The organism is Pseudomonas cedrina subsp. cedrina (assembly GCF_001983175.1).
GTDB classification, from domain to species: Bacteria; Pseudomonadota; Gammaproteobacteria; order Pseudomonadales; family Pseudomonadaceae; genus Aquipseudomonas; species Aquipseudomonas cedrina.
Window position 1 is genome coordinate 56104 of the sequence record NZ_MNPW01000015.1, and the last position, 57671, is coordinate 113774.

The window sequence follows — 57671 nt, forward strand, 5'->3', positions numbered from 1 at the left end:
GGTGGATCAGGTATTGATGAGCAAGCAGACACTCCGCCATCGCAGGCAAGCCAGCTCCCACATTTGGACCGAGTACAGTCAGTAGTGTCGTCTTCTGCCCGCCGCTGGCGTAAACTTGCGCCCTTTCGCGGCCCACCCGCCGCACATTCATTTTTTCAAAGGTGCCCGCCATGCCTTGGCTGCAAGTCCGTCTCGCCATCAGCCCAGAACAAGCCGAAACCTATGAAGACGCTTTCCTCGAGGTGGGCGCTGTCTCGGTCACCTTCATGGACGCCGAAGACCAACCGATCTTCGAACCGGAACTCAACACCACGCCACTATGGTCCCACACCCATTTGCTGGCCCTGTTCGAAGACGGCACCGATGATGCCGCCGTGCTTGCCCACATGGAATTACTGACCGGCGGCCCGCTGCCGGAGCATCACAGCGAAGTGATCGAAGACCAGGACTGGGAACGCAGCTGGATGGATAATTTCCAGCCCATGCGTTTTGGCCAGCGCCTGTGGATCGTACCGAGCTGGCACGCGGCGCCGGAACCTGACGCCGTCAACCTGCTGCTGGACCCCGGCCTGGCGTTCGGCACCGGCACGCACCCCACCACCGCGCTGTGCCTGGAATGGCTGGACGGCCAGGACCTGACCGACAGCCACGTGCTGGACTTCGGCTGCGGCTCGGGAATCCTGGCGATTGCCGCCCTGCTGCTGGGCGCCAAGGAAGCCGTCGGCACCGATATCGACGTGCAGGCGCTGGAAGCTTCCCGCGATAACGCCGGGCGCAACCACATTCCTGAAGGCAAATTCCCACTTTACCTGCCGCAGGATTTGCCGCAGGTACAGGCCGATGTGCTGGTGGCCAATATCCTCGCCGGCCCGCTCGTGTCCCTGGCGCCGCAGCTGTCGAGCCTGGTCAAGCCGGGCGGCCGCCTGGCGCTGTCGGGCATCCTTGCCGAGCAGGGCGAAGACGTCGCCGCGGCCTATGCCAAGGATTTTGCGCTGGATCCGATCGCCAACCGTGATGGCTGGGTACGCATCAGCGGTCGTCGGCGCTAGAATGAGCGCTTGCCTGAATCGGATGGCCGCATGACCGACAGTTTCGTCACCCAGTGCCCGCATTGCCAAGCACGCTTTCGCGTCAACCACGCTCAATTGAGCGTGGCTCGCGGCGTGGTTCGCTGCGGCTCGTGCCTGCAAGTGTTCAATGCGGCGCGCCAGTTGCTGCAGCAACGCGGCCAAGCGCCTGCGCCGGAACCGGGCGTGCCGGTCGAGACGGCGCCTGAACCGGTGCGGGCAATCAGCCAGAAACAGTGGACCGCCCAGGAGCTGGATCTGGACGCCCTGGACCTGGACGAAGAACTCGCCAAGCTGGAACGCCGCGAGATCCAGCACACGTTGCCCGCCGGCACAGAACGTCGCCAGCCCGGCACCGACCGGCGACACAGGGACGAATCCTTCAGCGCCAGCCGCGACACGGTTAAGGCCGAAGAAGAAAAATGGGCCGCCAGCCTGTTCAGCGAACCGCCCGAGGAGCGCTTCCAGGCCCCTGAAAGCGAACCCGAACCGCCGCACATCGCCGCGACCCGGCAGCGCACCGAGCCATCCATGTCGCTGCACGCCGACGACATCGACGATGAGCCGCCCTTGCATTCGATGCCAGATGACGACCACATTGATCCGCCGTTCACGCCATTGACCCAATCGGCCGATGACGTTGAACCCGAAGCACGCCCAAAACCCAGTCGCAAGCGTCCGCGCGCCGAAGCGAGTGTGCACGACGACCAGTTGCTGGACCTCGAAGACGACCCACTGCATCTCTACGCGCAAAAGCGTCCGGCCAGCCTGGGCCGTCGCCTGGTCTGGCTGTTGCTGGTACTGATCGCCGCCGCCGGCCTGGCCGGCCAATATATTGCCTACCAATTCGACGACCTGGCCCGCCAGGACGCCTATCGCCCGTGGTTCCAGCAACTGTGCCCCACACTGGGCTGTACCGTGCCGTCGCGGGTCGATATCGCCCATATCAAGAGCAGCAATCTGGTGGTGCGCAGCCACCCGGATTTCGCCGGGGCGCTGGTGGTGGACGCGATCCTCTATAACCGCGCGACCTTTTCCCAGCCCTTCCCGCTGCTGGAGCTGCGCTTTGCCGACCTGAACGGCGGCCTGATCGCCAGCCGCCGCTTCAAACCCGCCGAATACCTCAGCGGCGAGTTGGCCGGCGTCAGCGAAATGCCATCGCAGGTACCGATCCATATTTCCCTGGATATCCTCGACCCAGGCAACAAAGCCGTGAATTACAGCCTGAGCTTCCATTCGCCTGAGTGAAGCGGTTGATGCGCGGGGGTTTGACGGCAGGTTATTGACTTCCCCGCGCGCAACCAAACCGCTGGCGATAAAAAATAACTGTTCAGATTTTATCCAATTCAGCCTTTATCCAGTCATCGAGAGCGGGTATCATGCCAACCCTTTTTCGAACTCTAATGATCCGGCCCCACAACAGGGAAGTCCTATGTCGGCGGTACGCATCGGCCCATACACATTGCACAATGGCTTGATTCTCGCCCCGATGGCGGGGGTTACCGACCAGCCCTTTCGTCAGCTGTGCAAACGTTTGGGCGCGGGTCTAGTAGTCTCGGAAATGGTCACCAGCGACATGAGCCTGTGGAACACCCGCAAATCGCGGATGCGCATGATCCACGAAGGTGATCCCGAGCCACGCTCGGTACAGATCGCCGGTGGAGATGCACAAATGCTGGCGGATGCGGCCCGGGCCAACGTGGAGTTGGGGGCACAGATCATCGACATCAACATGGGCTGCCCGGCCAAGAAGGTCTGCAACAAGGCCGCCGGTTCCGCGCTGTTGAAAGATGAGCAGTTGGTTGCCGAGATCCTGCAGGCCGTTGTCGCCGCAGTGGATGTGCCGGTCACCCTGAAGATTCGTACCGGATGGGACCGGGACAACAAGAACGGCCTGACGGTGGCGAAGATCGCCGAACAGGCAGGCATTACAGCGCTTGCGGTGCACGGCCGCACCCGCGCCGACCTTTACACAGGCGAGGCCGAGTACGACACCATTGCCGCCATCAAGCAGGCGGTGTCGATGCCGGTCTTTGCCAATGGCGACATCGATTCAGCCCAGAAAGCCCGGCGCGTGCTGGACGCAACCGGTGCCGATGGCTTGTTGATTGGCCGGGCCGCTCAAGGGCGTCCGTGGATTTTTCGTGAGATCGAGCACTTTCTGCGTACTGGCCAAATATTGCCGTCGCCGGAGCTGGTCGAGGTGGAACGTATTCTGCTAGAGCATCTGGCTGCCCTTCACACCTTCTACGGAGAGGTGATGGGCGTGCGCATCGCGCGCAAGCATGTGGGTTGGTATCTGGCAACGCTGCCGGGCGCCAGGGAGTTTCGCGCCGGGTTCAATCGTTTGGATGAAACGCAAGCACAGGTCACCGCCGTTCGTGAGTTCTTTGCCGAACGAGACAAGAGCCTGGGACCAGGGGACGGAAAAGGGGTGGCCGCATGACGATGATGACCGAGACTTTAGTGAGTGGAACAACGCCCGTGAGCGACAACGTCAATTTGAAACAGCACCTCAACACGCCGAGCGAAGAAGGCCAGACCCTTCGCGGGAGTGTCGAGAAGGCGCTGCACAATTATTTCGCCCACCTCGAGGGCGCTTCCGTCACGGACGTGTACAACCTGGTGCTCTCCGAAGTCGAGGCTCCCTTGCTCGAAAGCGTGATGAACTACGTCAAGGGCAACCAGACCAAAGCCAGTGAGCTGCTGGGCCTTAACCGTGGCACCTTGCGCAAAAAGCTCAAGCAATACGATTTGCTGTAAGCATTCAATCAAACCAGAAAGGCGCCCGCGTAAAAACGGTCGCCTTTTTTGCTGACTCCTTAGCTTTTGATGGAAATTGAAATGACCGACCAGACTACCCGCCTGCCGATCCGCCGCGCCTTGATCAGTGTTTCCGACAAGACCGGGATCCTCGAATTCGCCCGGGAGCTGGAAGCCCTGGGCGTGGAAATCCTTTCCACGGGCGGGACCTTCAAACTGCTGCAGGACAACGGCGTGGCCGCAGTGGAAGTGGCGGACTACACCGGTTTCGCAGAAATGATGGACGGTCGGGTCAAGACCCTGCACCCGAAAATCCACGGCGGCATCCTCGGCCGTCGCGGCATCGACGACGCGATCATGAGCGAGCACGGCATCAAGCCGATCGACCTGGTGGCCGTCAACCTCTACCCGTTCGAAGCCACCATCAACAAACCAGGCTGCGACTTGCCGACCGCGATCGAAAATATCGATATCGGCGGCCCGACCATGGTTCGCTCGGCGGCCAAGAACCACAAGGACGTGGCCATCGTGGTCAACGCCAGCGACTACGCCCAGGTGCTCGAAAGCCTGAAAGCCGGTGGCTTGACCTACGCCCAGCGTTTCGACCTGATGCTCAAGGCGTTCGAACACACCGCCGCCTACGACGGCATGATCGCCAACTACATGGGCACCGTGAACCAGGCCGCTGAAACACTCTCGACAGAAGGCCGCAGCCAGTTCCCGCGCACCTTCAACAGCCAGTTCATCAAGGCCCAGGAAATGCGCTACGGCGAGAACCCGCACCAGAGCGCGGCGTTCTACGTTGAAGCAAAACCGGCCGAAGTCGGCATCGCCACCGCGACCCAACTGCAAGGCAAGGAGCTGTCCTACAACAACGTCGCCGACACCGACGCCGCGCTGGAATGTGTGAAGAGCTTCGTCAAGCCGGCCTGCGTCATCGTCAAGCACGCCAACCCGTGCGGCGTCGCCGTGAGCCCGGACGCAGAAGGCGGTATCCGCCAGGCGTACGAATTGGCCTACGCCACTGACACTGAATCGGCCTTTGGCGGCATCATCGCCTTCAACCGTGAACTGGATGCCGAGACCGCCAAGGCGATCGTCGAGCGTCAGTTCGTCGAAGTGATCATCGCGCCAAGCGTCAGCGAAGAGGCCCGCGCCATCGTCGCCGCCAAGGCCAATGTGCGCCTGCTGGCCTGCGGCGAGTGGTCGGCCGACCGCGCGACTGCCTGGGACTACAAGCGCGTCAACGGCGGCCTGCTGGTACAGAGCCGCGACATCGGCATGATCGGCAGCGACGACCTTACAGTTGTGACCAAGCGCGCGCCGACCGAGCAAGAGATCAACGACCTGATCTTCGCCTGGAAAGTGGCCAAGTACGTCAAATCCAACGCCATCGTCTACGCCAAGAACCGCCAGACCATCGGTGTCGGCGCCGGCCAGATGAGCCGCGTGAACTCGGCGCGTATCGCTGCGATCAAGGCTGAGCACGCCGGCTTGCAGGTGGCGGGTTCGGTGATGGCGTCCGATGCGTTCTTCCCGTTCCGCGATGGCCTGGACAACGCCGCGAAAGCAGGCGTGACCGCCGTGATCCAGCCGGGTGGTTCGATGCGTGACGCCGAAGTGATTGCCGCCGCTGATGAAGCCGGCATCGCCATGGTCTTCACCGGCATGCGCCACTTCCGTCACTGATCCAACATGGCCTGATGGGCGCTGGCTTTATGTGGGAGCTGGCTTGCCTGCGATAGCATCACCTCGGTGCACCAGATACACCGAGGCGCCAGCATCGCAGGCAAGCCAGCTCCCACAAAAAAGCAGCCCGCAGTGTTTCCAAGAATTGCGTCATCCGAGGTTTTTGAAATGAATGTTTTGATCATTGGCAGCGGTGGCCGTGAACACGCCCTGGCCTGGAAAGTTGCCCAGGACCCGCGCGTCCAGAAAGTCTTCGTCGCTCCCGGCAACGCCGGTACCGCCATTGAAGCCAAATGCGAGAACGTTGCCATCGACGTACTGGCTCTCGAGCAGTTGGCCGATTTCGCCGAGAAGAATGTCTCCCTGACCATCGTCGGTCCCGAAGTCCCGCTGGTTGCCGGCGTGGTGGACCTGTTCCGCAGCCGTGGCCTGGACTGCTTCGGCCCCACCGCCGGCGCTGCCCAGCTCGAAGGTTCCAAGGCATTCACCAAGGATTTCCTGGCCCGCCACAAGATCCCGACCGCCGACTACCAGAACTTCACCGAAATCGAGCCGGCCCTGGCTTACCTGCGTGAAAAAGGTGCGCCGATCGTGATCAAGGCCGATGGCCTGGCCGCCGGCAAAGGCGTGATCGTGGCGATGACCCTGCAGGAAGCCGAAGACGCCGTGCGCGACATGCTCGCCGGCAACGCCTTTGGTGACGCCGGTTCGCGCGTGGTGATCGAGGAGTTCCTCGACGGCGAAGAAGCCAGCTTTATCGTAATGGTCGACGGCAAGAACGTCTTGCCGATGGCCACCAGCCAGGACCATAAACGCGTCGGCGACGGCGACACCGGCCCCAACACCGGCGGCATGGGTGCCTACTCCCCTGCCCCGGTCGTCACCGCCCAGGTGCACCAGCGCGTAATGGACCTGGTGATCTGGCCGACCGTGCGTGGCATGGCCGACGAAGGCAATGTGTACACCGGTTTCCTGTACGCCGGCCTGATGATCGACAAAGCCGGCAACCCGAAAGTCATCGAGTTCAACTGCCGCTTCGGCGATCCGGAAACCCAACCGGTGATGCTGCGTCTGCAATCGAGCCTGGTGCTGCTGGTGGAAGCCGCGCTGGCCCAGGCCCTGGACAAGGTTGAAGCGCAGTGGGATCCACGCCCAAGCGTCGGCATTGTGCTGGCGGCCGGTGGCTACCCGGCGGACTACGCCAAGGGTGACGTCATTGACGGCCTCGACGCCGCCGCCAAGCTGGAAGGCAAGGTGTTCCATGCGGGCACCGCGCTCAAGGATGGCCAGGTCGTGACCGCCGGTGGTCGTGTGCTGTGCGCCACCGCCATGGGCGCCAGTGTCGACGCCGCGCAGCAACAGGCGTACAAACTGGCCGCGAAGATCGATTGGCAAGGCTGTTTCTACCGCAAGGACATCGGCTACCGCGCCATTGCCCGTGAACGTGGCGAAAACAGCTGATCCGTCGGCGTCAGTACTATCCGTTCGGCTAGGCAGGGGCCCGTGGCCCTTGCCGTATGCAGGCCTCCCCGCGCATAGTTAACGCGTGCATCAACCTACGAAGGGATTTCGCCGTGCGCTGGCTCAGGATCGCCATAGGTTTTACTGTCAGCCTGCTGACACTGCTCTGTTTGTTCCCGGCCCAGGCCGCGGCGCAAGGCAGTGGCTGGGCAGTATTGCTTGATGAACAGGCTGACCTGCAACTGAGCGATATCCGTTCCTCGCGCTACACCAATCAATTCAGCCCCATCGAACTGGACCGCATTACCGCCGCGCCGCCGGACGGTGCGTTGTGGGTGCGTTTCAAGCTGCAACCCGGCAAGCACGAACAAGTGCTGCGGGTATTCGCCCCGGACCTGTCGCACCTGAGCCTCTATGTACTGGACGGCGATGCTCTGGTGGAACAACAGAGCACCGGCACGCGCCAACCGCAGGCTGAGCGACCACTGCCCAGCAGTGACTTCATGCTGCCGATGCCCCAGAGCCAGAAGCCGCTCGACGTCTACCTGCGCCTGGTGTCGGAACACGAACTGCGCCCCTACATCACCCTGGAGCCGGCCGTGCTCGCCGCGGCCGACCAGACCCAGACGCTGATCTACGGGCTGCTGTTCGGTTGCCTGCTGATGCTGATCCTGCACAACCTCACACGCTTCGCCTATCACCGCTCGCGCAGCAGCCTATGGTTGGCGGCCTGCGAAGTGTTGTTGATGCTCAGCCTGGCACTGCTGCTGAACCTGGTGGGCCCATGGTTGCCGAACTGGCACGCGGTCCAGGCCCCCGGCGCCTACCTGGCGTTGCTGCTGACCGCGCCGTGCGGGCTGATGTTTGCCTACCGCTTCTTCATGCCCCTGGGCCCGCATCCCCTGAACAAGCTGCTGATGGCCGACATATTGTTCATCGTGTTGTGCGGCCTGCTCCTGTTATTCGTCAACACCCTGCCCCTGAACATCATTACCTACGTCCTGGTGGCCCTGGCCGGCTTGAGCATGCTGTTTGTCTCGGCCTATCACTGGCAGCAGGGCTATCGCCCGGCCCGCCTGTTCGTGGCGGCGATGGTGGTGTTCAACATCGGTACGCTGATCATCCTGCCGGCGCTGCTGGGCCTGACGATGGTGTCGCCCCAGGGCCTGATCGTCACGCTGCTGGCATTTATCTGCCTCAGCGGCCTGTTGATGAGCCTGGCGTTGGGCGAGCGCCAACGTGCGCTGGTCGAGGCGCGATTCAGCCTCAGCCGCGACCTGGCGGCGAGCAACGCCGAAATCGCCGCCAAGGCGGAGTTCCTGGCCAAGATCAGCCACGAAATCCGTACCCCCATGAATGGCGTGCTGGGCATGACCGAGCTGCTGCTGGGTACCCCGCTGTCGGTGAAACAGCGCGACTACGTGCAGACCATCCACAGTGCGGGCAATGAGCTGCTTACCCTGATCAACGAAATTCTCGATATCTCCAAGCTGGAATCCGGCCAGATCGAGTTGGATGACGTGCAGTTCGACCTTAATGCGCTGATCGAGGACTGCCTGAGCATCTTCCGCGCCAAGGCCGAACAGCAAAACGTCGAACTGATCAGCTTTATCCAGCCCCAGGTACCGCGCGTGATCAGCGGCGACCCGACGCGCCTGCGCCAGGCCATGTTGAGCCTGCTGGAGAACGCCCTGCAAAAAACCGATGAAGGCGAAGTGCTGATCGTGGTTGCCCTGGACGACCGCAGCACCCAGCCGCGCCTGCGCATTGCCGTACAAGACAGCGGCCTGCCGATGGAAGCGGCCGAGCGCGACGCCCTGCTGCACAGCGAATTGCACAGCAAGAACTTCTTCTCGGCCACCCGCTTGAACGGTCACCTGGGCCTGGTCATCGCCCGCCAGTTGATCCTGTTGATGAACGGCGAGTTCGGGATCAAGAGCGGCAGCCATCAGGGCAGCACCCTGTGGCTGACCCTGCCGCTGGACCCGGAACGCCTGGAGCATCCGACCTCCGATCTCGACGGCCCGCTCAAAGGCGCCCGGGTGCTGGTGGTGGACGACAACGACACCTGCCGCAAAGTCCTGGTGCAGCAGTGCTCGGCCTGGGGCCTCAACGTCAGCGCCGTGCCCTCCGGCAAGGAAGCCCTGGCGCTGCTGCGCACCAAGGCGCACTTGCGTGATTACTTCGACGTGGTCCTGCTGGACCAGAACATGCCCGGCATGACCGGCATGCAACTGGCCGCGAAGATCAAGGAAGACCCGAGCCTGAACCACGACATCCTGCTGATCATGCTCACCGGCATCAGCAATGCGCCGAGCAAGATCATCGCGCGCAACTGCGGGATCAAACGCATCCTCGCCAAACCCGTGGCCGGTTATACGCTCAAGACCACTTTGGCCGACGAACTGACCCAGCGCAGCAAGGGCAACACAGCGCCTCGCGCGTTGCCCGGCGCACCGGCGGCCGTCACCGTACCCAGCGATTTCCGTATTCTGGTGGCCGAAGACAACAGCATTTCCACCAAAGTAATCCGCGGCATGCTCGGCAAACTCAACCTCGACCCGGACACCGCCAGCAATGGCGAAGAAGCGCTGGAGGCGATGAAGGCCCAGCGCTATGACCTGGTATTGATGGACTGCGAAATGCCGATCCTCGATGGCTTCTCGGCGACGCAGCAATTGCGCGCCTGGGAAGTCAGCCACCAGCGCATTCGCACGCCGGTGGTGGCGCTGACGGCGCACATCCTGTCGGAACACAAGGAACGGGCACGCCAAGCCGGGATGGACGGGCACATGGCCAAGCCGGTGGAGTTGTCGCAGTTGCGTGAACTGGTGGAGTTCTGGGTGGCGCAGCGTCAGCAGAAGCAAGAGCACAGCACTGTTTCCTGACTTGGAATGCTCTCCCCTGTGGGAGCTGGCTTGCCTGCGATAGCCATAGGTATCTACACAATTTTCAGAGGGCTGACAAATCTCCCTGTAGTGAGCGGGCTTGTCCCGCGCTGGGCTGCGAAGCGGCCCCAAACCAGGCGGATTGGGTTTGTCTGAACTGCGCGGTGTCTCTATTGGGGCGGCTTCGCCACCCAGCGCGGGACAAGCCCGCTCACTACAAAAATGTGTAGATACCTATGGCTATCGCAGGCAAGCCAGCTCCCACATTTGACCGGTTTCGCCTGATAGACTCGACCCATCTCCCCTGCCGCGAGCCACCTCCATGCTCCACGTGTTATTCAGCGTCTACCTGAAAATGCTCGTGCTCTACAGCCCGTTCTTCGTGCTGTCCTGCTTTATCAGCCTCACCCGTGGCTACTCCAGCAAAGAGCGGCGGCGCCTGGCCTGGAAAGTGGCGCTGGCGACCCTGGTGTCGAGCGTGTTGCTCTACCTGTTCGGCCGGGTGATTTTCAGTGTGTTCGGCATCACCGTGGACGCGTTCCGCATCGGCGCCGGCAGCGTGCTGTTTATCTCCGCGCTGGGCATGGCGCAGGGCAAGTCGGCCGTGCAGACCGACAACGTACAGCAGGACGTGACCATCGTGCCACTGACCATCCCCCTCACCGTCGGCCCCGGCACCATCGGGGCGCTGTTGGTGATGGGCGTAAGCCAGCCACACTGGGACGACAAGCTCACCGCCATCCTCAGTATCGCCCTGGCCAGCCTCACGGTCGGCGTGGTGCTGTACCTGTCCAACCGTATCGAGCGCATCCTCGGCGACCAGGGCTTGCAGATTGTCAGTCGGTTGATGGGGTTGTTCGTGTGCGCCCTGGCCGCGCAAATCATCTTTACCGGCGTACGCGGCTACCTAGTGCCCTAGATCCGGTACTTGGCGATGGCCAGCCGCACCTTGTCACCTGCGCTCTCGCGCATCAGTTGCAGGGTCTTTTCGTTGATCAGCGAAGTGTTCAGCACCAGGCACGTCTGCCCACTGAAAGCTTCGAACGAGGAGCTGTCCCATTCCAGAAATGGCAACCCGACCTGCTTGCTCACGCTGTGGGTGCTGTAAGTCACCAGCACCATTTTCAATTCGCCCTCCATCTCGGCACAGGACGCCAGGCCGAAATCCGCGCCCTGGTGCACCGTGCTGTTGCGCTTGAACAACTCGAACGTCGCCGGTGTCTGCTTCAACGCCTCCAATGCATCGGCCGCCAACCTGGGCAGAGCCGCCAGCAGTGGCGCAGACAAGGACGTCGACCCCAGCAGGGCCGCAATGATACCCAGCACCTGGGACTGCACGGTCAGCCCCTTGCCTGAACGCGACACCCGCTCGAAGCGGCTGCGCACCGGCAGCCAGCCCAAGCCGGTCATCACCTTGATGAACTCCTCGTACCAACCCTCGGTACCGCGCTGGATGTGCAACACATCGCTGACATAGCTGCTGGCCAGCAGATAGCTCTTGCGGATGTATTCCCGGTTCAGCCCCGACAAGCCATCGGCAAACGAGATCACGCCGTTGTTGACCACCGCCGCGTTGAAGTCGTCTTCGCTGTCCGGCGCGCAAGGCTCACCCGTTCCCGGCGCTCCGGGCAACTTGTAGGCGGCAATCAATTTGCGCCTTTTTGTACTGTTGATCCTTCTGTGATGTCGCTCCATTTTGACTCTCCACAAGCACCCCAACTCGGGGCTTATGTTCACCCTAGTCCACCCGCCGACGGACTTGCCAGACGACAAACATCCCTTGAGGCAGCACGGCAAACCGCAGCGCCCAGGGATCACGCGGGGTCGCCGGCACGTGTGCAGAAGTCTTCGCGAAAAAAAGAAAAAGCCCCGGACAACGCCAGGAAATTCCCTGGGTCATTCGGAGCTTTCCGGCGCCTGAAGGGCCGCTTTCAGCCGGCGGGTTTCTCGCCGTACCAGCGCGGCGTGTACACCCACTCACCACCACCGGCACGGGGGAAGGTGCAGGTGGTGGACGAGCCGATCAGCACCATGGTGCGCATGTCCACCTGCTCCGGCGTCAGTTGCCCCAGCGTGGTGACGCGCAGGGTCTGCCCCGGCCGGCCGATATCACGGCCCAGCACCACAGGCGTCTCAGGCGTGCGATGCAGCGCGACGATTTCCAGCGCACGCCCCAACTGCCACGGCCGCGAACGCGAGATCGGGTTGTAGAACGCCAGCGCCAGGTCGGCCTGGGATGCCAGGTCCAGGCGCTTTTCGATAATCGACCAGGGCTTGAGGTTGTCCGACAGCGACATCACGCAGAAGTCATGCCCCAGCGGAGCACCGGCCTGGGCCGCTGTAGCCAGTGAGGCCGAGACGCCGGGCAGAATCTGCAGGTCGACCTGATGCCAGGCCGGGTCGCTGGACTCATGCAAGGCCTCGAGCACCGCCGCGGCCATGGCGAACACGCCAGGGTCGCCGGACGACACCACCACCACCGAACGGCCCTGGGCCGCCAGTTCGAAGGCATGGCGCGCACGCTGCATCTCTTCACGGTTGTCGGTGCAGTGCTGCACCTGATCGTCGCGAAACGGCCCGGCCATACGCACGTAGGTTTCGTAGCCGAGCACGTCGGTGCAACGCGTCAGTTCGGCTTTCACCGCCGGCACCCTCAATTCGGCGGCGCCCGGGCCCAGGCCGATCACAGCGAGGCGGCCACGGGCGCGACCGACTTGCGACAGGTCCAAGGGCTGCTCGGCGACGCTGACGACGATATCGGCGTCCTGCGCGAGATTACTGAAACGCAGCGGCACGCCCAGTTCCAACGCGGCTTCATGCAACGACGCTTCGGCCATCTGCGTGTCACTGGCCAGCAGGCAGGCCAGGGATTGCACGGCGATACCCGCGTCATGCAACGCGGCCCGCACACGTTCCGCCAATTGCGCGCCCGGCTTGCACGCCACGCACACCGTCTTCGGATAGATCAACAATTCGTCGGCCGCAGGTACCCGCTTGGCACTGCCCACATGAATGGCCAGGCGCGCCTGTTGATCCTGCGGCAGGTTGGCCTGCTCCAGCCACGGCGCCACGCCTTCGATGCGCACGCTCTCGCCGGCCAGCAAGTCCGAGACAAAGCGCTTGCCCAGTTCCAGATCAGCCAACGCATAACCCGCGGGCGGGTTGAGCAGGCAGGTGCCGAAACGCAACTCGCCACTGGTGGTAATGGCAGCCGCCACGCCCAGCGCAGCGGCGATCTCACGCGCCATCACATTCACACCGCCCAGGCCGCCGAGCAGCGGCACCACGGCGCTGCCGTCTTCGGCCACGGCGAGCACAGCGGGCTCTTCGCCCTTTTCCAGCAGCAGCGGCGCCAGCGTGCGGATCACAATGCCGGCGGCACACAGGGCAATCAGCGGCGTGCCTTGCTGGTAGAGCTGACGCAGCGTGGCGCCGAACTCGATGTAAGCGTGGTCAGCACCCTCGACCCGCCCGACCAAACCGTGGATCGCAGCACCGGGGTACAGCTGCTGGATCTTGCGCGCAGTGGCCAGGCTGCCCTGGCCGAGGATGACAATCGCCGGACGCATCAACCTTGCCACCGTTCGCCAGGCACGATGATCAGCGAGAAGTACGGCGACGACATCGGCTCCACCTGGTCCAGCGGCACGATCTTCTGGTTAGCCATGGTCGCGCGTTCCACGTACAGCGCACGCTCGGCCAGGCCGAGTTCTTCGAGCACCTGGCGCACTTTCGGGAAATTGCGCCCCAGCTTCATGATCACGGCTGCGTCGGCGTCCGCCAAACGGCGCTTGAGGTCTTCGTGGGGCAATACGCCGGAGAGCACCGACAGGCTCTGGTTGCGATACACCAGCGGCGCGCCCAGCACCGAGGCGCCGCCGAGCATTGAGCACACGCCGGGGATAACCTGCGCGTCGTAGCGCTCGGCCAAACGGTCATGCAGGTACATGTAGGAGCCGTAGAAGAACGGGTCGCCTTCACAGATCACCGCCACATCGCGGCCGGCGTCCAGATGCGCGGCCACGCCAACGCTGGCGGTGTCGTAGAAATCGCTGATCACCTGCTCGTAGGACAGCGGCGCCGGCAACGCCTCGGTGGTCACCGGGTACACCAGCGGCATCAGGGTTTGTTGCGGCACCAGATGATCCTCAATGATGCCGAAGGCGTTGCCCTTCTTGCCCTTGGCCACGAAGTACGCCACCACTGGCGATTCGCGCAGCAGGCGCAGGGCCTTGAGGGTGATCAGTTCGGGGTCGCCGGGGCCCACGCCCAGGCCGATCAAACGTCCGCGTGGGTGCATCACTCGACCTCCGTGGCCAGGGCATTCACCGCGGCGGCGGCCATCGCGCTGCCGCCCAGGCGGCCCTGCATGATCACGAACGGCACGCCACGGCTGTCGGCGGCGAGCATCGCCTTGGATTCGGCGGCCCCCACGAAACCCACCGGGAAGCCAAGGATCAACGCCGGTTTCGGCGCGCCGGCATCGAGCATTTCGAGCAGGTAAAACAAGGCGGTCGGTGCGTTGCCGATCACCACTACGCTGCCTTCCAGGTGCGGGCGCCACAGCTCCAGCGCGGCGGCGGAACGGGTGTTACCCAGTTGCCGCGCCAGCTCGGGCACGCTGTCGTCGCGCAAGGTGCAGATCACCGGGTTATTGGCCGGCAGCCGCGCACGGGTCACGCCTTCGGAGACCATCCGCGCATCGCACAGAATCGGCGCGCCCGCCGCGAGTGCATCGCGCCCGGCCTTGCCCGCACCTGCGGAAAATTGCAGGCCGTCGATGGCGTCGACCATGCCGCAGGCATGGATCACCCGCACCGCGAGCTTCTCCAAATCAGCCGGGATACGCTCCAACTTGGCTTCCGCGCGAATAATGGCGAAGGAGTTGCGATAGATCTCCTGACCGTCGCGGATGTAATCAATCATCGGTGTTGCTCCGTGGGCGAGCGCGCAGCAGGGCGCCCGCCGCTTCAATAGAAAGGTTGCGCGCGTGCAGCCGGCCGAAACCCGGCTGGGCTGCCTCGCGAAAATAGAGGTCGTAGTGGCCAGGGCTTACGGCCAGCAACGTGACCGGTGCGATGTGCGCGGCGGCGCAGGAGCGTGGGCAGCCGGACAGGTGCACGTCGTGGTCGGTGTGCAGCGCGGCCAGTTGCGCCGCATCGGCCTTGGTGTCGGCCAAGGCCTTGGCGCAGCCGCTGGAACCGGTGCAGGCGGTCATGCGCGCCAGGGGCTGGTCGGCGGAGCAGAGTAAGCCCAGTTGCGCCAGGCGTTCGGTCACGACACCAGGTTTTTCCACATAGGGCAGCAGCACGCCTTGCCAAGGCGTGAAGCGCAAGGTGCCGTCGCCATAATCGTCGGCGAGCTGGGCGGCGCCCTTGAGCATCGTCGAATCCAGGCGGCCCAGGGGCGCAACGGCCGCGACATAGAACTGATTCTTTTGCGGCTGTGGATAAGTGCCCATGTGCAGCGAAGCGCCACTGGCGGGGCGTTTGAACCCATTCGCGCACAGCAGCGGCAGGCTCAGGCGGCTCAGCACCTTATCCACCACCAGGTGGCGCATGCGTGTTTGTTCCGGCGTGGCCACATCAAGAAAAGCTTCCAGCACCGCAGTTACCAGCGCGTGGCCCTGCTCCAATCGAACGGCGCCCAACGGCGCATCCAGGCCCGGGCAACCCGCCAGACCGAACGCGAGCAGCGTTTCGCCATTGCGCACGAACGCCGAGAGCCACAGGTCATGGTGATGCTCGAGCATTGCCAGGGCTTCACCGCCATCCAATTGCACGGCGAACTTGGCCGACAGCTCATGGAAACGCGGGACGTTTTGCAGCGAGGCCAGGATCTGGTCCGCCAGCGGGCGCGTGTCGAACAGCATCTGCTCGTCGATACCGGCGCTGGGGCTGAGCATCAGGTTGCGCACGTCGTCACCGGCGGCGTTGCTCGGGCCGAGGCCAGCGGCCAGCAGCAGGGCGATCAACGCGTGCTCTTCGGCGCCGATCCCGCGAATCTGCAGATTGGCGCGGTTGGTCGCCTCGATCACCCCGCCGGCATAGGCCTGGGCCGCATCCGCGACCGCGCGGGCCTGGGCGGCGCTAATCGAGCCACCGGCCAATTTGATCCGGCAAATCCCGCCGTCCAACGCCTGGACAATACGCAGCAACCCCGGACAAGCCGAGGGGCGCAAGGTATTCACAGCGGGCGTCTGGTTCACGGGGCTACCGGTTGACGGGTAAAGGCGCGGTATTATGCCTGCTTTGTCCGGCGGCATGAAAAGCCTGCCCGTCGGATGTCGTTCAAGGAATGTTTATGTCGCCCTGGCTGACGGTTGTAGGCATCGGTGAAGACGGCTTCAAGGGGCTGGGCAGGAATGCCCGGCACGCCCTGTTGCGCGCCACGCGGATTATAGGTGCACAGCGCCAGTTGGACTTGTTGCCGGTGTGTATTCGGGGCGAGCGTGAGCTGTGGCCGAGCCCGTTTTCACTGGCGCCGGTGCTGGCACGGCGCGGTACGCCGGTGTGTGTGCTGGCCAGCGGCGATCCGATGTTCTATGGCGTGGGCGCCAGCCTGGCGCGACAGATCGCGGCCGATGAGTTGCTGATTCTGCCGGCACCGTCGTCGGTATCCCTGGCGGCGGCGCGGTTGGGCTGGCCGTTGCAGGACGTGGTGACGCTGTCCGTGGTGGCGCGGCCGTTGGCGGCGCTCACTGCGCATCTGGCCAGTGGCTTGCGTTTGCTGGTGTTGAGCAATGACGGCAGCAGTCCTGCATCGATTGCCTCGCTGCTGGCTGAGTCTGGGTTCGGGCCCAGCCGGTTGACGGTGTTTGAACATTTGGGCGGCGCGGATGAGCGACGTCTCGACGGTCTGGCTGCGGATTGGCAGCACGCTCGGGTCGCCGATCTGAATCTGGTGGCCATCGACTGCCTGGCGGCTATCGACACTCAGCCTCTGTCGCGCCTGGCCGGCCTGCCGGACTCGGCATTCAAGCACGACGGCCAACTGACCAAACGCGACGTGCGCGCCATGACCCTCGCCCGCCTCGCGCCGATGCCCGGCGAGCTGCTGTGGGACGTGGGCGCGGGCAGCGGTTCCATCGGTATCGAGTGGATGCGTGCGCACCCGGGGTGCCGCGCGCTGGCGATTGAAGCCGACGCGGGCCGCCAGGGCCTGATCGAACACAACCGCGACGCCCTCGGCGTACCCGGCCTGCAATTGATTCGCGGTAAGGCGCCCCAGGTTTTAAACGGCCTGGAAACTCCGGACGCCATCTTCATCGGCGGCGGCGTCACCCGCGACGGCGTGCTCGATACCTGCTGGCACCAGCTGCGCCCAGGTGGGCGGTTGGTTGCCAACGCCGTGACGCTGCAAAGCGAGATGACCTTGATGAACTGGCGCGCGCAGCATGGCGGCGAACTGACCCGCATTCATGTGGCCCACGCGCAGCCATTGGGGGAGTTTGATACCTGGCGCCAGGCGCTGCCGATCACCTTGCTGGAAGTGGTCAAGCCGCTATGAAAAGAATCCTGCTGCTGGGTGGCGTAACTGAAGCGCTGGCCATCGCCCGAACCTTGGGGCCGGAGCATATCTACAGTCTGGCGGGGGTGGGGCGTGTGCCTACCGATCTCATCTGCCAGGTACGTGTAGGCGGTTATGGTGGCGCTGAAGGATTGGCGCAGTTTGTTCGCAATGAGCGGATCAGTTTGATCCTCGACGCGACCCATCCGTATGCGGCGCAGATCAGCCAGAACGCGGCCCAGGCGGCGCAGTTATGCGGTGTGCCATGCTGGGCATTGCGCCGCCCGGCGTGGCAACCGCAGGCGGGGGATGATTGGCGTGAAGTCAGCGATTGGGCCTCGTTGATTGAAGCATTGAAACCCTTCAAGCGCCCCCTCTTCACCCTGGGCCGCGAGCCGTTGCAGCATCTCGACGAAATCCCCGCCGATCAATTCTGGACGCTACGGGCGCTGGATGTTTATCCGGGGAACGAGCGCTGTGAAGTGATCGGCGCGCGTGGGCCGTTTCTGATCGAGGACGAGCGTGCGCTGTTTGAACGGCGGCAGATCGATGTGCTGATCAGCAAGAACAGCGGCAGCACCGCCACCGAACCGAAGCTGGAAGTCGCGCGGGAGCGTGGGGTGCCGGTATTGGTGTTGAAGCGGCCGGTGTTGGTTGCGGTGGATCGGGAGCTTTTGTCGCCCGCAGAAACAATCGATTCGTTGGCAGATTTCATTCGATAGATCAGGATCATCCGCCACTCTCTATCCAATCTGTTTGTTACCTCAAGGGACGGCGATGAACCCACAACATGAAATGCTAAACTCCAAGAACAGTTCAAGCCAGACTCAATTACATTCAGGAGCTGACATGATAGAAGTTAAAGAAGCCGTTAAAGTTGCAAAGGCAGCAGCAAATGACTTTCTCGGACAAGAAATGGTGTTGAACGATTTAATGCTTGAAGAAGTAGAGCTGGATCAAAACAATAAGGCCTGGGCAATAACACTGGGATTTAACGTACCAAACCCTAACAAACTCCACAGAATAGGCGCAGCCATTTCCGGAGAGATGTTTGCAAGAAAATACAAAACCTTCATCATTGATGCGGAGACTGGCGAGTTCCGCTCCATGAAGATCCGTGAAATATGATAGATACCTACATCAAGCAATATCGAAGAAAGGGAATCATAGTTGATACCAACTTGTTACTTCTGGCACTGGTAGGGGGAACCTCCAGTATTGTAGGGTTCAAAAGAACACGCGGTTACAGCGATGAAGACTATCAACTTTTACTCAAAGTAATTGATCAGTTCGAAAAGCTTGTTTCAACCCCTCACATTCTCGCTGAAGTCAGCAACCTGACAAATGGAATTTATGGGAGCAAGCTGCACGATTTCTATGCAACGTTAAAAAACTCACTTTCAACAATCATCGAGATTCATAATCCGGCCCTGGATATAAGTCGCGATTATGAGCTGTCACCCTACGGCCTTACCGACGTCGGCATTGTTGCCGCAGCAAAAGATAATTATCTGGTTTTGACGGATGACCTCAGAGTCGCGGGGTTCGCTCATCAGCACTGCGTAGATGTCGTGAACTTCAATCATATACGCGAAGCAAGCTGGGACGTTTAAAGCGTGTCACAGGATCATTCCCACGCGTCAGCGCAGGAACGATCGATCATCGCACTGCCTAACTGCGTTGCCCTGCACCTTCTTGCACCCTATCGGCAAGCAACTGCGCAAGCTCTATCAACTGCGCAACGCCGAGCAATTCCTCTCGTTTCGGGCCTTCCAGGTTAAACGCAAGATCGCAACTCAGCGCATTGGCCGAGGCGAGTGTTTCGCTGAGATTGACCAGCAGGTCTTCGGTACCGATGCCGTCAGCTACGGTGAAGAGCCGGATGGGGGGATTTGGGGTGGGTTTGATCATTGTGGATTCCTTAATCTAAGTGGAGCTGCCAACTAATCGCCGCGATGCGATGAGGGGTGGCAGCTGTGCGCAGGTTCGCGGACCGGAGATTAAGGAAGCCGGCATACCCGAAGGTATCCCGCGCACAGCCACCATAGCGCCCACAGTAGACGATAAAAAAGCGTCAACTGAAAGGAGACAGTACTTAATCAATACGAGCCGCGACGCCCGACCGCTGAGTTTGCAGCGGTGTACGGAGACTAGAGATTGAGCGTCCTAGGGACAACCTCAAAGACTTGTCGGAAATTTCTATTTATACGGATAACCAGTCCTATCAGGCTTCACCACCAAAAGCCGAATCCCCCTACAAACACTTCCGAACAAGCTGGCTGGCTCAGCCAAAAGCCCCCGCCCTAACCTCCCTCTCGCGGTTTTGCTCCGGCGCCCGCGATGCGGATGCACTGCTTTTGCAGCGCGTCACAACTTGCCAACATGTATCCCAAGGAATACGATCCGAGATGATTCACTTCAAGAGATCTGATGAGTTTCAGGAGTGGCTTTATTCGCTACGCAGTAAACCCGCCCATGGACGCGTGCTGACAAGATTGGATAACGCTGGAATGGGCAATTTTGGAGACTGCGAGAACGTCGGAAATGGCGTATCCGAAATGCGCATCCACTATGGCCCTGGATACCGGGTGTACTTCAAGCGTATAGGTGAAGTGGTTTACCTACTGTTGATAGGTGGCGATAAATCAACGCAAAAACGCGACATCGAGCGCGCTAAAGAAATTGCCGATGAACTTGAAAAAAAGGAGTGACCCATGACTCAATTTAAAGATTTCGACATAGCCGAGCATCTGACGACCCCTGAGGACATGGCGGAGTATCTCGAAGCTTCTTTCGAAGAAGACTCCGGTGACGGATTGCTGATTCGCTCAGCGCTCAACAATATCGCCCGCGCCCAAGGCATGACCCAAATAGCCCGCGACGCCGGCCTCGGACGAGAAAGTCTGTACAAAGCCCTCTCCAGCACTGGCAATCCCGAATTCGCGACTATCATGAAAGTCATGAAAGCTCTGGGCCTCAAGCTTCACGCCACGGCGGTCTGACCCAACTGCGACACCAAACCACACCGCCCTTTTTTACTTATCCCCCCCGATCAGGCTAAATACCCGCCTGATCGTTTAACCCTACGGATTGTCCGCCATGGCCCGTCAACGCTTTGCAATTGCCTGGATCGCCTGCCTTGCAGTGCTGTTCAACGCCTTTGCCATGCCGCTGGCCAGTGCGATGCAGCAGACGGACGATCCGGTAAAGCGCCTGATGTGGGGCAGCTTCTGTTCTTCCAACGGCGCCAGCCTCAAGGCGATAGCCCTGGGCAAGCTGGAGATTCCGGCGCCGCAGCAGGACGATCACTCCGCCATGCAGCACTGCTGGTGTTGCTCCGGCTCACCGTCGCTGGTGGCGTTGCCAGGGCATGTACCGCAGTTGTATGTCACGCGCTTCACGGCGGTGCAGAGCCTGCCGCCAACCCATCTGCAAAACCCAACCCCGCGCCAGCAATGGCCGAGCCTCAACCCCCGCGCTTCTCCGACGGCCTGATTGCTTCGCAAGTGAACTGCGTTTAGACCCGTTCTGGAGAACTGCCATGCTCAAATCTTCCCTGCTTCTGGCTGCGTTGCTGCTGCCGGTGTTCAGTGCCGCCAATGCCGAAGACTACAAGGCCGGCGACTTGCTGGTCAGCGATCCCTGGTCCCAGGAATTGCCGCCCAACGCCCCCACCGTCGCGGCGTATTTCGTGATTCATAACACCGGCGCCACCCCGGATCGCCTGCTCAGCGCCGACACGCCGCTGGCGGAAACAGCGCAGCTGCATGAGCACGTGATGCAAGGCGACCTGATGAAGATGCAGCAAGTGCCCAGTGTCGCGGTCCCGGCCAAGGGCGAGCTGACCTTCGCGCCGATGGCTTACCACGTGATGCTACTGGGCATCAAAGACCGCAGCCTGTTGGCCGACGGCAAGCAATTCCCGCTGACCCTGACCTTTGAAAAAGCCGGCAAGCTCGAGGTGGAGGTGTCGGTACAAAAGGTGCCGCCGATGGCCGCCCACGCGCATAAGCACGCCCAGTAGGCGGTTACTCGATGGGCGCCCCACGCGCCAGGTTCTCTCCACATTCGCGCGTAAGACGCGGCAGTTGGATCAGCCTGTTCGCCATGCTGATGATCTTTATCGGTCCGCTGATCTCCCAGGCGATGCCGATGGACCATCACGCCGGAATGTCGATGAGCATGCCGATGGAACACGGCGATGCTCATCACAAAAAAGTGCCTGACGAACACCACGCCCTCTGGTCCAAGTGCGGCTATTGCGATCTGCTTTACAGCTGCCCTGCCCTGCCTGGCGGTATTCCAACGCTCACCCTGAGCAGTCCGCTCCCGGCCAACACCCTCACCCCCGCCACGCGCCTGGGCCATGCCCAACAGAGCATCTTCCCCGGCGCCCGCAGTCGCGCGCCGCCCATCGCCTCGTAAGCACTGACACCGTTACTTCACCCCGGCCGACTTTAGACAGACAGCCGCAGGCTGCTGGCCGTGTTGTTTACGATTGATAAATGGAAGTTGTCATGTCCAGGTTTTCTGCTGACACCCGTTTGGGATGTACCCCTGTGCTCGCCGTTTTATGCGGCGTACTCCTGGCGCCACAGGCCAGGGCTGACGCGCATGAACTAAGCCCCACCGTGATCACCGCGATCGCCCCCAGCTCGCCGCTGACCGTGGTCACCAACCCCAAGGACCCGCGCCAGCCGGTGCCCGCCAGCGATGGCGGCGACTACCTCAAGACCATCCCCGGCTTTGCCCTGGTGCGCAATGGCGGCACCAATGGCGACCCGGTGCTGCGCGGCATGTTCGGCTCGCGCCTGAATATCCTTACCAACGGCAGCATGATGCTCGGCGCCTGCCCCGGGCGCATGGATGCGCCCACCTCGTATATCTCCCCGGAAACCTACGACCAGCTCACCGTGATCAAAGGCCCGCAAACCGTACTCTGGGGCCCTGGCGCCTCGGCCGGCACCGTCCTGTTCGAGCGCAAGCCGGAACACTTCGGTGAGCTGGGTACGCGGCTCAACGCCAGTGTGCTGGCCGGTTCCAACGGGCGCTTCGACAAGGTCATCGATGCCGCCGCCGGCGGGCCGCTGGGCTACGTGCGGGTGATCGGTAACCAGGCGCATGCAGACGATTACAAGGACGGCAATAACGACACCGTCGCCTCGCGTTACGACAAATGGAATGGCGATGTGGCCGTGGGTTTCACCCCTGACCCCGACACCTTGCTGGAACTCACCGCCGGCCGTGGCGACGGCGAAGCGCGCTACGCCGGACGCGGCATGGACGGTTCGCAGTTCCTGCGCGAAAGCCTGGGGCTGCGCTTTGAAAAATCCAACCTCGGCGAGGTGCTGGACAAGGTCGAGGCCCAGGTCTACTACAACTACGCCGACCATGTGATGGACAACTACAGCCTGCGCACACCGTCAGGCACCGGCATGATGGCGGGGCCGATGGCTTCCAACGTCGACCGCCGCACCCTCGGCGCGCGGCTCAAGGCCACCTGGCGCTGGGCCGATGTGCAACTGATCGGCGGCCTGGATGCGCAGACCAACGAGCACCGCGCCCGCAGCAGCATGGGCATCGACACCTACAAGGATCTGCCGCGCACCAAGGACGCCGACTTTCACAACTACGGCGTATTCGGCGAACTCACCTGGTATGCCGCCGAGCGCGACCGCCTGATCAGCGGCGCGCGCCTGGACCGCGCCTCGGCCAAGGATTATCGGCAGACCACCGGCTCCGGCATGAGCACCCGCGCCAACCCCACCGCCGACGACACCCGCGCCGAAACCTTGCCGTCGGGCTTCGCGCGCTATGAACACGACCTGGCCGACAGCCCCACTACGCTCTATGCCGGCCTGGGCCATTCGGAACGTTTCCCGGATTACTGGGAATTGTTCTCCCCCAACACCGGCGCGACCGGTTCGGTGAATGCCTTCGACGGCGTGAAGCCAGAGAAAACCACCCAACTCGACGTTGGGGCGCAATACAAAGCCGAAGACCTTGAAGCCTGGGCCTCGGGTTACATCGGCCGGGTGCAGGACTTCATCCTGTTCGACTACCGGCCCGGCATGATGGGCACCACCTCCCAGGCCCGCAACGTCGACGCCCGCATCATGGGTGGCGAACTGGGCGCGGCGTACAAGCTGACACGCCACTGGAAAGCCGACGCCAGCCTTGCCTATGCCTGGGGCAAGAACAGCAGTGACGGCAAGGCCCTGCCGCAAATGCCACCGCTGGACGCGCGCCTGGGGCTCACCTACAGCGAAGATGACTGGAGCGCGGGCGCCCTGTGGCGGGTGGTCGCCGCACAACACCGCATCGACCCGAACAAGGGCAATGTGGTCGGCAAGGACTACGACAAGAGCGGCGGCTTTGGGGTGTTCTCGCTGAACGCGGCGTATCGAATCAATAAAAACTTCAAGGTCAGTACCGGTGTCGACAATCTGTTCGGCAAGGCATACGCCGAGCACTTGAACCTGGCCGGCAACGCCGGTTTCGGCTACCCGGCGAGCGACCCGCAGGCGATCAAGGAGCCTGGGCGGACCCTCTGGACCAAAGTGGACATGAGCTTCTAAAGCTTCGCGAGCAAGCCCGCTCCCCCAGGGAAATGCATTCCAACTGTGGGAGCTGGCTTGCCTGCGATAGCGGTGTAACGAACACAAAAAATCAAAGCCTTGCGGAGTCCCAAATGAGCACCCAAAAAATCTCTTTCTACAACCTGGCCTGGCGCTGGCACTTCTACGCCGGCCTCTTCGTCGCCCCTTTCATGGTGCTGCTGGCCCTGACCGGAATCATCTACCTGTTCAAACCCCAGCTCGACCCGCTCATGTACGCTGACCTGCTCACCGTGCCCGCCGCCGAGCACGCCTTGAGCGCCGACGAGCAACTGCAACGCGCCCAGGCCGCTTACCCCCAAGGCGCGATCAGCAAATACCTGCCCCCCGTCGACGCTACCCACAGCGCGCAATTCGTGATGCAAAACGGCGGCCGCGAAGTGACGGTGTTCGTCGACCCGTATCGCGGCACCGTACTCGGCGAACAGGACGCCAAATACAACCTGCAAGCCATCGCCCGCGCGCTGCACGGCGAACTGATGATCGGCACCGTCGGCGACCGCCTGGTGGAACTGGCCGCCGGCTGGGGCGTGATGCTGGTGGTCTCGGGCCTGTACCTGTGGTGGCCGCGCGGCAAGTCTTCGGCGGGTGTGCTGTGGCCACGTTTGAACAGCCGTGGCCGGGTGTTCTGGCGCGACATGCACGCGGTCACCGGCTTTTGGGGCGCTTCGCTCCTTCTGGTGATGCTGCTCAGCGGCATGACCTGGACCGGCTTCTGGGGCAAGCAATACGCCGATCTGTGGAACACCTTCCCGGCAGCGATGTGGAACAACGTGCCGCAGTCAGACCAGCAGGCGCGCGTGCTTAACACCGCGACGCAACAAACCGTGCCCTGGGCCATGGAAAATACACCGATGCCGATGTCCGGCGACCATGCCGAGCACATGAACCATGGCGCCATGCACTCAGCCCCGGCCGCGCCCACGGTGCGCCTGCAGCAAGTCGTCGACCTGGCCACCGCGCGCAATGTCGAGCCTGGCTACAGCATTACCTTCCCCACCACCGCCCAAGGCGTGTTCACGGTTGCGGTGTTCGCCGACGACCCGCGCAATGACGCCACTCTGCATGTGGACCAGTACACCGGCAAGGTCCTGGCCGATGTGCGCTGGGAACACTACAACCTCGTCGCCCGCGCCACCGAGAGCGGCGTGATGCTGCACGAGGGCAAGATGTTCGGCTGGCTCAACCAACTGATCGTGCTGGTGATCTGCCTGATGATCCTGCTCAGCGCGGTCAGCGGCCTGGTGATCTGGTGGAAGCGCCGGCCACAGGGCGGCCTGGGCGTGCCGCCGCTGCGCCATGACTTGCCCAAGTGGAAAACCGCGATGCTCATCATGCTGGGGCTGGCGATCCTCTTCCCGTTGGTCGGCGCCTCGTTGATCCTGGTGGGGTTGCTGGATCGCCTGGTGTTGGCGCGTTTTTTCAACCGGGATGAAATCCCCTCGGGTTCCGCATAAAGGGATTAAAGCTCATCCCTTACGGGCCTTTGAGTGGATGCATCCGGCAGTTTCAGATCGGGGGCAAGGCGGGTGCGCGCGGTCCAGAACTCGCCGCTGCGGATCACGCGCAACTCGCCGATGCGCGCCAGCTCCGAGATCACTCCGGACGGCGCGGGGGCGAACGCGGTATAGCCGCTGCCCTCCAGCCATTTGCCGGTGGTCGCCAGCAGGTTGTATTCGTCGCGGCTGAAGCTTGGCGTGTAGGCGAGCAAGGCACCGTCGCGGGCGGTCAGGTAAAAGCCGCTGATATGTAGCCCCTGTTGCTTCAAGGTGTGCAGGTAAAAGCCCAGTTCGCGCCACGACACAAAATTGACCTGGTACGAGCGCTCTGCGCCCAACTGCGGCTGATCCAACCCGGCATGAAAGATCAAATGCGCAGCGCTAACCCGATAACCCTGCGGCCATTGCGGGTGCACGCCGACCAGCGCTGCCGGAAACAGGCGCGCCGCAGTGACAGAAGGAAACCCCTCGTCCGCTTCCGCCAGCGTAGGGATATGGTTGTCGCTGCCGCCGACGTTCTCCAGCAATGCACTGATCGCTTGCTGGCCCTCAAAGCGCCCGGCGCGACGGTGGATATATTCTGCCGCATCATCGCGGTGCGCGTGGATCGGCCCCTGCGCCCAACGGTTTTCGCGGGCCGGTGGCACGCCCCGCGAACTCCCCGGCTGCCACTGCGCATCCACTATGCCGACGCCCGGCCAATTGTCGCTGGGCACCAGGATACGCAGGTCGCCGGCGGCGGCAATGCGCCGAATATAAGCGCGTGGCGTCAGCGAGCGAAGCTTCAACAAAACCTGGTCGTTCTGCCGGAATAGAATCCCGTTACGCACCGTGAACTTCAACAACGCGCCATCGGCACATGACAAGTACAGGGGCAACGCCGCCCGCTTGGTCGTGGCGCTGACCTGGTAAGTGGCGGCCTGAAGCGTCACGGGCGAGATCAGCCCACGGTAGATCTCGTCGCCACTGAGAAAACGCCCGCCGGGGTGAAAATCTTCGATGTACGCCCCACAGAGGTACATTGCGCCCAATTCATAGCGGTGCGGGTATCCGGCATCCGAAAACACACGACGATGGGCCAGGCCCGAGCCGTCGTCGGTGACCGGCAGCGTGGCGACAAACTGCTCCTTGCCCATGGCCTGCAACACATAGCCGAACTGCAACTCACTGCGCGCGCCGGCCATTTCATGCGCATAACGCGCCGCGTCATCCGCGCTCGCGTGCACCGGGCTGCACGCCGGGTCCTGGCGGGCCTGCACGTAGTTGCCGGTGCCACGGGCCGGCGCGGCAAAAGCGCGCCAGGCGCCAACCGGACCGTCTTCGCCCCACAGCGCACTGCTCTGCACCACCTGCAACTCGAAGGTGCGGGCCACGCGATTGACATATTCGCCGGGCGTGAGCTGCCCGTTGCGAATCCGTTGCTCCAGCGCCCCGCGCAACCAACTATGAGGGTTATGCGGGCGGGCAATCAGGTCAGCCTCGGTGATTTCCGGGTATTTCAATTCGGGTCGCGAACGCAAGCGAATCACCGCACCCTCCGGCGCCAGCAGATAGTGGTAGCGGCGCACCGGATCGCCCAGCAATGCCTGGGCCAGCAGCCGCGTGGAAAACATGTTGCTGTAGACTGCCGATTCAGCAGGCGACAGCACGAACGGCCAGTGCCTTGCAGGCCTTGAGTGATAGCTGGCGACCACCACCGTGCGCGGCGGGTACAGCCCCCGAGCGACCAGTTCATCGGGAAAGATCCATTTCACGTCGAACACTTCGTCAAGCAGACGCGCCGGCTCCGTGGCGACAAACCACCCATCATCACGCCGCAGAATAAGACCGCCGTAGGCCGTGTCCAGGTTGAGGGCAACGCGACGGCGCACATAACGGGCGGCATCGTCCATGGATAAAAACGTTGGGCTCAGTCGCCGCCGCAGCAGGTTCGCATAGGGGTTCCACAGCGCCTCTACCGAGCCTGAACGCGCCCAGCAGTGGCTCGTGCGGATCACCCGCAAACTGCCCGAAGTCGCGACCTGTCGCACCACGGTCACCACGTCGGTGGTGCCCCTATCGAGTTTGGCCTGCAGTACCGTAGCATCGTCGCCGTCGCTGAGGGTTTCGAACAACGCGCTCGTCGACGGCGACTGGTAACACAACAGCGCCCCGTCTGGCGGCGCGATATAGATCGGCGCGCCTACCGACGGCCTGGAGGCGTTGGCACGCGCCTGGGTAATCGCGTCGCCGAGGTCCTTGAGTTCGATAAAAAACCGCTGCAGCCAGTGCGCCGCACCATTGCCCGCCAACGGCCGGGCGTAATACAACGCATGACAACCAAAACCCTCTGGCAGGTGCTCGCCATACAGGCTGGCAAGCGACAGCAGGGCTGCCTTGCGATTGACCGGGATCAGTTGACTGGCGACGTACTCCTCGCGCGATTCATGTTTGAGAATGAAGCCAAAGTAGACATCGACGTAATGCTCCCCGTGGTTGTGCAGTTCGCAGCGCTGCACATCGTCGGCGGCGGCATCGGCGCTGTACAGGACCGGCCCGTGATTGACCGACTCCGGCCGCTGAAACTCCAGCACGCGCACGCCTGGCCCCCAATTGAGTTCAACGAAACCGGCCGGTCCCCACAGCGCGTTGCCGATAACAATGCGCAACGTGCCGCACTCGGCCAGGGTCCTGACCCTATCGGCGGCGGTTCGGGTGCCCTGCGCAAGTCTCTTGGCAATCGCGCTGTCGGCACCCGTCGCATCGGCCTGCCATAACTGCCGCCACTCACTTGTGGTGGTGGAAGGCGCCAGGGCGATCAAGCTGTCATCGGCGCCGGAAAGGTACCCCGCACACTCGGCGGTCAGCAGGTCGGCGACATCAAGGTCGTGGAACGTTTGCCCGTAAAGCTCGACGTCGGCCCGCGTCCATTTGTAGCGTGCAGCCTGGGCCGGATCGCTCAGGGACAATGCCCGGCGCGAGCCATACAGGCCATGCAAGCGATGCCCCGGGGTGAGGATGATGGGTTTTTTCTGGCGATCCAGCGGGTACAGCTCGGCGAACGCAAACGCAAACGGCCTCGGCCCGGTGGCCACCGGGGCGGTGATCACGAAATACCCGTCGCGGCGCTTGAGGATCAGCCCACCCATTTCCTGCTCGCGCAACGGGCCGATTTGCTGATGGGCGTAACGGGCCGCGTCGTCGGCCGTTAAAAACGCCGCGCTCAAGGAAGGCAAGGTTGTCTTCGAATAAGGCAACCAGTGTTCATCGACGACCCCGGGCCGGTCCCACAGTGCGCTGGTTTTCTCTACGCTCAGCTCGCCAGCGGCGGCTACCAGCCCGACAAAGCCACGCGTCAACAACGAACCGTTGTGCAGCGCGGCCTGGATGCCGTTGTCGCCAACCGTGCCGTCTTCGTGCTCGATAAGCAGCTGCGACTCCAGCGCCGAGCCGGAAAACCGGTAGCGCAGCATGGCTTCGTCGCGCATGCGGATATACAACGAAACGCCCAGGGTCGACTGGGGCCCAAGGCTATATTGGCGAAACTGCGCGATGTGTTGTGCCAGCTCCAGTGGGCTGATGAAGTTTTTGTACAGCCACGCTTCGAACTGGGGATAGTTGCCCGGCAACGGCCGCGAATGCACGTAGATGCCGTACAGGTGATAGCCCACCGGCAGCGCCGGCAAGACGTCGGTCAGCCCTTTGACCTGCTCGGGCTCCATCGCGACATAGTGGTCCAGCGTATCGGACTGCAGGATCAGCACCCGCTGGCGCACCGTGGGTTTACGCTGGATTCGCGACCATGCCAGCGACAGCGCCCCTTCGACGTCCGCGGACAGTGGCCAGGGTTGGTACGGCACCCAATTGGCGGGCACCGGCCCCAGCGAACCGCCCCAATAGGGGCTGGAGGCCAGGAAAGTCAGTTGCCCGACCGAGGCCAGTTTTTTATAGACGCCTTCCAGCGTGCCGTCATGGGCATGGGGCGACTCGAAACTGCCCGACGTTTGCAGCCAACGCACATAGTTGATCGCTGCGGAGGATTCCTCGAACTGGAATTTGAGCAACGTGCCCAGCGGCCCGGACAAATACGCGAACTTGAATTCATGCCGGTGCTGATGATTGAAGATGACGTCCGGCACGGAATAGAAATCCTGAAACGCCGTGATCTGGTGCGCGCTCCATCTGGGGTTCAAGCGTGCGACATTCTCAGTGGTATTGGGATGCACGTGCCAACTGGCGACAATCTCGAACCCCTCAGGGTTCTGGTAGGCATCGGTGACCGGATCATGTTCGAGCAGCATGTCCCAGCCGAACACCGTGGGGCGGTCCGGTCTCGGTTCGCTGCCCACGTAGCGACCGTCGGACAGGCGTCGCAGGATGACGCTGCCGTATTCAACTTGCAGGTTAAGGCCCACCCGGCCATGGACGTAGAGGGCCACCTCGTCGGCGCTGGCGAAGGCCGGTGTCAGTTTGCCTAGCTTGGCGTGACCACGCAGCACGGCGCGTCTGTTACGGTTTGACGGATCTTCCACTGGGTACACCCCATAAACATGATTCGATGAAACAGGCTCGCTCGAAGGCAGGCGCTGCATGTGCTCACAGGGTGGGAGCGACGACACCGAAACAGGTGCTACATAAATCAGACCGGCACCACAACGGCACATTGCCGTGCCCAAGCCCGGTCCGGGAGCGCCACAATGGTGCAGCCCCGGCACTGCACGCGCCTTGCAGCCCCCAGCCTTCAGGCTTTGTCGACTTAGGCACAGCCCTTGCTATCTCCTGAGCAATGCCCCTTATCAGCCATCCAAAAAAAATCGGTCACGGAGATCGCACCATGCAGCGTCGCAGCTTGATCAAGGCTTTCACACTCACGGCCAGCATTGCCGCCATGGGCCTGACCTGGACCGTACAGGCCGCCGAGACCATCAAGGTCGGCATCCTGCACTCATTGTCCGGGACCATGGCCATCTCCGAGACGTCGCTTAAAGACATGGCGCTGATGACCATCGACGAGATCAACGCCAAGGGCGGGGTGAACGGCAAGATGCTCGAGCCGGTAGTGGTGGACCCGGCGTCGAACTGGCCGTTGTTCGCTGAAAAAGGCCGGCAACTGCTGACCCAGGACAAGGTGGCCGTGGTGTTCGGCTGCTGGACCTCGGTGTCGCGTAAATCGGTGCTGCCGGTGTTCGAAGAACTCAATGGCCTGTTGTTCTACCCGGTGCAGTACGAAGGCGAAGAGATGTCGCCGAACGTGTTCTATACCGGTGCGGCGCCGAACCAGCAGGCGATCCCGGCGGTGGAATACCTGATGAGCGAAGAAGGCGGCGGCGCCAAGCGCTACTTCCTGCTGGGCACCGACTACGTGTACCCGCGCACCACCAACAAGATCCTGCGCTCGTTCCTGCATTCCAAAGGCGTGGCGGACAAAGACATCGAAGAGGTCTACACCCCGTTCGGCCATGCCGATTACCAGACCATCGTCGCCAACATCAAGAAATTCTCGGCCGGCGGCAAGACCGCGGTGATCTCCACCGTGAACGGCGACTCCAACGTGCCGTTCTACAAAGAGCTGGCCAACCAGGGCCTGAAAGCCACCGACGTACCGGTGGTGGCGTTCTCGGTGGGTGAAGAAGAACTGCGCGGCATCGACACCAAGCCGCTGGTGGGCAACCTCGCCGCCTGGAACTACTTCCAGTCGGTGGAGAACCCGGTGAACAAGAAATTCGTCGCCGATTGGAAAGCCTACGCCAAGAAGCACAACCTGCCGGGCGCGGACAAAGCCGTGACCAACGACCCGATGGAAGCCACCTACGTGGGCATCCATATGTGGGCGCAGGCCGCCGAGAAAGCCAAGTCCACCGACGTCGACAAAGTGCGTGAAGCCTTGGCCGGGCAAACCTTCGATGCGCCGTCGGGTTTCACCCTGACCATGGACAAGACCAACCACCACCTGCACAAACCCGTGATGATCGGCGAGATCCAGGCCGATGGGCAGTTCTCGGTGGTATGGCAGACCCAGGAGCCGATCCGCGCCCAGCCGTGGAGCCCGTACATTCCTGGCAATGACAAAAAGCCGGACCATGCCGTGAAAAGCAACTAAGCCAAGGGGTGTTGGCACAGGCTGAACACCTGAAGCCAACACAAACCCTGTGGGAGCTGGCTTGCCTGCGATGAAGGCAACTCGGTGTGCCTTGGTGCACCGCTATCGCAGGCAAGCCAGCTCCCACATTTGTTCGAGCAAGGCTCAAGACTATGCCCACTGCCCTTTACCGCCTCATCTTCGCCGTCCTGCTGTTGCTGCCACTGGCAGCACACGCCAGCGACGCCGAAGACTTCCTGTCCGCCAACCCGACCCAGCAAGCCAAGCTCCTCCAGGACTGGGCCGCCCAGCCCGACCCGGCGCGCATCGAGCTGGTGGACGCGCTGCAGCAAGGCCAACTCACGCTCAACGGTGAAGTAAAAACCGTACGCCTGAACAACCGCCTGCGCGGCCTGATCGACAACGTAAGGGCCAGCCAGCAACTGCTCGCCGCCGACCCCAAGGTACGCCTGGCGGCCGCGCAAACCCTGCAAAAAAGCGCGCAACCGGCGCAACTCAAATTTCTCGACCAACGCGTCGCCGCCGAAACCGACGAGGACGTGCACACCGCCCTCAGCCTGGCCCTGGCCAACCTGCAACTGGTCGACAGCGACCCCGCAGTGCGCCTGGCCGCCGTGCGTTTGCTCGGCGGCACCGGCGACCCGCTGGCGCGCACCCGCCTTGAAGCCTTGCTCGCCCCCGGCGTTGAAACCGACGCCGCCGTGCACACCGCAGCCGAAACCAGCCTGGCCCAGGTCAAGCGCAAGCTGATGGTCGGTGAGATGCTCGGGCAAGCCTTCAGCGGCATGTCCCTGGGTTCGATCCTGTTGCTGGCCGCCTTGGGCCTGGCGATCACCTTCGGCCTGCTCGGCGTGATCAATATGGCTCACGGCGAGATGCTGATGCTCGGCGCGTATTCCACCTACGTGGTGCAGTTGATGCTGCAGCGCTACGCGCCCGCAGCCATCGAGTTCTACCCGTTGATCGCGCTGCCGGTGGCGTTTTTTGTCACGGCCGCCATCGGCATGGCCCTGGAACGCACGGTGATTCGTCACCTCTATGGTCGCCCCCTGGAAACCCTGCTCGCCACCTGGGGCATCAGCCTGATGCTGATCCAGTTGGTGCGCCTGGTGTTCGGGGCACAGAACGTCGAAGTGTCCAACCCCGCGTGGTTGTCCGGGGGCATTCAAGTGCTGCCCAACCTGGTGCTGCCCTACAACCGCATCGTGATCATTGCGTTCGCGCTGTGCGTGGTGGTGCTGACCTGGCTGCTGCTGAACAAGACGCGCCTGGGCCTCAACGTGCGCGCCGTCACCCAGAACCGCAACATGGCCGCCTGCTGCGGCGTGCCCACCGGGCGCGTGGACATGCTCGCGTTCGGCCTGGGCTCGGGCATTGCCGGCCTGGGCGGCGTAGCGCTGAGCCAGATCGGCAACGTCGGCCCCGACCTCGGCCAGAGCTACATCATCGACTCGTTCCTTGTCGTGGTACTCGGTGGCGTGGGCCAGCTGGCCGGCAGCGTGATGGCGGCCTTCGGCCTGGGCATCGCCAATAAAATCCTGGAGCCGCAGATCGGCGCCGTGCTCGGCAAGATCCTGATCCTCGCGCTGATCATTCTGTTTATCCAGAAACGCCCGCAAGGACTCTTCGCACTGAAAGGACGGGTGATCGACTGATGAACCAGCCACTGATGCTTACGGCCACGCAAAAGGCCGGTCCCAAGGTGACGATTGCCGCCGGTGCGATCATCCTGATCCTGCTGCTGGCCTTGCCGTTGTGCTCCCTGCTCTCGCCGGAAAACCCGCTGCACGTGTCGGCCTATACCCTGACACTGGTGGGCAAGATCTTGTGCTACGCCATCGTCGCCCTGGCGTTGGACCTGGTGTGGGGCTACGCCGGGATGCTCTCCCTCGGCCATGGTTTGTTCTTTGCCCTGGGCGGCTACGCGATGGGCATGTACCTGATGCGCCAGGCGTCCGGCGATGAATTGCCGGCGTTCATGACGTTCCTGTCGTGGACCGAATTGCCCTGGTACTGGGTCGGCACCCAGCACTTCCTCTGGGCCCTGTGCCTGGTGGTGCTGGCGCCAGGCATGCTGGCGCTGGTATTCGGGTTCTTCGCCTTCCGTTCGCGGATCAAGGGCGTGTACTTCTCGATCATGACCCAGGCCCTGACCTTTGCCGGGATGCTGCTGTTTTTCCGCAACGAGACCGGGTTTGGCGGCAACAACGGCTTCACCAACTTCCGCAGCATCCTCGGCTTCGGCATCACCGAACCGGGCACGCGCGCGGTGTTGTTTGTCGCCACGGTGCTGCTGCTGGTCACCAGCCTGTTCATCGGCTGGCGCCTGGCGCGCAGCAAGTTCGGCCGGGTATTGACCGCCTTGCGCGATGCCGAGAACCGCCTGATGTTCTGCGGCTACGACCCGCGTGGCTTCAAGCTGTTCGTGTGGGTGTTGAGCGCGGTGCTGTGCGGCTTGGCCGGGGCGCTGTATGTGCCGCAAGTGGGCATCATCAACCCCAGCGAAATGTCGCCGACCAACTCCATCGAGGCCGCCGTGTGGGTCGCCCTCGGCGGGCGCGGCACGCTGATCGGGCCGCTGCTCGGCGCCGGTGTGGTCAATGGCATGAAGAGCTGGTTCACCGTGGCCTTCCCGGAATACTGGCTGTTCTTCCTGGGGGCGTTGTTCATCATCGTCACCCTGTACCTGCCCAAGGGCGTCATCGGCCTGCTGAAGAAATGAGGAACGTCATGCTTGAACCTATTTTCGATGCGGGCAGCGGCCGCGATGCCATCGGCATTGGCCAGGCCGCGAGCAAGGGCCTCGACACCCGCCACGGCACCATTTTGAGTCTGGAAGACATCAGCGTCAGCTTCGACGGTTTCAAGGCGCTCAACGACCTGAACCTGTACATCGGCGTCGGCGAATTGCGCTGCATCATCGGCCCCAACGGCGCGGGCAAGACCACGCTGATGGACGTGATCACCGGCAAGACCCGACCCAGCCACGGCACCGCCTGGTTTGGCGAAAACCTCGACTTGACCAGCCTGAGTGAAGTGCAGATCGCCCAGGCCGGCATCGGCCGCAAATTCCAGAAACCCACGGTGTTCGAAGCCCTCAGCGTGTTTGAAAACCTGGAGCTGGCGCAGAAGACCGACAAGTCGGTATGGGCCAGCCTGCGCGCGCGCCTGAGCGGCGAGCAAAAGGACCGCATCGATGAAGTGCTCGACACCATTCGCCTCACGGCCTCGCTGCATCGCCAGGCCGGCTTGCTGTCCCACGGCCAGAAGCAGTTCCTGGAAATCGGCATGCTGCTGATGCAGGACCCGCAATTGCTGCTGCTGGATGAACCGGTGGCGGGCATGACCGACGCCGAAACCGAGTTCACCGCCGAACTGTTCAAGCGCCTGGCGGGCAAGCATTCTTTGATGGTGGTGGAACACGACATGGGGTTTGTCGGCTCGATTGCCGACCATGTGACGGTGTTGCACCAGGGCAGCGTATTGGCCGAAGGCTCGCTGGAGCAGGTGCAGGCCGATGAGCGCGTGATCGAGGTGTACCTCGGCCGCTGACCCGGCCGCAAACTTGCTTTATGCAGGAGCTGGCTTGCCTGCGATAACCATAGGTATCTACACAACGTTCAAAGGCTGAAAGATCTCCCTGTAGTGAGCGGGCTTGGCGAATCGTCGCACCGCCCGCGCTGGGTGGCGAAGCCGCCCCAATAAGGACGCCGCACAGTTTCAGATAAACCCAATTCGCCTGGTTTGGGGCCGCTCCGCGGCCCAGCGCGGGACAAGCCCGCTCACTACAAAAATGTGTAGATACCTATGCTGAGATAACGGTGTTGGATTCGCCATCGCTTTCGCAGGCAAGCCAGCTCCCACAGTTGATTCGGTTCCCTCAGGGGGAATCGAGGAGGTTTTGAGAATGTTGCAAGTCGACAAGCTGCACCAGTACTACGGCGGTAGCCACATCCTGCGCGGGCTGTCGTTTGACGTGAAGATCGGCGAAGTCACCTGCCTGCTCGGCCGCAACGGCGTGGGCAAGACCACTTTGCTCAAGTGCCTGATGGGTTTGCTGCCGGCCAAGGAAGGCACGGTGAATTGGGAAGGCCGCGCCATCACCGGATTCAAGCCACACCAGCGCGTGCACGCAGGCATCGCCTACGTGCCCCAGGGTCGCGAGATTTTCGGGCGGCTGACCGTGGAAGAAAACCTGCTGATGGGGCTGTCACGCTTTCCCGGTTCGCAAGCCAAGGAAGTGCCGGCGTTTATCTACGAATTGTTCCCAGTGCTGTTGCAGATGAAGCATCGGCGCGGCGGCGACCTGTCCGGTGGCCAGCAGCAGCAGTTGGCGATTGGCCGCGCCCTGGCCAGCCGTCCGCGCTTGCTGATCCTCGATGAACCCACCGAAGGCATCCAGCCGTCGGTGATCAAGGAGATCGGCGCGGTGATCAAGAAACTCGCCGAGCGCGGCGATATGGCGATCCTGTTGGTCGAGCAGTTCTACGACTTTGCCGCCGAACTGGCCGACCAGTACCTGGTGATGTCCCGTGGCGAAATCGTGCAGCAGGGACGTGGAGAAAATATGCAAAGCGAGGGTGTGCGTGGACTGGTTACCATCTAATCTGTGGCGTCCCGACAATAAGTACACACCATGAACCTGCCCGTTTCCCCTGCCCTGTTCACCCCCAGCTGGCACGCCGCGCTGGAACTCGGCTACGCGCGTTTCGGCGATACCACGCGCCCGGTGATGCGCCGCCACCTCGGCCCGCTGCGCGTGCAAAAACACCTGTACGCCGAAGGCCCCGAGGTGTGCCAGCACATCATCGTGCATCCGCCCGGCGGGATTGCCGGTGGTGATCGCCTGGATATCAGCGCCCATGTCGGCGAAGGCGCCTGGGCGCAATTGACCAGCCCTGGCGCGGCCAAATGGTATCGCGCCAGCGGCCCGGCCTATCAGCAGCTCGACCTCACCGTGGAGGCCGGCGCGACCCTGGAATGGCTGCCCCAGGAAACCATCGTGTTCAGTGCCGCCCAGGCCGAACTCACCACCCGCATCGAGCTGCAAGGCGATGCACGCCTGTTCTACTGGGACGTGGTCGCCCTCGGCCGCCCGGCCAGCGGCGAGCGTTTCGAGCTGGGCCACTTTCAGTCCCACCTGGATATCCGCCGTGACGGCCAGTTGCTCTGGCATGAGCGTCAGCGCATTGTCGGCGCCGACGGTTTGCTGGATTCGCCCATCGGCCTGGACGGGCAACCGGTGTTTGCCACGCTGTTGCTCACCGGCGAAATCGACAGTGACTTACTTGAACAATGCCGCGCCCTGCCCAATGCCGTGCGCGGGGATTTGACCCAACTGCCCGGCTTGCTGGTGGCGCGCTGCCTGGCCGGCGAAGCGTTGCTGGCGCGGGGTTGGTTGATTGATTTATGGCGGCTTTTGCGCCCTGCCGTACTCGGCAGGGAAGCGGTATCACCGAGAATCTGGAGCACATGAAGATCAAAAATGTGGGAGCTGGCTTGCCTGCGATTGCAGTGGGTCAAACACAACTGCACGGCCTGATACACCGCTATCGCAGGCAAGCCAGCTCCCACCCTTGATCTCCATTGTATTTAAGAATGCATTTAAAGGACCTTGAACCATGGACCTGACCCCACGGGAAAAAGACAAGCTGCTGATCTTCACCGCAGGTTTAGTCGCCGAACGCCGCCTCGCACGCGGGGTAAAGCTCAACTATCCGGAAACCATCGCCTACATCTCCGCCGCCCTGATGGAAGGCGCCCGCGATGGCCGCACCGTGGCCGACCTGATGCACTACGGCACGACCTTGCTCAGCCGCGAACAGGTCATGCAAGGCATCCCGGAAATGATCCCGGATATCCAGGTGGAAGCCACGTTCCCCGACGGCACCAAGCTGGTCACCGTCCACCAGCCCATCGCATGAGGCCCGGCCATGATTCGTGAGGCAACCGAGAACGATCTGCCGGCGATCCGCGACATCTACAACGATGCGGTGCTCAACACCACGGCGATCTGGAACGAACAACCGGTGAACCTGGACAACCGCCTGGCCTGGTTCACTGCGCGCCAGGCCCTGGGTTATCCGATCCTGGTTGCAGTCGAAAACGCTGAGGTCACCGGCTACGCCTCGTTTGGCGACTGGCGGCCCTTCGAGGGTTTTCGCTACAGCGTCGAGCACTCGGTGTACGTGCGCAACGACCAACGCGGCAAGGGCCTGGGCCCGCGCCTGATGCAAGCCCTGATCGAACGCGCGCGCGCCTGCGGCAAGCACGTCATGGTCGCGGCGATTGAAAGCGGCAACCACGCCTCGATCCGCCTGCACGAACGCCTGGGTTTCATCACCACCGGGCAGATGCCCCGCGTGGGCATCAAGTTCGGCCGCTGGCTGGACCTGACCTTTATGCAATTGGCCCTGAACCCTGGCGCCGAACCGCCCAAGGAGTGACATCGATGAACACCGCGCAACTGCGTCGAGTCAATGCTGAAAGTTTTGCCCACTACCGCCTGGGCTTGATCGAGCTGTTGCTGGACGCGGTCAGGCACGGCGCTTCGGTCGGGTTCATGGCCGACTTCGACGAGGCCCAGGCCCGCGACTATTTGCACGGCGTGCAAGCCAGCATCGAAGACGCAAGCCTGTTGCTGTGGGTGGTGGTGCGTGACGAGCAGGTCATCGCCAGCGTGCAGTTGGCGCTGTGCCAGAAAGCCAATGGCCTGAACCGTGCCGAGGTGCAAAAGCTGCTGGTGCACAGCAGCGCCCGCCGCCATGGTCTCGGCCAGCAATTGATGAACGCCCTGGAACTCGCCGCTCGCCAGCACCAACGCGGCCTGCTGTACCTGGACACCGAAGCCGGCTCGCCTGCCGAAGCCTTCTACCAGTCGCTGCACTACACCAAGATCGGTGAACTGCCCGACTACTGCCAAAGCCCGGACGGGCGCTACAGCCCGACCGCCATCTACTACAAGACCCTGGGGCAACCTGCATGATTCCTGGTGAATATCAGATCGAGCCTGGCGACATCGAACTCAACGTCGGCCGGCGCACCGTCACCCTCGGCGTGGCCAACAGCGGCGACCGGCCGATCCAGGTGGGTTCGCACTATCACTTCTTCGAGACCAATGACGCGCTGACGTTTGACCGCGCGGCGAGCCGTGGCATGCGCCTGAATATTCCGGCGGGCACGGCGGTGCGGTTTGAGCCGGGGCAGAGCCGGGAGGTTGAATTGGTGGATTTGAGCGGTGGGAGGCGGGTGTTCGGGTTTGCAGGGCGGATCATGGGCGACCTTTAGGGCCCCTTCGCAGGCAAGCCAGCTCCCACACTTTGAATGTATTCGCAGATCAAAATGTGGGAGCTGGCTTGCCTGCGATAGCGATTTCACATTCAACACAATTATTCAGGGCAACCACATGAAAATCAGCCGCCAAGCCTACGCCGACATGTACGGCCCCACCGTCGGTGACAAAGTCCGCCTGGCCGACACCGAGCTGTTCCTGGAAGTCGAACAGGACTTCACCGTCTACGGCGAAGAGGTCAAGTTCGGCGGCGGCAAGGTTATCCGCGACGGCCAGGGCCAGAGCCAGTTGCTCGCCCATGAAGTGGTGGACACCCTGATCACCAACGCGCTGATCATCGACCACTGGGGCATCGTCAAGGCCGACGTCGGCCTGAAGAACGGCCGCATCCACGCCATCGGCAAAGCCGGCAACCCGGACATCCAGCCCGGCGTGACCATGGCCATCGGCGCCAGCACCGAAGTGATCGCCGGCGAAGGCATGATCCTCACCGCCGGCGGCATCGACAGCCACGTGCATTTCATCTGCCCGCAGCAGATCGAAGAAGCGCTGACCAGCGGCGTCACCACCATGATCGGCGGTGGCACCGGGCCCGCCACCGGCACCAACGCCACCACCTGCACCTCGGGCCCGTGGCACCTGGCACGCATGCTCCAGGCCAGCGATTCGTTCCCGATGAACATCGGTTTCACCGGCAAGGGCAACGCCAGTTTGCCCGAGCCGTTGATCGAACAGGTCAAGGCCGGCGCCATCGGTTTGAAGCTGCATGAAGACTGGGGCACCACGCCCGCAAGCATCGATAATTGCCTGAACGTTGCCGACCAATACGACGTGCAGGTGGCGATCCACAGCGACACCCTCAACGAGTCCGGCTTCGTCGAAACCACCCTCGCCGCGCTCAAGGGCCGCACCATCCACACCTACCACACCGAAGGTGCCGGTGGCGGCCACGCGCCGGACATCATCAAGGCCTGTGGCTTGCCCAACGTGCTGCCCAGCTCGACCAACCCGACGCGGCCATTCACGCGCAACACCATCGACGAACACCTCGACATGCTGATGGTCTGTCACCACCTGGACCCGAGCATCGCCGAAGACGTGGCCTTCGCTGAAAGCCGTATCCGCCGCGAGACCATCGCCGCCGAAGACATCCTGCACGACCTTGGCGCGTTCTCGATGATCAGCTCCGACAGCCAGGCCATGGGCCGCGTCGGCGAGGTGATCACGCGCACCTGGCAGACCGCCGACAAGATGAAACGCCAGCGCGGCGCCCTGCCCGGCGACGGCCCGGGCAATGACAATTTCCGCATCAAGCGCTACATCGCCAAGTACACCATCAACCCGGCGATAACCCACGGCGTCAGCCACATTGTCGGTTCCATCGAAGTCGGCAAATGGGCCGACCTGGTGTTGTGGCGACCGGCATTTTTTGGCGTCAAGCCGACGTTGATCCTCAAGGGCGGCGCCATTGCTTCAAGCCTGATGGGCGACGCCAACGCATCCATCCCTACGCCGCAACCGGTGCACTACCGCCCGATGTTCGCCAGCTTCGGCAGTTCGTTGCACGCCACCAGCCTGACCTTTATCAGCCAGGCCGCCCAGGACGCCGGATTGCCCGAGGCCCTGGGCTTGAAAAAGCAGATCGCCGTGGTCAAGGGCTGCCGCGACGTGCAGAAAACCGACCTGATCCACAACGATTACCTGCCGGATATCGAGGTGGACCCGCAGACCTATCAGGTCAAGGCCGACGGCGTGCTGCTGTGGTGCGAGCCGGCCGAGGTGCTGCCGATGGCGCAGCGTTACTTTTTGTTTTAACCGCCATTATCCAAGGCCGCCTGTTCGGCGCGGGTCAGGGTCTCGATCAGCGATGCTTCGGCAATCGCCAGCTGCCCCTGCAAGTCCCTGGATTTGCCTTCGAACCCGCTGGCAGAGAGGTCCCCTGCGTCCAGCTTTTCGTGCAGCTCGGCCAACTGATCATGAAAGGGCTGACTCATCGCCTGGAAGCGTTCGGGGTATTTCTGGGTCAGGTATTCCTGCCAGAAATCCCTCGACACCAGGGCCTGAAACTCCTCGGGTGAGCCATCGAGCGCCAGAATGCGCTTGCAGGTTTCATCCAGCGTTTGCTCGCTGACCCTGGCAAGTCCGGTAAATCGCCCTCCCTGTGCCTGTGCCGGAAGATCCAGACGGTCGGGCGCTTTCAGACCCAGCCGATACGCCAGACGGATCTCCACCTCTTCCAGCCCTTCAATTCTTTGCTGGCGTTGCAGCGGCGTCAGGCCCGGCTGGTTATTGATCGCCTCGGTACGCTTCTGGATATCCGCCAGGGCGGTTTTTTCCACCTCGTCCAGGCGAAACAGCCGGCGCGACAACTTCATCAGCGCCAACCCCTGGGTCTGATCGCCGGCCTGCAAGCGCGCCTTGTGCACCATGGCCATGATTTCCACGTTGCTGAACGATAACGCCGCACGGTCGCAACAGGTCGCCGCACCGGCCCAATCGAACATCCGCCCGCGCAGCGCGTCGGCAGCATCGGTCTGCTGGGAAATGGTGTCGATGACCTCCCAGACCCGGCCTTGCAAGTTTGCGTGCTGAGCCCCGCCCGCATCCAGGTCGCCAAGCATGCGCATGAACCCGTCCGAACCCGGCTGCGCGCGCAGGGCCAACCACTGCGCCCGGCGCGTGGCGCGTTGTGCGTCAGTCAAGCCGCTGGCCCAGCGTTCAAATTCCGCGCCTGCAACCAACTCGCCCGTGGCGTGGGACGATTGACCCAGTGCGGTTGCCACCATCAGCGTGGTGCTGTCCGGCTGTGGCAACCCGGCCTGTTGCAGCCGCTGGTGATAATCGCGCACCTGCTGCAAGGTCTGCTCCGTCAGCGGGTTATCGGCCAGTTGGATAGCGGAACTCAGGCGCGCCGACCTGGCCAACTGCTCATCCGGGGGTGCGATTAGTGCGTCGGGCAAGTGGGTAATCGCGTTGCCATTGAGGTTGATGTCGTTCAAAAGCGGCTGCTCGCCGAGGCCCTCGGGAACGCGATCGATGCCGGTGCGGCTCATGCTCAACACGCGCAAATCGCTGATTTGCCCCAGGTCCGGGGTGATACCCAACGGATTGCCGTCCAGCGACAGTGCGCGCAGCGTCACGCGCTCTGCCAGGATCTGCGCGGTCTGCGGCGTCAGGCGTATACGGTTGTTGTGCAGGAACAAGCGTGTGAGGCCGCGCATCTCACCGAGTGCCGGCGGCAGTTCGCGCAGCCGGTTGTTGGACAGGTCGACCCAGCGCGCGTGGCGATAGCGGGCAAGAAAGCCCTCGGGCGACGCACTCAGGCCCATGCCGCTCAACTTGAGCGAACCCACATGACTGAAATCCGCCTCCAGGTCCGGCAGGCTTGGCAGACGCAGGCCGCTCAGGTCCAGCTCGTAGCCGATGGGCGTGCCGTCGAAGGCCACCTGCTGTGGCGTCTCGCGTTTCCAGCAACTGAGGATGCGCGCCCTGGCCAGGTAACGGTCGTCACGGGTCGCAGCGTTTGCCAGCAGCCGGTCTGTGCGCACATAGCGTTGCAACGGAGCATCGCCGGAAAACGCCCAGGCATTGAGCTGATCGGTCAATGTGGCAAAGGCTTGCTCGCGAGCGATCAACAGCGCGTCGCCACCTTCGCCCAGGCTCCAGATATATTCCCGGGCCTGTTTGATGTTGAAGTGTGGAAACAGGCGTCGAGTCTTGGAAATCAGTGGCGTTTCAACGGCAAAGTTATCGCCGTTGGTGTCCACTACCTGTTCGGGATGCTGCGCCTGCAAATAGCGCCAGTAGCGGTCCAGCGCGTCGCCATAATTGAGCAATCCGGGGTTGCGGGTGATTGCCGTGGCCCGATTGATGCGGGCCATCACCTCAAGCTGCTCAGGCGCAGGTTCCAAGTGGTGCGGGGGGATAGAGGTCAGGCGGTTATCTCTCAGATTGAGCGTGGTCAACTCGGTTTGCGTGCCCAGGCCGGCCGGCCACTGCTCTAGCTGGCTGTTACTGAGATCGACATACTCAAGCTTTGGCTGAGCACTGAAATCGGGGGCAAGGCCCAGCCGGTTGTAGCCCAGGTCCAGCCAGCGCAGCGCCCGCAACGCCCCGAGTTGTTCAACGCTCTGCGGCGTCAGGCGAATGGAGTTGCTCCTGAGCGACAGGCGCGTCAGATCGGACAGTTGACCGATCGACGGCGGCAGCTCGGTCAGCCCCGCGCTGTTGATGCGCAGTACCTTGAGCCGCTTGAAGTTGTTCAGAAACGTCTGCGCGTCGGTGTTCCAGGCAATCGTTTTAAGCTCCAACGTTTCAACATGGCTGAAATCGGCACTCAATGCCGGCAGGCTGATCGGCCTGTTCGGTGTGATAGTCAACTCATTGGTCTGCCTGCGCCAGCAGCGTTTTATCTCCCGCGCCAACGCAGCGACCGTCTCATCGCCGGACAGTGTCCACTGGCGCAGGTCCTGCTTGAGCTTCTGGTACTCGGCCTCCAGGCGAGACAGGCCACCGCGCACGTCCGTGCCCAACGACTCGATAAAGGCCGCCACCCCGGCGTCGTCCAGGCTCGGAAACAGCCGCCGCGCCCGCGCCTGCGGCGTGCGGAACAGATTGCCGGCCTGGGTCACCCACTGATCCAAACCGGGGCCGCCGCCCAACAGGCGCATCGAGGGGTCATAGGCCGGTTTGCGCACCGGGCGTTCGGCCAGCACAGTGCGCAGCGGTGCGCGCGGCAACGGCGATTGCCGGATCCGCGACTTGAGCTGCGCCACTTCGCTCACACCCATGGCCAAGCGTTCTTCGTCGCTGAGCAGGTGCCAAGTGGCGGTGTAGAAGTCCCTTGGCATGGGGCCTTCGAACAGGCCGTTGTCGCGCAGCACCAGGGTCCTGCGATTGTTGGCATCCGGCGAGCCGATGGCGTCAAGCAACTCGCCGCCTTGGGCATGATGACGCAGTTCGACGCGGCTGCCGCGACGCCAACCGGGCAAGGTCTCCAGGGTGCGCAGCGCCAGACGCTGACTGTCGAGGGTGCCGGGGGTTTCGTCGAACAGGCCCTCGTACGCGCGGGCCACGCGGTCTTCCTGGGCGTGCCAGCGCGCGTGGGCATCGAGGGTTTCGGGCAATTCGCCACGGCTGCGCAATGCCTGCAGCTCTTCGGCGCGGGTGCCTTTAAGCAGGTGCTCAGCCATCGACGCCGGCAGGCCGGGGTAGCGCTCGATCAGGCGAATCGCGTCCGGATCATCGGTGCCGGCACGCGCCTGATAACGCTCCTGGGCGAGCATGTCCTGAAAAATCTCGACCTGATCCGCCAGGTAGTCGCGCAACAGGCCGGCGCGATGCGCCAGGCTGTCCTCGGCACGTCCTGGAAACTCCGGCAACGTGGGGTCGTCACCCTGCAGGGTGTACAGCACTTCTTGCAGCAATTCGCCACGCTGCAGGCCGCCGTCCTTGAGTACTACGGCGCGCCGGCCGCCCCGGTTAGTGATGCCCGGCCCCCAGAGTTTGCGTCCCGAAGACTCAAACACCCACGGAGGAACTTCTGGCAGCATGCCGCGACGCAGCAGCAGATCCATTTGCAGGCCCACTTCTGCCTGGCCGTAAACCGCCGGGGCGGTGCTTTTAATCTGCGTCACAAAGCGCCTGAATTCGTCTTTGATGCGCAAGCGCTTGAGGCTTTCGGAGAGTGCCAATGGCACCGGTTCCACGTCGACATGCCCGGCGCGCAGCGTCTCGCTGTCGACGCCGCTCGCGAGGCGTGCCTGCTGCAAGCGCTCGCTACTCAGGCCGTCGGCCGGTCGTCCGAGGCGGCGCAGCACGGTGTCGTCGTCCCAGGTCACCGGGTCTTCGCCTTCGTGTTGCCAGCCGCCTTCGTGGTTGTGTTCGAGCAAGGGGGCATAGGCGTCGCGCCGGGTAGGATGCTCAATACGGTATTGCTCGGTCTGCGGGTCTTTCTTGACCAGGTAGTGATCGCCTTCGTGGGGCAACACGGTGTCACCGAAATGTTCGTGAAGGCCCAACGCATCAGGCGTGGATTCGGGATCGAGGCGCACAGGCGCCTTGTACGGCGTCAGATCGGTTTTCCACAATTTGCGTTCGCCCGACGCGAGGGTCACCGGTTTGACCCCATCGAGCACAGCAGGCGCCTTGAGCGCCTTGCCCAGCGCCGCGCCACCCGCCGCCATCACCCCGATCAAGGCGAGGTTTTCGGCCACATCGGTCAAGTGCGCCAAGGCGGCTTCGCGGTCACCTTCGTGCCATTCGATCACCCCTTCGAAGGATTCGTAGAGCAATTGCGCGGCCATCACAGCCATCATCACTTCGCCCAGGCCCGGCACCAGCATCGACACCAGGTTAAGCGCCAGCAGCCCGGCGGACTCAAGGGCGGCGATTTTCTCGGCACGCACCCGCGCATCCACATCGGCAGTGGGCACCGCGTGGCTGCGAGCGTCGGCGATCAACTTGTCGCGCAGCTTGATGAAGTTGTCCGGGAACAGGTCGACGTTGTCGTCCCATAGCTCGCCTTTGGAAAGTACACGAATGTAGAAATTCGGGCTTTCAATCGGCACACGCGGTGCCTGGGGCTTGGGCGGCAGCTCCTTGGGTTCGAGCGCAATGGTCACGACCGCCGACACAAACGGCAGCAGAAAGCGCGTGATGGGTGAACGCCACACCGCGAAGGGATCACCCGGCGCATCGGGGGCGTCCTGGGTCAGGCGGCGAAAATAGGTGGGTTGGTCGGCATAGGCCAGGAACGGCAGAATAAACTGCTGGTAAGGCGTGAGTTGCGCGCCAACCGCCCCCGCCATCAGTTGCCGGGTCAGTGCCTCTTCCATTGCCTGAGGGCTTTCGTATTTTTTCAGCGGTTGTTGCGGGTCGTGGGGGATGTACAGCAGCACTTGCCGGGCATCGCCGTACTTTTGCACCGGCACGAACACCGTGCAGCCTTGCAGGCGCAGGCCCATGATGCTCAAGTCGCTGAACCACACAGGTTTGCCGTCGGCGCGGACATCACGCCGGCCGACAACCACCTCGCCGATCATCCGGTAGTCGTCAGGGCCGATGTCATTTTTGAGCAGCGCCAGGTAGGCGGCCGCTTGCAACGCATCCTTCTGGGCCTGCACCACCTTGCGCTGCAAGGCGTCGGCAACGGCGGTGTCGGCGGGCAGCAAAAAGTCCTTGAGGAAGGTCTGGTACTTCGCGCCGATATCCAGCCCCCGGCACAGCGCGAGAAAATCCGCCACGCTCAGAACAGTGTCGACCGGCGCGGCGTCGGTTTGCGGACCGCTGCGAAACCGTGATGACCTGTCGAACGCTCCAGGCTCGCATTCAGAGGCTTCAAAGTTGTGCAGCGCCGCCTGCAACAGCGACAGGGTTTGCACAGCAAAATCCCCGGCACGAATGCCCAGGGCGCCGATTTCGAGCGGTTTGCGCAGATGCACGAACGTGCGGTCCACATCCAGCTCAACCTTGTACTGGGTCTTGAGCGCCTGTTGCAGCAGCGGCCGGGCGAAGGTGTCGACGTCCTGCAACGGCGCCATGGCCTCATCCACCGCTTGCTGGGACAGCGCGGCGGCCTCGTTGTAGTGCTTGAGTTGCGTGCGCTGCGCATCGCCCAGGGTAGCGAGCCAAGCGACATGGCCGGTGTCGGCGCGTCTGAAAGTCTGGCGATTGCGTTCGTGCGTGGCAGGCAGCCACGCGGGAATCTTGTCTTTGATGATTTCGTAGTCGGCGGTCAGCGGTTCGCCGAGCGCAGAAACAGCAGGTGTATCGGGCATGGAGTCACTCCTGTTCAAACGGAGTGACAGAGGACCATGCCCGGTTACCGAAGCTGCGGTAGGTAGTTAAGCGCCTGCGACGTTAGAAGTTCTCTCGCGGATCGAACGCGGCTTTGCGCGCCAGTTCCTGCCACAGCGCCTTGACCTCGTCGTCGCTGACCTTGGGCATGACAGCCTTGAGCTGGATGTACAGGAAACCGCGCTGCCCGGCCTTGTTCAGCAACCCGTGGCCCTTGGCGCGCATGCGCTGGCCGTTCTGGCTGCCGGCCGGCACCTTGAGGTTGATTTTGCCGGTGAGGGTCGGCACCGCCACTTCAGTGCCCAGCGCCAATTCCCACGGCGCCAGGGGCAGGTTGATGATCAGGTTTTCACCGTCCACTTCAAATTTAGGGTGCGGCGCAAACTTGATAATCAGGTACAGGTCGCCATTGGCCCCGCCGCCGATACCCGGCGCGCCCTGCGCCTTGAGGCGGATGCGCTCGCCGTCGGCCACGCCGGCGGGGATCTTCACGTTCAGGCTCTTGGTGGTGTTGCTCACATGCCGGCCCGAGGCGTCGTACTGCGGCACCTGGAAGCTGATCTGCTTGGACTCGGTGGACAGCGTCTCTTCCAGGGACACGGTCAACTGCATCTCCACGTCCTGGCCCTTGCGCCCGGCGGGGCGGCGCTGGCCGCCGCCGAAGGCATCGCTGCGGTTGCCGAAGATCGAGCTGAAAAAATCCGAGAAATCCTCGGTGCCCGCGCCGCCGCCAAAGCCGCCACGGCTCTGCCAGCCCGGTGGCCCCTGGAACGGCTGGCCGTGCTGGCCATATTTGCGCAGCTCGTCGTATTCGGCGCGCTTGTCGGCGCTCTTGAGCGCCTCATAGGCCTCGGACGCGTCCTTGAACTTGGCTTCGGCGTCTTTTTCCTTACTGACGTCCGGGTGGTACTTGCGCGCCAACTTGCGGTAGGCCGCCTTGATTTCCTTGTCGTCAGCCGTGGGCTCGACGCCAAGTATCTTGTAGTAGTCTTTGAAATCCATCGGGGTTTCACCATCCTTTAATCGAGATCGCACCGCACGCGGGCCCAAGGTGCGCTGGTCTGCACGTGTCGAGTCTTGGGGCCGAGGGGCGTCAAAGTGTGATCGGCGCTCGCCGTATGCAACGGATGTGGGGGCAAATCCCCAGGTTTCAAGCACGATTTAACGGATGGTCGGCCTACGCATCCGCCTTGGACTGGCATACACTGCGCGGCCGTTTTTCAACCGGAACCTGATTGTCATGGAAAACTCCTCCCCAGCCCGTGCCTGCGGTATCGACTTCGGCACGTCCAACTCCACCGTCGGCTGGATTCGTCCCGGCATGGAAACGCTTATCGCGCTGGAGGACGACAAAATCACCCTGCCGTCGGTGGTGTTCTTCAACTTCGAGGAGCGCCGCCCGGTGTACGGCCGCCTGGCGTTGCACGAGTACCTGGAAAACTACGAAGGCCGCTTGATGCGCTCGCTCAAGAGCCTGCTGGGTTCCAAGCTGATCAAGCACGACACCAGCGTGCTCGGCACCGCGATGCCGTTCACCGACCTGCTGGCGCTGTTTATCGGCCAGCTCAAGAGCCGCGCCGAAGCCACCGCCGGCCGCGAGTTCGAAGAAGTGGTGCTGGGCCGGCCGGTGTTTTTCGTCGATGACGACCCGATGGCCGACCAGGAAGCCGAAAACACCTTGGTCGACGTGGCGCGCAAGATCGGCTTCAAGGACATCTCGTTCCAATACGAGCCGATTGCCGCGGCCTTTGACTACGAGTCCACCATCGCCAAGGAAGAGTTGGTACTGATCGTCGACATCGGCGGCGGTACCTCCGACTTCTCGCTGGTGCGCCTGTCGCCAGACCGTCGCCACAACGACAACCGCCAGGACGACATCCTCGCCACCGGCGGCGTGCACATCGGCGGCACCGACTTCGACAAGCAACTCTCCCTGGCCGGCATGATGCCGCTGTTCGGCTACGGCAGCCGCATGAAAAGCGGCGCCTACATGCCCACCAGCCACCACATGAACCTCGCCACCTGGCACACCATCAACTCGGTGTACTCGCAGAAATCCCAGCTGGCCCTGGGCAGCATGCGCTACGACATCGAAGACACCGGCGGCATCGACCGCCTGTTCAAGCTGATCGAACAGCGCGCCGGGCACTGGCTGGCGATGGAAGTGGAAGAGACCAAGATCCAGCTGACCCACGCCGACAGCCGCCATGTGCCGCTGGACCGGGTGGAGCCGGGGCTGAGCGTTGACCTCACGCGGGCACTGTTCGAGTCGTCTATCGACAACCTGCTGGAGCGTGTGCGCAATAGCGTCACGCAATTGCTCAACGATGCCTCGGTAAGCGTGGCGCAGGTGGACACGGTGTTCTTTACCGGCGGCTCCAGCGGGATACCGGCACTGCGCCACAGCATCTCGGCGATGCTGCCGAATGCGCGGCATGTGGAAGGGAATATTTTTGGCAGTATCGGCAGCGGCTTGGCGATTGAGGCGAGCAAGCGGTACGGCAGCTGACTTCCAGGCACCATGAATCCATGTGGGAGCTGGCTTGCCTGCGAATGCGGTGGATCAGTCAGAGCAGTATTGACTGACACTGCGCATTCGCAGGCAAGCCAGCTCCCACATTTTTGATCTGCGTACATCCGCCAAAACCTGCCCACACAAAGCACGCGTCTGAATGTTGTAACCAACCCTCCGTGCGCCTTGCACGATTTCCATGATGAAGCTTATAGTCCGGCCGTCGCCCTCATGGCGATCAGGTTTGGCGACCTGAGAAATTCCGGTCAAAAGCGCTCAGCTTCTTTGGCAAGCACTTTTGCATCCGCAAAGTCGTTCTGTATGGCGGCTGTGCGCGGGAGACCTTCGGGTCTGCCGGTTTCGTGAATTTCCGGTTCGCCAACCTGCGTACAGCTGCCACCCTATTGTTTGGCGACAATCGAGTGGCTGCTCCAACCAATTCACGGAGCTTCAATTATGACTCGCTACATGCCCCTAACCGGCCACGACTGCACCATCCCCGCGCTAACCATCGACACCCAAGCCCCACTCGACGTCCTTCTCGACGCCGCTGCGTACCGCATTCGCGCAGTGACTCAGTTACTGGAAAACATAGCCTTTCGAGAAGAACTCAGCAGTGATGCCGTGGTGCTCCACGACTTTGCACAACTGCTGGCCATCCCGTTGCGGGATGGGTGCGATTTGATGGATGTGATTGGCCGCAGGTTAAGTCCGCAAGCGGCCTAAGCGGAAACAGGGCGGTTTTCTGTGGGAGCTGGCTTGCCTGCGATGCAGACGCCTTGGTGTTTCAGGCACACCGCGTTGATGCCATCGCAGGCAAGCCAGCTCCCACATTAGGGCCGGGATCGACATAAAAAATCGGTTGGCCCGAAGACCGCCACGCAAGCTAGCGCCCTGTAGATCCCCATGCCCGCGATGGCGTCAGCCCAGGGAAAAAATGCATAACTGCACGAAGACGGCCTAGCGATGATAGGTCGCCCAGATCCCCAAAAATGTCAAACACCACAAGACCACGCCCGGCACGATAACTGCGTAGTTCCAAGGCGTGAAGCGGTCATTGCCAAGCCCCTCAGGATCACCCGCGGCGCAGTTGATGAGGCGTTGCACTCGCTGAAGAATGTACGCACAGATCGGAATCGCCAGGAGCGTCAGGTCTTTATAGGGCAACCAACTTTGCATCTGGGCTGCGGCGGAATCGACCAACCGTGCGCCCACCGTCAACACCACGAACGCCGTTGCCCACGGATCGAAATCGAAATCGATTTTTTGGCCGTTTTCAACAGCCCGCTTATGGGCCAGACCATAGAGTTCGTGAATATATAAGACAAAAAAGAGCGCTCTCGCTAACGGCCACATCCTGGCTTGGTTGGCGTTTTTGTAGAGGCTCCAATTTTTATAGGACCAGACACTGGCATACAGACCATAACTGAGCAGGGTCAGGATCAGCAGCTTTCTCCTGGAAATGGCATAAAACTCAGGAGACGTCTTTGTCTCTTTGGTCAGCGGCGCCGTCGGCGGAGCGTAGAGATTGTCGGTCACCGCTTACTTCCCTCTAATTCCCTTTAAAGTCCACGAAGCGAAAGCGCTTCAGTCAGCATCACACCATCCCGCCTAGCTTCAACTCGCTCTTGAGATACGCATAGTAAATCGGCCCCGCCACCACCCCCGGCAATCCAAATGCCGCTTCAAACACCAACATCGCCAGCAACAACTCCCACGACTTGGCGCTGATTTGCCCACCCACGATCCGTGCGTTGAGGAAGTATTCAACCTTGTGGATCACGATCAAATACCCCAACGCCGCCACCGCCACCCAGATCGACAGCGACAGCGCGACGATGGTGATCAGGGTGTTGGACATCAGGTTGCCGATCACCGGCAGCAGGCCGAGGAGGAAGGTGAGGACGATCAGGGTTTTGGTCAACGGCAGGTGGATCCCGCACAGCGGCAGCACCACGGCCAGGAACACGGCGGTGAAGGCGGTGTTGAGCGCGGCGATTTTGATTTGGGCGAAGACGATGTTGCGAAAGGCCTGGACCAGCAGGTGCAGGCGGTCGAACAGCGCGGCGGCCAGGGGTTTGCGTTTGGTCAGGTCGGGCACGCGCTGCAGGGCGATGATGGCGCCGAGCACCATGCCGATCAGCAGGGTGACGAACATGTGGGCGGCGTCTTTGCCCACCAGTTGCAGTTCGCTCAGGTGTTTGCTCAGCCAGTCGCCGATGGCCACGCGGAATTCGGCGGCGCTGGCGGGCAGGTAGGCGTCGAGGAACGGCGGCAACTGGCCGCGCGCGCGGTCGACCACGCCCATGAATTTATCGAGGGAGGCTCCGGGGTTTTCCGCTTCGTGGAGCAGGAAGCTGATGGCGCCGGCGAAGATCAAGGCCAGCACGCTGACGATCAGGGTGCCGAGCAAGGCCACCGCCAGCCAGCGCGCGCGGCGGCCTTCGATCAGGCGTTGCAGTTGCGGGGTGAGCATGTTGACCAGTTCAAACACCAACAGGCCGGCCAACAGGCTGGGCAGCAATTTGAGCGGCAGAACCAGCAGCAATCCGCCGAAAATGATGATGTAGCTGGCCAGCAACAACACATGACGCTGAGAAAACGTTGGCATACAGCCTCAAAACGAGCGGCGTTAAAGGATGGGCAGTCTGCCAGCCTTGAGCGAATCAAGCGAGTGGGTAAGGTTGTGAATGCGATCAAGTGTGGGAGCTGGCTTGCCTGCGATGCAGCCGCCTCGGTAGGTCAGATACACCGAGGTGATGCCATCGCAGGCAAGCCAGCTCCCACAGGGGGTCGGCAGTGTCAGTACCAGGGTGGTCAGCCCTTGAGGCAGGTACTCATGAATGTTTTGCGCGCATCACCGGTCAGCGCCTTGGTCTTGGCCTCGGCATTGCAATCCTTCATCTTCTGCTGCTGCGGAGTCAGGGTCTTGGCGTCGTTGGCCGCCGGCGCCGACAGGCAGGTTTTCATGAAGGCCTTGCGCTCGTCGCCCTTGAGCGTCTTGGTGGTGGCCTCGGCGTTGCAGGTGGTCATCTTGTTTTGCTGGGCGGTGGCGGCAAAGCCTTGGGAACACAGCAGCAGGCCCATCATCACCAGCGCGGTTCGCAGCATCTTCATGGCGTTTTCTCCCTGTTACCGGGCCGGGAGGCACGGTCTTTCGAGAGTGTAGTCAAACCCTGTTACACCTTCCTGCGCAGACAAGGGATAATCCCCGTCCGTTACGCTGCTCGGCGATTTCCATGCAATACGCTTATCCCCTGCTGGCCATTTTTATCTTGGCCGGCAACACCGTCATCAACAAGCTGGCCGTGGGTTCGATATTTCCCGCCGAGATCGGTTTTTACCGCTGGCTGCTGGCGGCGCTGCTGTTTACGCCCTTTATGCTAAAGCCGGTGATCCAGAACTGGGCGCTGATCCGCCCAAACCTGGGCAAGGTCTTCATCCTCGGCGTGCTGGGCATGGCGGTGTACCAGAGCCTGGCGTATTACGCGGCCACACTGACCACCGCCACCAATATGGGCATCATCCTGTCGCTGATGCCCTTGATGGCCCTGACAGCGGCCATCATCAGCCTCGGCCAACGCCTGACCTACGGCGCGCTGGCAGGTGCGGTACTGTCATTCGCCGGCGTGGTCGTGGTGGTGTCGGCCGGCAGCCTCGGCGCGCTGTTGCAGCATGGCGTCAACCTGGGCGACGCCATGATGCTGATCGCGACCCTGGCCTACGCGGTCTACAGCACCCTGCTGAAAAAATGGCAGCTGCGCCTGCCGCCCCTGGTGTTGCTGTACCTGCAGGTGCTGGTGGCGGTGGTGGTGTTGTTTCCGCTGTTCCTGTTCTCGGCAAAAACCGGGTTGGGCTGGGCGAATATCCCTCTGGTGCTGTATGCGTGCCTGCTGGCCTCGATGCTCGCGCCACTTTCGTGGATGCATTCGGTGAAGACTCTGGGGCCGAGTCGCACTACGCTGTTTTTCAATCTGCTACCGTTGCTCACCGCGCTGATTGCAGCGGTGGTGTTGAAAGAAGCGCTGGCGTTGTATCACCTGGTGGGCGGCTTGCTGACGTTGGGTGGGGTGGTGTTGTCGGAGCGTTGGACTGTGCCGATCAAGCGCATGGCAAGCACTGCTTGAACCCACTCCCACAGTTCGACCGCGGACCACCATTACACCCCGGCGGCCTTAAGCCTCTGCGCATGTTCCACGAACAAGCGGATCGGCTCCGCGCCCTTGCCCACCAGCCCCAGGGACTGGTTGACGATATCAAAATGGTCCAACGCGTAATCGTCACCGATGACCCTTCCCAAGTGTGAACTGTAGCGCCCCACCATCCCGTCGCACTGGCCCTTTTCACGCACAAAGCTGCGGGCGAACAGGCGGCAGCTGCGGTGCGTGCCGTCGAACAGGTTGCGGCCACGGTCGGTGATACCCGGTTGCAAGGTGCCGGACCATGAGTAATAGCGCACGCCATTGACCTCCTCCATGCCTTGCCCGCCCCATGTCTGCGGCAGCCCCTGTGGATAGTGCTGATTGAACAGCGCCACGCCCTCGCTGGTGAGCGAATGGTGGGACGCCTGCAGATCCGCCTTGAAACGCGGCCCGCGATAGCCGGTTTCCAGCACGCCCATTACCCAGGCGACCAGATGAAACAGCGCGCTCATGATCCGCCCCTTCACGCCGTCGATGGGGTAATGGCGGTGGATATGGTCGGCCAGTTCCGAGCCATGGTTGGGCCCGGCCACCGAGGTCACCGAGGCCACCCACTCCGGGCGCTTGCCTGCCGCATAGCGCGCGGTCAGCGCGCCCTGGCTGTGGCCGATCAGGTTGACCTTGTCGGCGCCGGTTTCGCGGCGAATGCGCTCGATCTGCACCAGCAATTGCTCGCCACGCACCTCGCTGGAATCGAGCGGCGCCACCTGCACCGCAAAGACCCGCGCCCCGCCCGCTTGCAGCGCGGGGACGATGCCGTACCAGTATGGGAACCACCCCAGGCGCACGAACCCCAGCATGCCGGGCACCAGCACCAGGGGATAACGCGTGGCTAACGACTGCGGCATGTCGCGAACATCCTCAAAAGTGAAAACCTGCCGTGCAGCCTAGCCCAGGATGAAGTCGAGCAGATGACGCCGTCGGCAAACCCGATAAAACTTTTTGCGCCGGGCAGCACTCACAACCTTTAACGATCACGCCGGCAGAGCGTGGCGTAAAACCGGATTAGCCCCAGGAGATAAAGATGACTGAAGCAAACTTGACCGACGTCGCGACCCTGCGCATTCGCGCGCGCCAGAACGTCGAAAACGGCGCCGTGACCGAAGGTTATGACGCCGACCGCGAAGAGATTATTCGCCTGCTCAATGAATCGCTGGCCACTGAACTGGTCTGCGTGTTGCGCTACAAGCGTCACTATTTCATGGCCAGCGGCGTCAAGGCCGCCGTGGCCGCCGCGGAATTTCTCGAGCATGCCAACCAGGAAGCCGAGCACGCCGATAAACTCGCCGAGCGCATCGTGCAGTTGGGCGGCGAGCCGGAGTTCAACCCGGACCTGCTGTCGAAGAACTCCCACGCTCAATACGTGGCGGGCAACAGCTTGAAGGAAATGGTCTACGAAGACCTGGTCGCCGAACGGATTGCCGTGGACAGCTATCGCGAAATCATCCAGTACATCGGCGACAAAGACCCGACCACGCGACGCATCTTCGAAGAAATCCTGGCCCAGGAAGAAGAGCACGCGGATGACATGGCGGACATTCTCGAAAGCCTGTAATTCGCCGCCCGATCGTTCCCACGCTCTGCGTGGGAATGCAGCCCCAGACGCTCTGCGTCCGCTCTTGAGGTCGTGACGCAGAGCGTCACAGGATGCGTTACCACGCGGAGCGTGGGAACGATCAAGTGCCTGGTCAGTCAGCCCTTCACGGTTTTGGGTGCCTTGCCTTCCTTCATCTGTTGCAGCAACGGCGCGCATTCGTTGGGTTCGCCGCCACTTGGGGCCACCAGCGCAAGCAACCCGGCCGCCGGCCCCGCAATCACACCCAGCGCGACCATGCCCGCGCCACGCAGCGCCAGCGGAATAGCTTTCACACCGGCGTTGGGCCGGATAAACGGCCCATTGACGTACAGCGGCGAGCGCAGGGAGAACAGTCGGAAGCCTTTCGATTCCGGGTTGATGGTCAGGTCCAGTTGCTCGGTGGCCATGTTCGCGGTGCCATCGATGTAGATGATGGCGTTCTCGGTATCGAACACAAACAGCCGCGTGGTCGCCAAACCGGTCTTGATCCCGAAGTCCGCCGCCGCGCAGTTGATCTTCACTTCCTTGTCGCCAAACAGGCGGCCCACCACGTAGTTACCCACGTTGAGCCCGGCGATTTCCATCAAGCCGCGGCTGATCGCACCGTCGTTGATGAGCATTTTCAGGTCACCGTTGGAGGTGCCCAGCAGCGCCGCCACGGAGTTGCCGCGGCCGGAGATATCGGCATCACCGTTGAGTTCACCAAAGCTGGTTTTCATCGGTTCGAAGGTGGGGAACAGCTGCTTGAGCTTGAAGTTGCGCGCGGTCAGCCTGGCGCGGCCTTCCATAGGAGTGGTGCGGCCGTTCAGGCGAATCTGCGCATCCAGCTTGCCGCCGGCCACGCCGAAACGCAGGGGCTCGAGGCTCAATTCGCCGTCATTGAGCACCAGGTGGGTGTAGAGGTCGGTAAACGGCAGATCGGCGCTGTGCACGATGCGCTTGCCGGTGAATTCCACATCGGCGTCCATGACGCGCCAGCGCTCGGTGCGGAACTCCTCCACCGGCAGCACTTTGGTCGCCGGCTGCTTGCTGTCGCCGCCACGGGCTTTCTGCTTGGCATTGGAGTCGGCGCCGATCAGCGGCGCAAGGTCGGCCATCAGCAATTGGTTGGACACCAGCGCACCGCTGAGTTTGGGCCGTGGCTGGCTGGCGACGTAGGCGAGGTCGCCGTGGATATCGCTGTTGCCGATCTTGCCGTTGAAGTTTTCATAGCGAAATGACGCGCCGTCGGCTTCATGCAGCTTGGCGATCAGGTGACCATCGGTGGAGTATGCCGGCGAATCCGGCAAGGTCACGCCGGTCAATGGGTAGAGATTGCCCAGGCTGGAACCTGCGAGTTTGAGCCGAAGGTCCAAAGCGCCGAGGTTCAACGGATCGGTCAGGGTGCCCGCCAGGGCGATGCTGGTGTCGGCAATCTTGACCTGGGCCTGCAACGGGAAGGGCCTGGCCGCGTCCTGCAGGGCCAACAGCCCGCCGATCTTGCCGGTGCCGTCGAGTTTCTGCCCGTGGTACTGGCCTTTGACTTTGAGGGCGAACGCGTAATCCTGCGGTGCGGAGCCTTTTTCCAGGGCCTTCTTGGCATCGGCGTCGCCGACGATCTCGCTGAAGGGAATGGGTTTGCCCAAAGGATCGATGATCACATCCAGTTGGGTCCTGAGGGTTTGATCGTCGAGGGTCACGTGGCCCTTGTCGAAGCCGATGGCACCGATATCCACCACCCAGTTGGAGGGTTCGGCGTTCGGGTCCTTGGGGTCGAACTTGAATGTCCAGTTGGCGCGGCCGTCGGCCAGGCGCTGCAACTGTGCGCTCGGCTCGGTGAGGTCGATACGCGGGATAACCACGCGCTGCACCAGCAAACCCAGGAGCGAAATGCGCAATTCGACTTTTTTGAGCGTGACCATTTGCGGGGTTTTCGACCAGTCGGGGTTGCCCAGCGTCAGGTCTTCGGCAATCACATGGGGCCACGGCACCCAGGCGCGCCAACCGCCTTCATCGGGCTCACGCGCCCACACCACCGCCAGGTTGCCGTTGATGGCAAACGGGCGATGCAGCTCTTCGGAAACCTTGGCATTGAGGGGCGGCTTGATGCGATTCCAGTCAAAAAACACCAGAATCACGACCACCACGGCGATTAACACAACGAAGCTGGCGCAGCTCCAAGCGACGATTTTACGAGTGCGCGTCATGCACAGGACTCCTGAATACGACTGGCTGGGTGACAGCCTTTAAAGACAGCTTACAGAACTACGACTGGCAATCCGCCACGGCGTTTAACTCATGCCCCGATTTACTAGGAAAAACCTCATTTTCTGACCCCTTCGACAGATTCCCCCTACGATGGCGCACCATTGTTACCCACACGCGTGTCGAAAATACCCACACCAGTGCAAAACCGCGTGCTTGAGAGGCCCGTCCTAGAGCCTCCGGCAGGAACAATCAATTCTGTTGATTATTACCATTGTGTTTATGAACTTTTATATCGACTTATCGAGGGTAACAATAGCCCCGTACCCAATTTATCGCCCTCCCAAGGAGCAACCCATCATGAAACGCCAAGTACTCGCTACCGTCCTGTTATCCATCCTGGCTTCCAGCGCTTTTGCCCTGCCAGCCGCCGAACAGGTCACCCCACAAGTCAAAACCGACGCCGTTCACTTCAGCCAGACCGTCGCTCGCAGCGGTTCGCAGGAAGATGAAAACCGTGACTACGCCAAAGGCGCT

The 57671-nt window shown here is 62.3% G+C and carries 49 protein-coding genes (1 of these 49 running past the window's edge); 35 read left to right on the top strand and 14 right to left on the bottom strand.

The window, feature by feature from the left end; genetic code table 11:
• Window positions 1-170 precede the first annotated feature (170 nt).
• The 8 genes from prmA (at window position 171) to BLL36_RS26215 (ending at window position 10787) form a co-directional block, all read left to right on the top strand.
• The gene (prmA, locus tag BLL36_RS26180; protein WP_076954503.1) at window positions 171-1049 is read left to right on the top strand and encodes a 50S ribosomal protein L11 methyltransferase; all 879 of its coding nucleotides are present in this window, start codon (window positions 171-173) and stop codon (window positions 1047-1049) included.
• Between the two features lie 30 nt (window positions 1050-1079).
• Window positions 1080-2315 (top strand): DUF3426 domain-containing protein, encoded by a 1236-nt coding sequence (locus tag BLL36_RS26185; RefSeq protein WP_076954504.1) that lies wholly within the window; start codon window positions 1080-1082, stop codon window positions 2313-2315.
• Between the two features lie 184 nt (window positions 2316-2499).
• A complete protein-coding gene (gene dusB / locus BLL36_RS26190) occupies window positions 2500-3513 on the top strand; it encodes a tRNA dihydrouridine synthase DusB (protein ID WP_076954505.1) in 1014 nt (337 codons plus the stop codon).
• The gene (gene fis / locus BLL36_RS26195; protein ID WP_002555375.1) at window positions 3510-3830 is read left to right on the top strand and encodes a DNA-binding transcriptional regulator Fis; all 321 of its coding nucleotides are present in this window, start codon (window positions 3510-3512) and stop codon (window positions 3828-3830) included. Before dusB ends, fis begins: the two co-directional genes overlap by 4 nt.
• Before the next feature lie 81 nt (window positions 3831-3911).
• On the top strand, window positions 3912-5519 hold the full coding sequence (purH, locus tag BLL36_RS26200) for a bifunctional phosphoribosylaminoimidazolecarboxamide formyltransferase/IMP cyclohydrolase (RefSeq protein ID WP_076954506.1): 1608 nt from the start codon (window positions 3912-3914) through the stop codon (window positions 5517-5519).
• Between the two features lie 168 nt (window positions 5520-5687).
• The gene (gene purD / locus BLL36_RS26205; protein ID WP_076954507.1) at window positions 5688-6980 is read left to right on the top strand and encodes a phosphoribosylamine--glycine ligase; all 1293 of its coding nucleotides are present in this window, start codon (window positions 5688-5690) and stop codon (window positions 6978-6980) included.
• Between the two features lie 113 nt (window positions 6981-7093).
• Complete coding sequence (locus BLL36_RS26210; protein ID WP_076954508.1) at window positions 7094-9868, top strand: hybrid sensor histidine kinase/response regulator; 2775 nt, start codon at window positions 7094-7096, stop codon at window positions 9866-9868.
• 322 nt (window positions 9869-10190) lie between these two features.
• Window positions 10191-10787, top strand: coding sequence for a MarC family protein (locus tag BLL36_RS26215; protein ID WP_003171467.1), 597 nt, complete (start codon window positions 10191-10193; stop codon window positions 10785-10787).
• Here BLL36_RS26215 and BLL36_RS26220 read toward each other — a convergent pair.
• The 5 genes from BLL36_RS26220 to cobG all read right to left on the bottom strand — a co-directional run bounded on the left by BLL36_RS26220 (window position 10784) and on the right by cobG (window position 16133).
• Complete coding sequence (locus BLL36_RS26220) at window positions 10784-11563, bottom strand: hypothetical protein (RefSeq protein ID WP_076954509.1); 780 nt, start codon at window positions 11561-11563, stop codon at window positions 10784-10786. The genes BLL36_RS26215 and BLL36_RS26220 overlap by 4 nt on opposite strands.
• Window positions 11564-11799: 236 nt before the next feature.
• On the bottom strand, window positions 11800-13437 hold the full coding sequence (gene cobJ / locus BLL36_RS26225) for a precorrin-3B C(17)-methyltransferase (protein WP_076954510.1): 1638 nt from the start codon (window positions 13435-13437) through the stop codon (window positions 11800-11802).
• Window positions 13437-14168, bottom strand: coding sequence for a precorrin-2 C(20)-methyltransferase (locus BLL36_RS26230; protein ID WP_076954511.1), 732 nt, complete (start codon window positions 14166-14168; stop codon window positions 13437-13439). The genes cobJ and BLL36_RS26230 overlap by 1 nt, the downstream gene beginning before the upstream one ends.
• Complete coding sequence (locus tag BLL36_RS26235) at window positions 14168-14794, bottom strand: precorrin-8X methylmutase (RefSeq protein WP_076954512.1); 627 nt, start codon at window positions 14792-14794, stop codon at window positions 14168-14170. Before BLL36_RS26235 ends, BLL36_RS26230 begins: the two co-directional genes overlap by 1 nt.
• Window positions 14787-16133, bottom strand: coding sequence for a precorrin-3B synthase (gene cobG, locus BLL36_RS26240; RefSeq protein ID WP_076954513.1), 1347 nt, complete (start codon window positions 16131-16133; stop codon window positions 14787-14789). The genes BLL36_RS26235 and cobG overlap by 8 nt, the downstream gene beginning before the upstream one ends.
• A 38-nt stretch (window positions 16134-16171) precedes the next feature.
• Here cobG and cbiE point away from each other — a divergent pair, with 38 nt between their 5' ends.
• The 4 genes from cbiE to BLL36_RS26260 all read left to right on the top strand — a co-directional run bounded on the left by cbiE (window position 16172) and on the right by BLL36_RS26260 (window position 18990).
• Entirely contained in the window at window positions 16172-17377 is a 1206-nt protein-coding gene (gene cbiE / locus BLL36_RS26245) for a precorrin-6y C5,15-methyltransferase (decarboxylating) subunit CbiE (protein ID WP_076954514.1), read from the top strand.
• The gene (locus tag BLL36_RS26250; RefSeq protein WP_076954515.1) at window positions 17374-18099 is read left to right on the top strand and encodes a cobalt-precorrin-6A reductase; all 726 of its coding nucleotides are present in this window, start codon (window positions 17374-17376) and stop codon (window positions 18097-18099) included. Before cbiE ends, BLL36_RS26250 begins: the two co-directional genes overlap by 4 nt.
• Window positions 18100-18226: 127 nt before the next feature.
• On the top strand, window positions 18227-18505 hold the full coding sequence (locus BLL36_RS26255) for a hypothetical protein (RefSeq protein ID WP_076954516.1): 279 nt from the start codon (window positions 18227-18229) through the stop codon (window positions 18503-18505).
• Window positions 18502-18990, top strand: a complete 489-nt coding sequence (locus BLL36_RS26260; protein WP_076954517.1) for a PIN domain-containing protein — start codon at window positions 18502-18504, stop codon at window positions 18988-18990. Before BLL36_RS26255 ends, BLL36_RS26260 begins: the two co-directional genes overlap by 4 nt.
• 58 nt (window positions 18991-19048) lie before the next feature.
• On the opposite strand, the gene BLL36_RS26265 is transcribed toward BLL36_RS26260, so the two are convergent.
• On the bottom strand, window positions 19049-19288 hold the full coding sequence (locus tag BLL36_RS26265) for a DUF6124 family protein (RefSeq protein ID WP_076954518.1): 240 nt from the start codon (window positions 19286-19288) through the stop codon (window positions 19049-19051).
• Between the two features lie 497 nt (window positions 19289-19785).
• Here BLL36_RS26265 and BLL36_RS26270 point away from each other — a divergent pair, with 497 nt between their 5' ends.
• The 7 genes from BLL36_RS26270 (at window position 19786) to BLL36_RS26300 (ending at window position 25451) form a co-directional block, all read left to right on the top strand.
• Window positions 19786-20088: a type II toxin-antitoxin system RelE/ParE family toxin gene (locus BLL36_RS26270; protein ID WP_076954519.1), complete on the top strand. Its 303-nt coding sequence runs from the start codon at window positions 19786-19788 to the stop codon at window positions 20086-20088.
• 3 nt (window positions 20089-20091) lie between these two features.
• Window positions 20092-20379: an addiction module antidote protein gene (locus tag BLL36_RS26275; RefSeq protein WP_076954520.1), complete on the top strand. Its 288-nt coding sequence runs from the start codon at window positions 20092-20094 to the stop codon at window positions 20377-20379.
• A gap of 97 nt (window positions 20380-20476) precedes the next feature.
• The gene (locus tag BLL36_RS26280) at window positions 20477-20872 is read left to right on the top strand and encodes a DUF2946 domain-containing protein (protein ID WP_076954521.1); all 396 of its coding nucleotides are present in this window, start codon (window positions 20477-20479) and stop codon (window positions 20870-20872) included.
• Window positions 20873-20918: 46 nt separating this feature from the next.
• Complete coding sequence (locus BLL36_RS26285) at window positions 20919-21401, top strand: copper chaperone PCu(A)C (RefSeq protein ID WP_076954522.1); 483 nt, start codon at window positions 20919-20921, stop codon at window positions 21399-21401.
• Between the two features lie 11 nt (window positions 21402-21412).
• Window positions 21413-21802, top strand: coding sequence for a DUF2946 domain-containing protein (locus BLL36_RS26290; protein ID WP_076954523.1), 390 nt, complete (start codon window positions 21413-21415; stop codon window positions 21800-21802).
• Between the two features lie 92 nt (window positions 21803-21894).
• Window positions 21895-23955 (top strand): TonB-dependent copper receptor, encoded by a 2061-nt coding sequence (locus BLL36_RS26295; RefSeq protein ID WP_076954524.1) that lies wholly within the window; start codon window positions 21895-21897, stop codon window positions 23953-23955.
• Between the two features lie 113 nt (window positions 23956-24068).
• On the top strand, window positions 24069-25451 hold the full coding sequence (locus tag BLL36_RS26300) for a PepSY-associated TM helix domain-containing protein (protein ID WP_076954525.1): 1383 nt from the start codon (window positions 24069-24071) through the stop codon (window positions 25449-25451).
• A gap of 5 nt (window positions 25452-25456) precedes the next feature.
• Here the strand turns inward: BLL36_RS26300 and BLL36_RS26305 are convergent, their stop codons facing one another.
• The gene (locus BLL36_RS26305) at window positions 25457-30004 is read right to left on the bottom strand and encodes a DUF4329 domain-containing protein (protein ID WP_157697321.1); all 4548 of its coding nucleotides are present in this window, start codon (window positions 30002-30004) and stop codon (window positions 25457-25459) included.
• 302 nt (window positions 30005-30306) lie between these two features.
• On the opposite strand from BLL36_RS26305, the gene urtA reads away from it, so the two are divergent.
• The 11 genes from urtA to ureC all read left to right on the top strand — a co-directional run bounded on the left by urtA (window position 30307) and on the right by ureC (window position 40678).
• Window positions 30307-31572, top strand: a complete 1266-nt coding sequence (gene urtA / locus BLL36_RS26310; RefSeq protein ID WP_076954527.1) for an urea ABC transporter substrate-binding protein — start codon at window positions 30307-30309, stop codon at window positions 31570-31572.
• 152 nt (window positions 31573-31724) lie between these two features.
• Window positions 31725-33227 carry an urea ABC transporter permease subunit UrtB gene (gene urtB / locus BLL36_RS26315; protein ID WP_076954528.1) on the top strand — a complete coding sequence of 501 codons (1503 nt, stop codon included), beginning with the start codon at window positions 31725-31727 and terminating at the stop codon, window positions 33225-33227.
• The gene (urtC, locus tag BLL36_RS26320; protein WP_076954529.1) at window positions 33227-34294 is read left to right on the top strand and encodes an urea ABC transporter permease subunit UrtC; all 1068 of its coding nucleotides are present in this window, start codon (window positions 33227-33229) and stop codon (window positions 34292-34294) included. Before urtB ends, urtC begins: the two co-directional genes overlap by 1 nt.
• Entirely contained in the window at window positions 34291-35124 is an 834-nt protein-coding gene (urtD, locus tag BLL36_RS26325; protein ID WP_090220116.1) for an urea ABC transporter ATP-binding protein UrtD, read from the top strand. Before urtC ends, urtD begins: the two co-directional genes overlap by 4 nt.
• Window positions 35125-35479: 355 nt before the next feature.
• Entirely contained in the window at window positions 35480-36178 is a 699-nt protein-coding gene (urtE, locus tag BLL36_RS26330) for an urea ABC transporter ATP-binding subunit UrtE (protein ID WP_076954531.1), read from the top strand.
• Between the two features lie 30 nt (window positions 36179-36208).
• Window positions 36209-37048 carry an urease accessory protein UreD gene (locus BLL36_RS26335; protein ID WP_076954532.1) on the top strand — a complete coding sequence of 280 codons (840 nt, stop codon included), beginning with the start codon at window positions 36209-36211 and terminating at the stop codon, window positions 37046-37048.
• 145 nt (window positions 37049-37193) lie between these two features.
• Window positions 37194-37496 (top strand): urease subunit gamma, encoded by a 303-nt coding sequence (gene ureA / locus BLL36_RS26340; RefSeq protein ID WP_076954533.1) that lies wholly within the window; start codon window positions 37194-37196, stop codon window positions 37494-37496.
• Window positions 37497-37505: 9 nt separating this feature from the next.
• On the top strand, window positions 37506-38018 hold the full coding sequence (locus BLL36_RS26345) for a GNAT family N-acetyltransferase (protein WP_076954534.1): 513 nt from the start codon (window positions 37506-37508) through the stop codon (window positions 38016-38018).
• A gap of 5 nt (window positions 38019-38023) precedes the next feature.
• On the top strand, window positions 38024-38557 hold the full coding sequence (locus BLL36_RS26350) for a GNAT family N-acetyltransferase (RefSeq protein WP_076954535.1): 534 nt from the start codon (window positions 38024-38026) through the stop codon (window positions 38555-38557).
• Window positions 38554-38859: an urease subunit beta gene (locus BLL36_RS26355; RefSeq protein WP_076954536.1), complete on the top strand. Its 306-nt coding sequence runs from the start codon at window positions 38554-38556 to the stop codon at window positions 38857-38859. Before BLL36_RS26350 ends, BLL36_RS26355 begins: the two co-directional genes overlap by 4 nt.
• A 118-nt stretch (window positions 38860-38977) precedes the next feature.
• Window positions 38978-40678 carry an urease subunit alpha gene (ureC, locus tag BLL36_RS26360; RefSeq protein ID WP_076954537.1) on the top strand — a complete coding sequence of 567 codons (1701 nt, stop codon included), beginning with the start codon at window positions 38978-38980 and terminating at the stop codon, window positions 40676-40678.
• Here ureC and BLL36_RS26365 read toward each other — a convergent pair.
• Window positions 40675-46641, bottom strand: coding sequence for an NEL-type E3 ubiquitin ligase domain-containing protein (locus tag BLL36_RS26365; RefSeq protein ID WP_076954538.1), 5967 nt, complete (start codon window positions 46639-46641; stop codon window positions 40675-40677). The two genes, ureC and BLL36_RS26365, sit on opposite strands and share 4 nt — an antisense overlap.
• A gap of 82 nt (window positions 46642-46723) precedes the next feature.
• Entirely contained in the window at window positions 46724-47662 is a 939-nt protein-coding gene (locus BLL36_RS26370) for a DnaJ C-terminal domain-containing protein (protein WP_076954539.1), read from the bottom strand.
• A 238-nt stretch (window positions 47663-47900) separates the two neighbouring features.
• Here BLL36_RS26370 and BLL36_RS26375 point away from each other — a divergent pair, with 238 nt between their 5' ends.
• Window positions 47901-49169 carry an Hsp70 family protein gene (locus BLL36_RS26375; protein WP_076954563.1) on the top strand — a complete coding sequence of 423 codons (1269 nt, stop codon included), beginning with the start codon at window positions 47901-47903 and terminating at the stop codon, window positions 49167-49169.
• Window positions 49170-49628: 459 nt separating this feature from the next.
• Window positions 49629-49898: a hypothetical protein gene (locus BLL36_RS26380; protein ID WP_197678444.1), complete on the top strand. Its 270-nt coding sequence runs from the start codon at window positions 49629-49631 to the stop codon at window positions 49896-49898.
• A 234-nt stretch (window positions 49899-50132) separates the two neighbouring features.
• Here BLL36_RS26380 and BLL36_RS26390 read toward each other — a convergent pair whose 3' ends face one another.
• The 3 genes from BLL36_RS26390 to BLL36_RS26400 all read right to left on the bottom strand — a co-directional run bounded on the left by BLL36_RS26390 (window position 50133) and on the right by BLL36_RS26400 (window position 52289).
• On the bottom strand, window positions 50133-50711 hold the full coding sequence (locus BLL36_RS26390; RefSeq protein WP_076954541.1) for a hypothetical protein: 579 nt from the start codon (window positions 50709-50711) through the stop codon (window positions 50133-50135).
• 58 nt (window positions 50712-50769) lie between these two features.
• Complete coding sequence (locus BLL36_RS26395) at window positions 50770-51783, bottom strand: AI-2E family transporter (protein WP_076954542.1); 1014 nt, start codon at window positions 51781-51783, stop codon at window positions 50770-50772.
• Between the two features lie 206 nt (window positions 51784-51989).
• Window positions 51990-52289: a PsiF family protein gene (locus BLL36_RS26400; protein WP_076954543.1), complete on the bottom strand. Its 300-nt coding sequence runs from the start codon at window positions 52287-52289 to the stop codon at window positions 51990-51992.
• Window positions 52290-52411: 122 nt separating this feature from the next.
• On the opposite strand from BLL36_RS26400, the gene BLL36_RS26405 reads away from it, so the two are divergent.
• On the top strand, window positions 52412-53299 hold the full coding sequence (locus BLL36_RS26405) for a DMT family transporter (RefSeq protein WP_076954544.1): 888 nt from the start codon (window positions 52412-52414) through the stop codon (window positions 53297-53299).
• Window positions 53300-53331: 32 nt separating this feature from the next.
• On the opposite strand, the gene BLL36_RS26410 is transcribed toward BLL36_RS26405, so the two are convergent.
• The gene (locus BLL36_RS26410) at window positions 53332-54222 is read right to left on the bottom strand and encodes an esterase/lipase family protein (RefSeq protein ID WP_076954545.1); all 891 of its coding nucleotides are present in this window, start codon (window positions 54220-54222) and stop codon (window positions 53332-53334) included.
• 176 nt (window positions 54223-54398) lie between these two features.
• Between BLL36_RS26410 and BLL36_RS26415 the strand changes: the two genes are divergently transcribed.
• A complete protein-coding gene (locus BLL36_RS26415; RefSeq protein ID WP_076954546.1) occupies window positions 54399-54929 on the top strand; it encodes a ferritin-like domain-containing protein in 531 nt (176 codons plus the stop codon).
• A gap of 137 nt (window positions 54930-55066) precedes the next feature.
• Here BLL36_RS26415 and BLL36_RS26420 read toward each other — a convergent pair whose 3' ends face one another.
• Entirely contained in the window at window positions 55067-57136 is a 2070-nt protein-coding gene (locus tag BLL36_RS26420; RefSeq protein ID WP_076954547.1) for an AsmA family protein, read from the bottom strand.
• 358 nt (window positions 57137-57494) lie between these two features.
• On the opposite strand from BLL36_RS26420, the gene BLL36_RS26425 reads away from it, so the two are divergent.
• Window positions 57495-57671, top strand: the 5' end (the start) of a protein-coding gene (locus tag BLL36_RS26425; RefSeq protein WP_076954548.1) for a hypothetical protein. 276 nt of this gene lie beyond the right edge of the window; 177 of the gene's 453 nt are visible here — the first part of the coding sequence; its start codon is at window positions 57495-57497; its stop codon lies beyond the right edge, outside the window.

Excerpts from the sequence above, each read along its gene's own strand:
- prmA (WP_076954503.1), top strand. The coding sequence starts at position 171 with ATGCCTTGGCTGCAAGTCCGTCTCGCCATCAGCCCAGAACAAGCCGAA.
- BLL36_RS26185 (WP_076954504.1), top strand. The coding sequence starts at position 1,080 with ATGACCGACAGTTTCGTCACCCAGTGCCCGCATTGCCAAGCACGCTTT.
- dusB (WP_076954505.1), top strand. The coding sequence starts at position 2,500 with ATGTCGGCGGTACGCATCGGCCCATACACATTGCACAATGGCTTGATT.
- fis (WP_002555375.1), top strand. The coding sequence starts at position 3,510 with ATGACGATGATGACCGAGACTTTAGTGAGTGGAACAACGCCCGTGAGC.
- purH (WP_076954506.1), top strand. The coding sequence starts at position 3,912 with ATGACCGACCAGACTACCCGCCTGCCGATCCGCCGCGCCTTGATCAGT.
- purD (WP_076954507.1), top strand. The coding sequence starts at position 5,688 with ATGAATGTTTTGATCATTGGCAGCGGTGGCCGTGAACACGCCCTGGCC.
- BLL36_RS26215 (WP_003171467.1), top strand. The coding sequence starts at position 10,191 with ATGCTCCACGTGTTATTCAGCGTCTACCTGAAAATGCTCGTGCTCTAC.
- BLL36_RS26220 (WP_076954509.1), bottom strand. The coding sequence starts at position 11,563 with ATGGAGCGACATCACAGAAGGATCAACAGTACAAAAAGGCGCAAATTG.
- cobJ (WP_076954510.1), bottom strand. The coding sequence starts at position 13,437 with ATGCGTCCGGCGATTGTCATCCTCGGCCAGGGCAGCCTGGCCACTGCG.
- BLL36_RS26230 (WP_076954511.1), bottom strand. The coding sequence starts at position 14,168 with ATGCACCCACGCGGACGTTTGATCGGCCTGGGCGTGGGCCCCGGCGAC.
- BLL36_RS26235 (WP_076954512.1), bottom strand. The coding sequence starts at position 14,794 with ATGATTGATTACATCCGCGACGGTCAGGAGATCTATCGCAACTCCTTC.
- cobG (WP_076954513.1), bottom strand. The coding sequence starts at position 16,133 with ATGCCGCCGGACAAAGCAGGCATAATACCGCGCCTTTACCCGTCAACC.
- cbiE (WP_076954514.1), top strand. The coding sequence starts at position 16,172 with ATGTCGCCCTGGCTGACGGTTGTAGGCATCGGTGAAGACGGCTTCAAG.
- BLL36_RS26250 (WP_076954515.1), top strand. The coding sequence starts at position 17,374 with ATGAAAAGAATCCTGCTGCTGGGTGGCGTAACTGAAGCGCTGGCCATC.
- BLL36_RS26255 (WP_076954516.1), top strand. The coding sequence starts at position 18,227 with ATGATAGAAGTTAAAGAAGCCGTTAAAGTTGCAAAGGCAGCAGCAAAT.
- BLL36_RS26260 (WP_076954517.1), top strand. The coding sequence starts at position 18,502 with ATGATAGATACCTACATCAAGCAATATCGAAGAAAGGGAATCATAGTT.
- BLL36_RS26265 (WP_076954518.1), bottom strand. The coding sequence starts at position 19,288 with ATGATCAAACCCACCCCAAATCCCCCCATCCGGCTCTTCACCGTAGCT.
- BLL36_RS26270 (WP_076954519.1), top strand. The coding sequence starts at position 19,786 with ATGATTCACTTCAAGAGATCTGATGAGTTTCAGGAGTGGCTTTATTCG.
- BLL36_RS26275 (WP_076954520.1), top strand. The coding sequence starts at position 20,092 with ATGACTCAATTTAAAGATTTCGACATAGCCGAGCATCTGACGACCCCT.
- BLL36_RS26280 (WP_076954521.1), top strand. The coding sequence starts at position 20,477 with ATGGCCCGTCAACGCTTTGCAATTGCCTGGATCGCCTGCCTTGCAGTG.
- BLL36_RS26285 (WP_076954522.1), top strand. The coding sequence starts at position 20,919 with ATGCTCAAATCTTCCCTGCTTCTGGCTGCGTTGCTGCTGCCGGTGTTC.
- BLL36_RS26290 (WP_076954523.1), top strand. The coding sequence starts at position 21,413 with ATGGGCGCCCCACGCGCCAGGTTCTCTCCACATTCGCGCGTAAGACGC.
- BLL36_RS26295 (WP_076954524.1), top strand. The coding sequence starts at position 21,895 with ATGTCCAGGTTTTCTGCTGACACCCGTTTGGGATGTACCCCTGTGCTC.
- BLL36_RS26300 (WP_076954525.1), top strand. The coding sequence starts at position 24,069 with ATGAGCACCCAAAAAATCTCTTTCTACAACCTGGCCTGGCGCTGGCAC.
- urtA (WP_076954527.1), top strand. The coding sequence starts at position 30,307 with ATGCAGCGTCGCAGCTTGATCAAGGCTTTCACACTCACGGCCAGCATT.
- urtB (WP_076954528.1), top strand. The coding sequence starts at position 31,725 with ATGCCCACTGCCCTTTACCGCCTCATCTTCGCCGTCCTGCTGTTGCTG.
- urtC (WP_076954529.1), top strand. The coding sequence starts at position 33,227 with ATGAACCAGCCACTGATGCTTACGGCCACGCAAAAGGCCGGTCCCAAG.
- urtD (WP_090220116.1), top strand. The coding sequence starts at position 34,291 with ATGAGGAACGTCATGCTTGAACCTATTTTCGATGCGGGCAGCGGCCGC.
- urtE (WP_076954531.1), top strand. The coding sequence starts at position 35,480 with ATGTTGCAAGTCGACAAGCTGCACCAGTACTACGGCGGTAGCCACATC.
- BLL36_RS26335 (WP_076954532.1), top strand. The coding sequence starts at position 36,209 with ATGAACCTGCCCGTTTCCCCTGCCCTGTTCACCCCCAGCTGGCACGCC.
- ureA (WP_076954533.1), top strand. The coding sequence starts at position 37,194 with ATGGACCTGACCCCACGGGAAAAAGACAAGCTGCTGATCTTCACCGCA.
- BLL36_RS26345 (WP_076954534.1), top strand. The coding sequence starts at position 37,506 with ATGATTCGTGAGGCAACCGAGAACGATCTGCCGGCGATCCGCGACATC.
- BLL36_RS26350 (WP_076954535.1), top strand. The coding sequence starts at position 38,024 with ATGAACACCGCGCAACTGCGTCGAGTCAATGCTGAAAGTTTTGCCCAC.
- BLL36_RS26355 (WP_076954536.1), top strand. The coding sequence starts at position 38,554 with ATGATTCCTGGTGAATATCAGATCGAGCCTGGCGACATCGAACTCAAC.
- ureC (WP_076954537.1), top strand. The coding sequence starts at position 38,978 with ATGAAAATCAGCCGCCAAGCCTACGCCGACATGTACGGCCCCACCGTC.
- BLL36_RS26365 (WP_076954538.1), bottom strand. The coding sequence starts at position 46,641 with ATGCCCGATACACCTGCTGTTTCTGCGCTCGGCGAACCGCTGACCGCC.
- BLL36_RS26370 (WP_076954539.1), bottom strand. The coding sequence starts at position 47,662 with ATGGATTTCAAAGACTACTACAAGATACTTGGCGTCGAGCCCACGGCT.
- BLL36_RS26375 (WP_076954563.1), top strand. The coding sequence starts at position 47,901 with ATGGAAAACTCCTCCCCAGCCCGTGCCTGCGGTATCGACTTCGGCACG.
- BLL36_RS26380 (WP_197678444.1), top strand. The coding sequence starts at position 49,629 with ATGACTCGCTACATGCCCCTAACCGGCCACGACTGCACCATCCCCGCG.
- BLL36_RS26395 (WP_076954542.1), bottom strand. The coding sequence starts at position 51,783 with ATGCCAACGTTTTCTCAGCGTCATGTGTTGTTGCTGGCCAGCTACATC.
- BLL36_RS26400 (WP_076954543.1), bottom strand. The coding sequence starts at position 52,289 with ATGAAGATGCTGCGAACCGCGCTGGTGATGATGGGCCTGCTGCTGTGT.
- BLL36_RS26405 (WP_076954544.1), top strand. The coding sequence starts at position 52,412 with ATGCAATACGCTTATCCCCTGCTGGCCATTTTTATCTTGGCCGGCAAC.
- BLL36_RS26410 (WP_076954545.1), bottom strand. The coding sequence starts at position 54,222 with ATGCCGCAGTCGTTAGCCACGCGTTATCCCCTGGTGCTGGTGCCCGGC.
- BLL36_RS26415 (WP_076954546.1), top strand. The coding sequence starts at position 54,399 with ATGACTGAAGCAAACTTGACCGACGTCGCGACCCTGCGCATTCGCGCG.
- BLL36_RS26420 (WP_076954547.1), bottom strand. The coding sequence starts at position 57,136 with ATGACGCGCACTCGTAAAATCGTCGCTTGGAGCTGCGCCAGCTTCGTT.